The organism is uncultured Sphingomonas sp., assembly GCF_964243315.1.
Taxonomy (GTDB): domain Bacteria; phylum Pseudomonadota; class Alphaproteobacteria; order Sphingomonadales; family Sphingomonadaceae; genus Sphingomonas.
Genome location: NZ_CAXTEM010000024.1, coordinates 1 through 46,603, shown reverse-complemented (window position 1 = coordinate 46,603; position 46,603 = coordinate 1). Strand labels below are relative to the sequence as shown.

At 67.9% G+C, this 46,603-nt stretch carries 51 protein-coding genes and 2 pseudogenes; 23 read left to right on the top strand and 30 right to left on the bottom strand.

All coding sequences use genetic code 11. From position 1 onward, the window contains the following. From ACFE77_RS09195 to ACFE77_RS09185, 3 genes are all read left to right on the top strand, one after another. A partial coding sequence (locus ACFE77_RS09195) for a prolyl oligopeptidase family serine peptidase (RefSeq protein ID WP_375421335.1) occupies nucleotides 1-359 on the top strand: 359 nt, incomplete at its 5' end. Beyond that, nucleotides 335-925, top strand: a complete 591-nt coding sequence (locus tag ACFE77_RS09190; protein WP_375421334.1) for a DedA family protein — start codon at nucleotides 335-337, stop codon at nucleotides 923-925. The genes ACFE77_RS09195 and ACFE77_RS09190, both read left to right, overlap by 25 nt. Beyond that, nucleotides 922-1,323, top strand: coding sequence for an acyl-CoA thioesterase (locus tag ACFE77_RS09185; protein ID WP_375421333.1), 402 nt, complete (start codon nucleotides 922-924; stop codon nucleotides 1,321-1,323). Before ACFE77_RS09190 ends, ACFE77_RS09185 begins: the two co-directional genes overlap by 4 nt. Before the next feature lie 55 nt (nucleotides 1,324-1,378). Here the strand turns inward: ACFE77_RS09185 and ACFE77_RS09180 are convergent, their stop codons facing one another. The 5 genes from ACFE77_RS09180 to ACFE77_RS09160 all read right to left on the bottom strand — a co-directional run bounded on the left by ACFE77_RS09180 (nucleotide 1,379) and on the right by ACFE77_RS09160 (nucleotide 9,778). Then, nucleotides 1,379-6,316 (bottom strand): hypothetical protein, encoded by a 4,938-nt coding sequence (locus tag ACFE77_RS09180; protein WP_375421332.1) that lies wholly within the window; start codon nucleotides 6,314-6,316, stop codon nucleotides 1,379-1,381. An 83-nt stretch (nucleotides 6,317-6,399) separates the two neighbouring features. Beyond that, nucleotides 6,400-7,515, bottom strand: a complete 1,116-nt coding sequence (locus tag ACFE77_RS09175; RefSeq protein WP_375421331.1) for a hypothetical protein — start codon at nucleotides 7,513-7,515, stop codon at nucleotides 6,400-6,402. Between the two features lie 38 nt (nucleotides 7,516-7,553). After that, nucleotides 7,554-8,042 (bottom strand): hypothetical protein, encoded by a 489-nt coding sequence (locus ACFE77_RS09170; RefSeq protein ID WP_375421330.1) that lies wholly within the window; start codon nucleotides 8,040-8,042, stop codon nucleotides 7,554-7,556. Nucleotides 8,043-8,053: 11 nt separating this feature from the next. Continuing rightward, complete coding sequence (locus ACFE77_RS09165; RefSeq protein WP_375421329.1) at nucleotides 8,054-9,049, bottom strand: hypothetical protein; 996 nt, start codon at nucleotides 9,047-9,049, stop codon at nucleotides 8,054-8,056. Nucleotides 9,050-9,319: 270 nt separating this feature from the next. Further along, nucleotides 9,320-9,778 (bottom strand): hypothetical protein, encoded by a 459-nt coding sequence (locus ACFE77_RS09160; protein ID WP_375421328.1) that lies wholly within the window; start codon nucleotides 9,776-9,778, stop codon nucleotides 9,320-9,322. A gap of 327 nt (nucleotides 9,779-10,105) precedes the next feature. Here ACFE77_RS09160 and ACFE77_RS09155 point away from each other — a divergent pair, with 327 nt between their 5' ends. From ACFE77_RS09155 to ACFE77_RS09135, 5 genes are all read left to right on the top strand, one after another. After that, nucleotides 10,106-11,176: a type III polyketide synthase gene (locus ACFE77_RS09155; protein WP_375421327.1), complete on the top strand. Its 1,071-nt coding sequence runs from the start codon at nucleotides 10,106-10,108 to the stop codon at nucleotides 11,174-11,176. Beyond that, nucleotides 11,173-11,862 carry a methyltransferase domain-containing protein gene (locus ACFE77_RS09150; RefSeq protein ID WP_375421326.1) on the top strand — a complete coding sequence of 230 codons (690 nt, stop codon included), beginning with the start codon at nucleotides 11,173-11,175 and terminating at the stop codon, nucleotides 11,860-11,862. Before ACFE77_RS09155 ends, ACFE77_RS09150 begins: the two co-directional genes overlap by 4 nt. After that, on the top strand, nucleotides 11,841-12,923 hold the full coding sequence (locus ACFE77_RS09145) for an NAD(P)/FAD-dependent oxidoreductase (RefSeq protein ID WP_375421325.1): 1,083 nt from the start codon (nucleotides 11,841-11,843) through the stop codon (nucleotides 12,921-12,923). The genes ACFE77_RS09150 and ACFE77_RS09145 overlap by 22 nt, the downstream gene beginning before the upstream one ends. 47 nt (nucleotides 12,924-12,970) lie before the next feature. Next, nucleotides 12,971-13,375 carry a peptide-methionine (R)-S-oxide reductase MsrB gene (gene msrB, locus ACFE77_RS09140; protein ID WP_375421324.1) on the top strand — a complete coding sequence of 135 codons (405 nt, stop codon included), beginning with the start codon at nucleotides 12,971-12,973 and terminating at the stop codon, nucleotides 13,373-13,375. A gap of 63 nt (nucleotides 13,376-13,438) precedes the next feature. Continuing rightward, nucleotides 13,439-15,610, top strand: coding sequence for a PBP1A family penicillin-binding protein (locus tag ACFE77_RS09135; protein ID WP_375421323.1), 2,172 nt, complete (start codon nucleotides 13,439-13,441; stop codon nucleotides 15,608-15,610). On the opposite strand, the gene ACFE77_RS09130 is transcribed toward ACFE77_RS09135, so the two are convergent. Genes ACFE77_RS09130 through ACFE77_RS09120 form a run of 3 tightly spaced genes read right to left on the bottom strand, consistent with a single transcriptional unit; the run spans nucleotide 15,586 to nucleotide 17,284 of the window. After that, nucleotides 15,586-16,272 (bottom strand): M48 family metallopeptidase, encoded by a 687-nt coding sequence (locus ACFE77_RS09130; protein ID WP_375421322.1) that lies wholly within the window; start codon nucleotides 16,270-16,272, stop codon nucleotides 15,586-15,588. The genes ACFE77_RS09135 and ACFE77_RS09130 overlap by 25 nt on opposite strands. Next, complete coding sequence (locus tag ACFE77_RS09125) at nucleotides 16,269-16,697, bottom strand: YcgN family cysteine cluster protein (protein ID WP_375421321.1); 429 nt, start codon at nucleotides 16,695-16,697, stop codon at nucleotides 16,269-16,271. Before ACFE77_RS09125 ends, ACFE77_RS09130 begins: the two co-directional genes overlap by 4 nt. Continuing rightward, the gene (locus ACFE77_RS09120) at nucleotides 16,694-17,284 is read right to left on the bottom strand and encodes an SCO family protein (protein ID WP_375421320.1); all 591 of its coding nucleotides are present in this window, start codon (nucleotides 17,282-17,284) and stop codon (nucleotides 16,694-16,696) included. The genes ACFE77_RS09125 and ACFE77_RS09120 overlap by 4 nt, the downstream gene beginning before the upstream one ends. Nucleotides 17,285-17,351: 67 nt before the next feature. Here ACFE77_RS09120 and ACFE77_RS09115 point away from each other — a divergent pair, with 67 nt between their 5' ends. Further along, nucleotides 17,352-17,951, top strand: coding sequence for an ankyrin repeat domain-containing protein (locus ACFE77_RS09115; protein WP_375421319.1), 600 nt, complete (start codon nucleotides 17,352-17,354; stop codon nucleotides 17,949-17,951). Here ACFE77_RS09115 and ACFE77_RS09110 read toward each other — a convergent pair. From ACFE77_RS09110 to ACFE77_RS09060, 11 genes are all read right to left on the bottom strand, one after another. Beyond that, nucleotides 17,948-18,448, bottom strand: a complete 501-nt coding sequence (locus ACFE77_RS09110; RefSeq protein WP_375421318.1) for an MmcB family DNA repair protein — start codon at nucleotides 18,446-18,448, stop codon at nucleotides 17,948-17,950. The genes ACFE77_RS09115 and ACFE77_RS09110 overlap by 4 nt on opposite strands. A gap of 63 nt (nucleotides 18,449-18,511) precedes the next feature. Further along, a complete protein-coding gene (locus ACFE77_RS09105; protein ID WP_375421317.1) occupies nucleotides 18,512-19,141 on the bottom strand; it encodes a cell wall hydrolase in 630 nt (209 codons plus the stop codon). Between the two features lie 152 nt (nucleotides 19,142-19,293). Next, nucleotides 19,294-19,620, bottom strand: coding sequence for a DUF1491 family protein (locus tag ACFE77_RS09100; protein ID WP_375421316.1), 327 nt, complete (start codon nucleotides 19,618-19,620; stop codon nucleotides 19,294-19,296). Next, the gene (locus ACFE77_RS09095; protein ID WP_375421315.1) at nucleotides 19,617-20,072 is read right to left on the bottom strand and encodes a PaaI family thioesterase; all 456 of its coding nucleotides are present in this window, start codon (nucleotides 20,070-20,072) and stop codon (nucleotides 19,617-19,619) included. The genes ACFE77_RS09100 and ACFE77_RS09095 overlap by 4 nt, the downstream gene beginning before the upstream one ends. Beyond that, nucleotides 20,062-20,529 carry a PTS sugar transporter subunit IIA gene (locus tag ACFE77_RS09090; protein ID WP_375421314.1) on the bottom strand — a complete coding sequence of 156 codons (468 nt, stop codon included), beginning with the start codon at nucleotides 20,527-20,529 and terminating at the stop codon, nucleotides 20,062-20,064. Before ACFE77_RS09090 ends, ACFE77_RS09095 begins: the two co-directional genes overlap by 11 nt. Before the next feature lie 69 nt (nucleotides 20,530-20,598). Then, nucleotides 20,599-21,198, bottom strand: a complete 600-nt coding sequence (gene hpf, locus ACFE77_RS09085) for a ribosome hibernation-promoting factor, HPF/YfiA family (RefSeq protein ID WP_375421313.1) — start codon at nucleotides 21,196-21,198, stop codon at nucleotides 20,599-20,601. Between the two features lie 76 nt (nucleotides 21,199-21,274). Beyond that, nucleotides 21,275-21,967 carry a DNA polymerase III subunit epsilon gene (gene dnaQ / locus ACFE77_RS09080; protein WP_375421312.1) on the bottom strand — a complete coding sequence of 231 codons (693 nt, stop codon included), beginning with the start codon at nucleotides 21,965-21,967 and terminating at the stop codon, nucleotides 21,275-21,277. Nucleotides 21,968-21,974: 7 nt separating this feature from the next. Then, on the bottom strand, nucleotides 21,975-22,577 hold the full coding sequence (gene coaE / locus ACFE77_RS09075; protein WP_375421311.1) for a dephospho-CoA kinase: 603 nt from the start codon (nucleotides 22,575-22,577) through the stop codon (nucleotides 21,975-21,977). Then, nucleotides 22,574-23,401 (bottom strand): shikimate dehydrogenase family protein, encoded by an 828-nt coding sequence (locus ACFE77_RS09070; protein WP_375421310.1) that lies wholly within the window; start codon nucleotides 23,399-23,401, stop codon nucleotides 22,574-22,576. Before ACFE77_RS09070 ends, coaE begins: the two co-directional genes overlap by 4 nt. A 57-nt stretch (nucleotides 23,402-23,458) precedes the next feature. After that, the gene (locus ACFE77_RS09065; protein WP_375421309.1) at nucleotides 23,459-24,049 is read right to left on the bottom strand and encodes a Maf family protein; all 591 of its coding nucleotides are present in this window, start codon (nucleotides 24,047-24,049) and stop codon (nucleotides 23,459-23,461) included. Between the two features lie 300 nt (nucleotides 24,050-24,349). Continuing rightward, a complete protein-coding gene (locus tag ACFE77_RS09060) occupies nucleotides 24,350-25,171 on the bottom strand; it encodes a pyruvate, water dikinase regulatory protein (RefSeq protein ID WP_375421308.1) in 822 nt (273 codons plus the stop codon). A gap of 300 nt (nucleotides 25,172-25,471) precedes the next feature. On the opposite strand from ACFE77_RS09060, the gene hemE reads away from it, so the two are divergent. The 11 genes from hemE (at nucleotide 25,472) to ACFE77_RS09005 (ending at nucleotide 35,238) form a co-directional block, all read left to right on the top strand. Continuing rightward, nucleotides 25,472-26,521 (top strand): uroporphyrinogen decarboxylase, encoded by a 1,050-nt coding sequence (gene hemE, locus ACFE77_RS09055; RefSeq protein ID WP_375421307.1) that lies wholly within the window; start codon nucleotides 25,472-25,474, stop codon nucleotides 26,519-26,521. Beyond that, entirely contained in the window at nucleotides 26,518-26,979 is a 462-nt protein-coding gene (locus tag ACFE77_RS09050; RefSeq protein WP_375421306.1) for a CopD family protein, read from the top strand. Before hemE ends, ACFE77_RS09050 begins: the two co-directional genes overlap by 4 nt. Nucleotides 26,980-27,142: 163 nt before the next feature. Continuing rightward, a complete protein-coding gene (gene rho / locus ACFE77_RS09045; RefSeq protein ID WP_375421305.1) occupies nucleotides 27,143-28,399 on the top strand; it encodes a transcription termination factor Rho in 1,257 nt (418 codons plus the stop codon). Nucleotides 28,400-28,582: 183 nt separating this feature from the next. Further along, entirely contained in the window at nucleotides 28,583-28,876 is a 294-nt protein-coding gene (locus ACFE77_RS09040; RefSeq protein WP_375421304.1) for an antibiotic biosynthesis monooxygenase family protein, read from the top strand. A gap of 11 nt (nucleotides 28,877-28,887) precedes the next feature. Further along, nucleotides 28,888-29,571 (top strand): TerC family protein, encoded by a 684-nt coding sequence (locus tag ACFE77_RS09035; protein WP_375421337.1) that lies wholly within the window; start codon nucleotides 28,888-28,890, stop codon nucleotides 29,569-29,571. 19 nt (nucleotides 29,572-29,590) lie between these two features. Beyond that, the gene (locus ACFE77_RS09030) at nucleotides 29,591-29,824 is read left to right on the top strand and encodes a DUF6489 family protein (RefSeq protein ID WP_375421303.1); all 234 of its coding nucleotides are present in this window, start codon (nucleotides 29,591-29,593) and stop codon (nucleotides 29,822-29,824) included. After that, entirely contained in the window at nucleotides 29,824-31,101 is a 1,278-nt protein-coding gene (mnmE, locus tag ACFE77_RS09025) for a tRNA uridine-5-carboxymethylaminomethyl(34) synthesis GTPase MnmE (RefSeq protein ID WP_375421336.1), read from the top strand. Before ACFE77_RS09030 ends, mnmE begins: the two co-directional genes overlap by 1 nt. Nucleotides 31,102-31,155: 54 nt before the next feature. Then, complete coding sequence (mnmG, locus tag ACFE77_RS09020; RefSeq protein ID WP_375421302.1) at nucleotides 31,156-32,988, top strand: tRNA uridine-5-carboxymethylaminomethyl(34) synthesis enzyme MnmG; 1,833 nt, start codon at nucleotides 31,156-31,158, stop codon at nucleotides 32,986-32,988. Continuing rightward, nucleotides 32,985-33,572 (top strand): 16S rRNA (guanine(527)-N(7))-methyltransferase RsmG, encoded by a 588-nt coding sequence (gene rsmG, locus ACFE77_RS09015; protein WP_375421301.1) that lies wholly within the window; start codon nucleotides 32,985-32,987, stop codon nucleotides 33,570-33,572. The genes mnmG and rsmG overlap by 4 nt, the downstream gene beginning before the upstream one ends. Then, nucleotides 33,572-34,354, top strand: a complete 783-nt coding sequence (locus ACFE77_RS09010) for a ParA family protein (RefSeq protein WP_375421300.1) — start codon at nucleotides 33,572-33,574, stop codon at nucleotides 34,352-34,354. Before rsmG ends, ACFE77_RS09010 begins: the two co-directional genes overlap by 1 nt. Next, nucleotides 34,351-35,238 carry a ParB/RepB/Spo0J family partition protein gene (locus ACFE77_RS09005; RefSeq protein WP_375421299.1) on the top strand — a complete coding sequence of 296 codons (888 nt, stop codon included), beginning with the start codon at nucleotides 34,351-34,353 and terminating at the stop codon, nucleotides 35,236-35,238. Before ACFE77_RS09010 ends, ACFE77_RS09005 begins: the two co-directional genes overlap by 4 nt. An 11-nt stretch (nucleotides 35,239-35,249) precedes the next feature. Here the strand turns inward: ACFE77_RS09005 and holA are convergent, their stop codons facing one another. The 5 genes and pseudogenes from holA to ACFE77_RS08980 form a co-directional block, all read right to left on the bottom strand. After that, complete coding sequence (gene holA / locus ACFE77_RS09000; RefSeq protein WP_375421298.1) at nucleotides 35,250-36,269, bottom strand: DNA polymerase III subunit delta; 1,020 nt, start codon at nucleotides 36,267-36,269, stop codon at nucleotides 35,250-35,252. Continuing rightward, on the bottom strand, nucleotides 36,266-36,757 hold the full coding sequence (gene lptE, locus ACFE77_RS08995) for an LPS assembly lipoprotein LptE (protein WP_375421297.1): 492 nt from the start codon (nucleotides 36,755-36,757) through the stop codon (nucleotides 36,266-36,268). The genes holA and lptE overlap by 4 nt, the downstream gene beginning before the upstream one ends. Further along, nucleotides 36,754-38,538, bottom strand: a pseudogene (gene leuS, locus ACFE77_RS08990) (leucine--tRNA ligase); the annotation flags it as partial. The pseudogene leuS and the gene lptE, both read right to left, overlap by 4 nt. Nucleotides 38,539-38,643: 105 nt before the next feature. Next, nucleotides 38,644-39,369: pseudogene (locus ACFE77_RS08985) on the bottom strand (class I tRNA ligase family protein); the annotation flags it as partial. Between the two features lie 7 nt (nucleotides 39,370-39,376). After that, a complete protein-coding gene (locus ACFE77_RS08980; RefSeq protein ID WP_375421296.1) occupies nucleotides 39,377-39,817 on the bottom strand; it encodes a DUF3576 domain-containing protein in 441 nt (146 codons plus the stop codon). A gap of 242 nt (nucleotides 39,818-40,059) precedes the next feature. Between ACFE77_RS08980 and ACFE77_RS08975 the strand changes: the two genes are divergently transcribed. Beyond that, a complete protein-coding gene (locus ACFE77_RS08975; protein ID WP_375421295.1) occupies nucleotides 40,060-40,782 on the top strand; it encodes a hypothetical protein in 723 nt (240 codons plus the stop codon). A gap of 11 nt (nucleotides 40,783-40,793) precedes the next feature. On the opposite strand, the gene ACFE77_RS08970 is transcribed toward ACFE77_RS08975, so the two are convergent. Continuing rightward, nucleotides 40,794-41,261, bottom strand: a complete 468-nt coding sequence (locus ACFE77_RS08970; RefSeq protein WP_375421294.1) for a thiamine phosphate synthase — start codon at nucleotides 41,259-41,261, stop codon at nucleotides 40,794-40,796. Nucleotides 41,262-41,318: 57 nt separating this feature from the next. Here ACFE77_RS08970 and ACFE77_RS08965 point away from each other — a divergent pair, with 57 nt between their 5' ends. After that, nucleotides 41,319-41,975: a YggS family pyridoxal phosphate-dependent enzyme gene (locus tag ACFE77_RS08965; protein WP_375421293.1), complete on the top strand. Its 657-nt coding sequence runs from the start codon at nucleotides 41,319-41,321 to the stop codon at nucleotides 41,973-41,975. After that, nucleotides 41,972-42,634, top strand: coding sequence for an HAD family hydrolase (locus tag ACFE77_RS08960; protein WP_375421292.1), 663 nt, complete (start codon nucleotides 41,972-41,974; stop codon nucleotides 42,632-42,634). The genes ACFE77_RS08965 and ACFE77_RS08960 overlap by 4 nt, the downstream gene beginning before the upstream one ends. Nucleotides 42,635-42,640: 6 nt before the next feature. Here the strand turns inward: ACFE77_RS08960 and ACFE77_RS08955 are convergent, their stop codons facing one another. From ACFE77_RS08955 to ACFE77_RS08935, 5 genes are all read right to left on the bottom strand, one after another. After that, nucleotides 42,641-43,147, bottom strand: a complete 507-nt coding sequence (locus tag ACFE77_RS08955) for a YdcF family protein (RefSeq protein WP_375421291.1) — start codon at nucleotides 43,145-43,147, stop codon at nucleotides 42,641-42,643. Next, the gene (gene ribA / locus ACFE77_RS08950) at nucleotides 43,144-44,196 is read right to left on the bottom strand and encodes a GTP cyclohydrolase II (protein ID WP_375421290.1); all 1,053 of its coding nucleotides are present in this window, start codon (nucleotides 44,194-44,196) and stop codon (nucleotides 43,144-43,146) included. Before ribA ends, ACFE77_RS08955 begins: the two co-directional genes overlap by 4 nt. Next, nucleotides 44,193-44,975, bottom strand: coding sequence for an exodeoxyribonuclease III (locus ACFE77_RS08945; protein ID WP_375421289.1), 783 nt, complete (start codon nucleotides 44,973-44,975; stop codon nucleotides 44,193-44,195). Before ACFE77_RS08945 ends, ribA begins: the two co-directional genes overlap by 4 nt. Nucleotides 44,976-45,499: 524 nt before the next feature. Then, nucleotides 45,500-46,120, bottom strand: a complete 621-nt coding sequence (locus ACFE77_RS08940; RefSeq protein WP_375421288.1) for an outer membrane lipoprotein carrier protein LolA — start codon at nucleotides 46,118-46,120, stop codon at nucleotides 45,500-45,502. Nucleotides 46,121-46,172: 52 nt separating this feature from the next. Beyond that, nucleotides 46,173-46,603 (bottom strand): DNA translocase FtsK (locus ACFE77_RS08935; RefSeq protein WP_375421287.1); only part of this gene is annotated, 431 nt, incomplete at its 5' end.

The window sequence follows — 46,603 nt, the reverse complement described above, 5'->3', positions numbered from 1 at the left end:
ACACGATGCTCGACGCCGATCTGCCGCTGACCCCGGGCGAATGGCCCGAATGGGGTAATCCGATCGAGGACGCGGCGGCGTTCGCGCTGATCCGGTCATACAGCCCGTATGACAATGTCCGCGCGCAGGCATATCCGCCGATGTTCATCTCGGGCGGGCTCAACGATCCGAGGGTGACCTATTGGGAGCCCGCAAAATGGGCGGCCAAGCTGCGCCACGTGAAGACCGGCGACAATCTGCTGGTGCTGAAGACCAATATGGGCGCGGGGCATGGCGGCAAGTCGGGGCGGTTTGAAAGCCTGCGCGAGGCGGCCGAGGAACATGCTTTCGTGTTGTGGCAACTGGGACTCGAAGGCTGAGTATCGAAACGCTCATCGCCCGCTACGGGCTGGCCGCGGTGTTCCTGGGCGCGGGCGTCGAGGGGGAGACGATGGTGCTTGCGGGGGGGCTGTTCGCGCATGAGGGCATGCTGTCGCTGCCCGGCACCGTGATCGCGGCGGCGGCGGGATCGTTCATGGCGGATCAGGCGCTTTTCGCGGCAGGGCGGCGGTTCCGCGATCATCGCCTGGTCACGCGCGCGCAGGCCAAGCCCGCCTTCGCCAAGGCGCTGCGAACGCTGGAGCGTTATCCGATCGGCTTCATCTTCGCGTTCCGCTTCCTCTACGGCCTGCGCACGGTGAGCCCGGTCGCGATCGGCACCAGCCACGTGCCGTTCCGCACCTTCGTCGGCATCAACGCGCTGGCGGCGATCACCTGGGCGGTGCTGTTCACCAGCCTCGGCTATGTGTTCGGTACGGGTGTCGCGGAATTGTTCGGACGATACCGGCCGCATGGGCGGCAATGGCTGTGGGTGGGGCTGGCGGCGCTGGTGCTGGGGCTGGTGTTCGGTGCGTTCCGGTGGTGGCGGTCGAGGAAGATCGGATGAGCGAGCGCTTCACGCTGACGATCACCGCGGCCGAGGCGGACATCGACGAGCTCGGCCACGTCAACAATGCGGTGTGGGTGCGCTGGATCCAGGACATCGCGATCGCGCATTGGGACGCGGTGGCGCCGGCCGCTCACCGCGCGGCCTATGTGTGGGTCGTGACCCGGCACGAGATCGATTATCGCGGCAACGTCGTCGCGGGCGAGACGGTGACCGCGGAGACCTGGGTCGACACCCCGCCGCAGGGCGCGCGGTTCGATCGCAAGGTGCGGTTCCTGGGCGCGGACGGCCGGGTGAAGGTCGAGGCGGTGACGACCTGGGCGCTGATCGACCGCGCGACCGGCCGGTTGCTGCGGATCCGGCCGGAGGTGGCGGCGCCGTTCTATCCGATGGGTTAAGGCCGGGAGACCCGAATGACTTAGCCCCTCCCCTCAAGGGGAGGGGGCAGAAGGATCAGCGCCCGAACACCGCCCTTGCGGCATTGCCGATCGAGCGCTGGTCGACCTTCATGCGCATCGTGACGTAGGGTCCCTTGCGGGTGTAGCGGTCGGCTTCGAAGTCGCGGTCGCGGTAGCCGGCGATGTTGTAGCCCGCGGTGATCCAGATGTTGCCTGCGGGCGAGGCGCCGACCGATGGGCCGCCGCTCCACGACCAGATGCCGCGATCCCAGGCATGCTGGACCGAGCCGGCGACGCCAACGTCGAAGCTGCGGCCGAGATCGCGGCGCAGGTCGAAGCCGGTAACGTCGATGAACCCGTCGAAACGTTCGTCGGCGAAGCGCCCCTCGACATATTTGCTGCCGTGATAGACCGTCGCTTCGGTGCGGTGCGGAGCGCCTTCGTCGCCGGTGCGATAATTGACCGCGAGGTTGTTGATCACGCGGGTGGTCACCCGCTGCCCGCCGGCGAGCGTCGCGACGCCGAGCGGGTTGGCGTCGGTGAAGCCGGTGTCGGCACGCTCCTGCCGGTATTCGAGGTGCTCCAGCAGCGACCAGTTGCTGTCGATCGGGCGCCAGGCGAGCGCGATGTCGGCGGCGGCGAAGCTCGCGACGCGGCCGGCCGCGTCCTCGATCCGGTAGACGCGCAGGCCCGAGGCGACGGTGCGGCCTTCGCCCAATGTGCGCAGGATATTGCTGGTGACGCCAATCCGGTCCTGCGCCTTGCCGTCGCGATATTCGAGTCGGCCGTTCCAGGTCCAGCGCGCCTCGCGGTACGCGGCGCCGATCGTTGCGGCGGCATAGTCGCCATTGGTCTGGTCGCGGCCGATGAACCCGCCCGACGCGACCGGCTGGAAGGCGTTGACGACCGCGCCGGGAGCGATCGCGCCGCGGACGGTGTCGCTGGCGTCGAGGGTGGCGTCGATCGTCCAATGCTTGCCGATCGGCAGCGACTGGCTGAGCCCGTATTGCGCGTAGGTGCGTGCGGCGTTCTCGCCGATCGCCTGCTGGTTGAGCGTGCTCATCAGCTTGGCACCGGCCCAGGGGGCGACATCGAAACCCAATTGCGCGGTGTTCGCGACGAAATCCTTGCCGTCGGCGATCTCGTAGCCGCCGAGCAGGCGGATGCCGTCGCGGACGCGCCACGCTGCGTTGATCTGGTGACGGACCGGGAAGTCGACCGAGGCCTTGTCGCCGCCGGGTGCGACCTGGGTCTGGGCGGTGAGCGCAAGGGCGCCGCCGAACAGCGTCTTGCTGCCGCCGATGGTGAACAGCCGCGAGTCGCGATCCTGGCCGTCCAGACCGCGATCGGCGACCATCTGCGCGCCGAGGAAGACGGTGCCGCCGGGGGTGCGATAGTCGAGCCGGGCTTCGGCGGCGCTGCGGCGGCCGGCACCGTCGAGCTGGTCCTGATACCAGCCGGTGGCGGTCAGGCTGAGGCGATCGGTGAGCGCGGCGCGGGCGTCGAAGCCGAACTTGCGGGTGCCCGCCTCGACCAGGTTCTGCTGGCCGAGACCGTAGCCGGTATCCTGCTGGCGAGCATAGGCGAGGACGTCGATGCCGCCGCCGTGATGTTCGACCTCGGCGAGGAAGGCGCGGCCCTGACGCAGGCCTGCGCGGCCGCCGCTGGCGACTTCGGCGCGAAGCATCGTGGCGGCGCCGAGCCGGGCCTTCAGGTCGGCGGCGGCGAGGGTCGCGGCGCCGGAGGTCTCGTCGCGGATGACGCTGGCGCCGAGTTCGATGCGGCCGGCGGTGGCGACGACGCGCGCGGCGGCGGCGAGCTTCTCGCTACGGCCGCCCTCGACCTCGTAATCGGCGACGATGAAGACCGGGTTGAGCGCGGCGTCGCGGGTGAGCACCGGCTCGCGGAAGCGGATCGTGCCGGCGGCGGTGTCGATGTCATAGTCGATGTGGCGGGTCAGCGCGATCGACGAGACGATGCGCTCGGCACGGAAGCGGTCGCGGACCTCGATGCGCAGCTTGTCGCTGTTGGGGACGATGCCGCGGGCGGACAGACGGTACGGACCCGCCAGGCCGTTGCCCTGGATCTCGTCGCGCGAATAGAGCGTGCGGGTCTTCGCCGCGAAGCCACCGACGCGGATATGGTCGCCCTCGTAAGCGGCTTTCAGGCCGTTCAGCGTGCGGCTGTAGCGCGCGAGCTGGGTGTCGGTGAAGCCGGTCTCGAAATCGCCGAACAGCGCGAAGGCGTCGCGGCGTTCGAGCCGCAAATAGAGCTTGCGATAGGTCGCGGCGTCGTAGCCCTGTTGGGTGCCGTCGCCGTAAACGGTGTAATAGCGGTCGGGGTCGATCGTGCCGAGCAGGCCTCGATCGGCCTCGTAGCGGCGATCGCTGTCATAGGCGATCGTCAGCAGCCACGAGCCCTTCACGCGCCCCTTGGCGTAGACCGCGAGTTGCCCGTCGGTGACCACCTTGCCGCGCTGAGCGACCGGCAGCGCGCTGCTGTGGCGGCGGAGCGTGTCGTAGCCGATCGTGCCCGCGCCGAAGCCGACCACGACCCATTCCTTGGCGGCGGCGGCAAGCCAGGTGCGAATCTTAGTAGTGCGGACCTGGCGATCGTCGGCAAGGCCGACCACCAGCTGCACCGCGCCCGCCTGCGTGGTGGGTTGCAGCGCGAGCAGCGCATAGCCGTCGTCGCCAACGACGCGCCCGGTGCCCGCGGTGGCGCCCGGCTGGCGGGCGTAGTCCGCATCGTCGGCGCGCGCGGCGGCATAGGGCTGGTCGACGGTGAAGGTGATCGGCGTGCCGGCGCGGACCGGCCGGCCGGCGGCGTCGGTGACACGGACCGCCACCAGCGGGCGAACGACGCCGTCGGCGACGAGGCGGCTGTGCGCGGTGTCGAACACCGCATGCACCGGAGCGCCGGCATAGTGCACGACGCGCTCCAGCGTCTTCACCAGCGTGCCATCGGCATCGACGATCCGCGCCGACAGCCGGTTGTCGCCCGCCAGCAACGGCAGGCCGGTCCATTTCGATACCGCCACGGGGGCGCCGGCGTCGCCGTCGGTGCCGTCGAAGGCGAGCGCATCGGTCGCGCGGCCGTTGACGGTGAGATCGACGCGCTGGCCGGGAAGATGCTTGATGACGACGCGCAGGACCGGCGCACGCGGATTGTGATCGGCGGCGGGGAAGACCCAGTCGAGGCCGGGCGTCTGGCCGGCGAGCCAGTCGCGGTTGCCCGCGGCGGTGGCGTCGTCGACGACAGCGAGGGTGGCGTCGTCGCGCGGCGCCGCGACGATCGGGCCGTCGCGCAACTGGAAGTCGACGCGCTTGATCACGCCGCCCTCGCCTTCGACGAAGCGCGAGATCGCACTATCGGCCTGGCGGGTGTCGCGATCGCAGGCGACCGCCTGCTGACCGGGCGCGAGCGTGCCGGTGTCGAGCTGGACGACGTGGCGGCCGGCGCGGACGCCCTCGAAATGGTAGAGGCCGTCGCGATCGGTGACGACGAAGGTGCCGTCTTCGAGGAGGATGCGGACCCCGGCGACGCCCTTGCGCCGCGCCGCGGGCTTGCCGCAATCGCCCTGCGACACACGGCCGACGACGGTGAGCGCATCGGTGAACAGCAGCGGGCGCAGCCGGACCGACGCCGCGGCGTCGTTGGAGGAACTGGCGCCGCCGATCAGCCGGACGCGGTTCAGCGCCTCTCCGGCGGGGGCGCCGGGCGTCACCGAGACGATGTAGCGGACCTCGGCACTTGCGCCGGGATCGAGCGCCGGGATGACGAAATCGAGATCGCGCCCGTCGCTGGTGACGGTGGCTTCGGCGGCGCCGCGGGTCGAGCCGGATTCATAGCGCAGGCCGCGCGGCAGCGTGTCGAACAGATGGAGGTCGCGCGCCGCGGTCGTGCCGCGATTGGTCAGCTGCAACCGGTACTGGATGAAGTCTCCGGGCGAGGCATCGCGGACCGACGCGGTCTTGGTCAGCAGCAGCGAGGTGTTGGGGTGGCGATCGAGCGGGATGTCCGAAAAGAACGGATCGACGCCGGCAAGCACCAGCGCGCGGCCATAGCTGGCGTCGTTGATGATGAAGGGCCGGCCGCGCGGATCGCGCAGCGGCGCGATCCCGTCGGGCCCGACGATCGAGGGCGCGGTATAGTCGGCGGGCGGCACGATCTTCAGGAAATAGGTGCCGGGTGCAGCCAGCGGGAAGCGGTAGCGACCGCGTTGCCCGGGATAGACCCGCCCGCTCGCATCCGTGACCGTCTGGCCGCTGATCACGGTCGAGGGATACCGGCTGACACCGTCGTCGCCGAACACCTGCGCGGGATTGCCGGCGGCATCGACCATCGACACGATCGCGCCGTCGATCAGCGCGGCGGTGACCGAATCGAAGACGTAGCCGGCCGGATCGATCAACGTCGAGAAGGTCGAGGCGAGGCTGTACGGATCCTCGTTGAAGCTGATCCGCAGTCCGGAGCCACGCTGCAGCGTGAGGTCGCAGTCGGATAGTTCGGGATGGCTGCCACTTTCGGGCACGCCACCCGCGAAGACGCCGGTGTCGACGCCGGTTTCATGCAGCGCGATCGTGCTGTGGACGGGGCCGGCGTCGACGTCGATGTTGGCGTATTCGCGCGCGGTGGCGTCGCGGTTGCTGCCGGGCGCGTCGAGAACCATGATCAGCGGCTGATTGACGTCGAGCATGCCGAGCAGCGGCGCGGCAGCGAGCTGCGCCGCCTCGATCGGCGCCGGCGTGAACTTCAGGGGGTTCGTGGTGCACGCCATTCCCTCCAGCTGCATGCCCGGCGGCAGCGCACGGAAATGGAGCGAGGTCGCACGCTTGGGCGGCGCGACGTCGAGCACCACCGGGTTCGACGGCAGCACGCGTTCGCCCCCTGCCGTTTGATAGACGAGGGTGGCGGTATTCTCGATACGCGTCTGGGCATGGGCAGCCAGGCAGCCGCCCAATCCGATCAGGATCGCACCGAGGTGCTTCAAGGTTCGCGTTGCACGCATGTCGACGGCGCGCCGGACGGCGATCAGCCGCGCCGGCGCTGGGTCTCTCCCCTAGATGGACGAGGTCAGTTGATCGTGACGTTGAAGCTTGCGGCGGCCGACGTGCTGCCCGGGATCGTGGGAATTCGCGCGATGACGGTCTTGCTCCCGGCGTTGAACGATCCGGTGTACGGGCCGGTCGACGACCCGTCGTCGGCGATGTTGGTGCCCGCGAGCACGCAGGCGAGACCGGAGCCCGCCAGCCCGACGTTGATCGATCCGGCCACATAGGTGGTGCCGGTCGGGATCACGTCGGTGAGGACGACGTCGCTCGCCGCGGTGAGCGGCGTCGCGTTGCGCACGGTGAGGCAATAGCGCACCACGGCGCCCGGGATCGCCTTCGGATCCAGCGTGTTGACGCCGTCGGAGACGACGGTCGCGCTCTTGATGACGCTGAGGGCGACGTTGCGATCGGTGATCTCGTACGCACCATAGGCCCAGACCTTGCCGTTGCGCGCGAGATCGAAGCCGAGGCCGTCATTGTCCGCATCGGCGAAGACGATATCGATGTCGGTGTCCGAATTGGCGTTGGACAGCAGCGTCGGGATCAGCGCCGCGCCCTGGACGCCGGTCGCGCCGCCAGCCGCGACGGTGACCTCCAGCCCGACCTGCGCCAGATTGGCGGTCGGGGTGGTCGGCACGTCGCCGACGATGAACACGGTCGCATTCGCGTCCGCGGCAAGTTCGTCTATGAAGGTCGCGGTATCGGTGCCGGCTTCATAGGTGCCGTTGCCGTTCGCATCGACATAGACATGGACGTTCGACGCATCGAAATTGTCGGTGCCGCTGAGGATGCCGGCGAGCAGCGACTGGTGCGGGGTCAGTAGGAAATCCTGCGGCGCGTTGGTGTTGTTGGTTACCTTGAACGACAGCACCGCGGCAGACTGGCCGAGATTGACCGAGGTGTTCGCCGCGGCGTTGTTGATCACCGTCAGGTTGACCTTGCGATCGACCAGGAAGGTCGCGGTGTTCGAGGTCGCGGTCTGCGGCGTGCCGTTGACCGAATAGCTCGCCTGCGCGGTGTTGGTGATGGTGGTGCCGGCCGGGGTCGACTGGGCGTGCGCGGTGCCCGCGCTCATCGCCAGCGGAGCGACGGCGGCGACACCGGCCAACAGGATGGGACGCGTACGGATTACGGACATGGGACGAGCCTCTCGCTGGGTCTTGATGGAAGAATCGGTCATTTGAGCACCGCCGCGAACGCCAGGTCGCCGTGCGCGCCGGGTGCGATCGGCCTGGCGAGGCGCCAGCGTACCGCGACGACGTCGTCGGCGACCGCGGGCCGGCGTGCGCCGGTCGGCAGCGCGACGCTGAGCGTTGGGAGCGGACCCCAGACTTTACCGTCGACGGTCATCTCCGGAGTCGGGCCGGTCGGTGCGGGGCTGCGGAAGGCGATGCCCTTCGGCATCGGATTGGCGAGCACGAGATCCGCAATGGGTGCCGTTCCGGTGTTTCGATAGGCGAGCGCGACCAGGACGCGATCGCCGGGCACGACCTTGATCGGCGGGACGAGTTCGACCGATGCGCTACCGTCGGCGGCGACGACGCGGCGCTCGACCAGCATGCGGCTGGTGACCGACAACGGATCGGCAAGCGCGGGCGCGGCGGTGGCGACGAGCGCCAGCGCGGCGGCAAGCGCCAGACGAATGACGTGGCGAAGAACGGCCATCGGCGATTTCCTCATTGGATCTTCACTTGGAACATGACGGCGCGGCGCGCCGCTGCGGGGACGGCGCCGAGCGCGACGTCGATCGCGGTGCCGTCGAACGCGCCGGCGTCGGTGTCTGCGGCATCGGTGAGCGCGACATCGTCGATGCGGAGGCTGCCGGCGACATAGGTGGTGCCGGTCGGCACGCCGTCGTGGATGCGCGCGCCGGTAATCGCGCCGCCGAAGGTCGCGGTGAGGGTATAGGTGATCACCGCGCCGCGCACCGCAGCGCTGGAGCCGTCGGGCGCGCGGACGCTCTGGGTCTTTTCGAAGCGCGGCGCGTCGGTCGGCGTGCCGCCGATCGAGATCGCGAGCCGCGCGACCGCACTGGTGGAGCCGGTCAGCGCGTCGCCTCCCCCGTCGCCACGCCCAGCGAACACGGTGCCGGGCGTGCCCGAACCGGTCCCAGCGGTAGCGGTGACCGCAACCGAAGTATCGACCGGGCCGGTGGACACCGGATCGAGCACCACCAGCAGCGCCAGTGTCGCGCCGGGTGCGATCGACGGCGTCAGTCGATCGTCGCCGAGCGCGCGATCGACCTTGGGGTCGTACCGGCCGTCACCGTCGACATCGACCGCCACGAGGCGGACACGGACCGAGGCGTCGGTCGGCGTGGCGGCGATCGCGAAGGCTTCGTTGCCGTTGCCGCGGTTGGTGAGCGTCACCGCCGCGATCGCGCCGGTCTCGGCGGCGATCACGCCGGTCGCGCCGCCGCTGCGAACGAGGGCAACGTCGAGGATCTCGCCGACGGTGAGCGTGGCAGGATTCGACGCGATCGTCTGCTTGCCGCCATTCGCGTCGGGAATCTGGAGGTTGGCGACGTTGGTGATGACGGTTCCGGCGGCGACCTGCGCCTGCGCGATCCCGCTGGTGGCGGCGCCGAGCAAAACGCCGACGCACAGCAAGGCGAAGCGCGCGGCCGATCGCACACCCTTCTTTCCGCCATTGCTGCTTCGGTCGATCGACACTGTTCATTCCCCGATCATGAGATCGAGGATGAAAATCGCGATTTCTGCTTAAACAAAAGCTACGCAGCCGGTTTTGGTTCTTTTCGCGTCGCCAATGTGATTAGAACCATTATCGGATTGATCTATGAGGGGATCCGCACCCTCGGCGCAGCGACTGTCGGCGCAGCAACCAACTCGCTTTGGTTGTTTTCGGGTGATGTCAAATCGGGGCGGGAATTACGCCCAGTTCGGGTCGAGCGTCGGCACCTGCGCGCTCCGACGACGAATCACTCAGTCGTCGACGCGGTCGAGATAGCCGATCACCGCGCGGTGACCGGAGTCGCTGAGCGAGATCTCGACTCGGCGGCGATCCATCGGATCGACGATCCGGTCGATCAGCTTCAGCTTGTGGAGGTGATCGATCCAGCGCTGTGAGGTGGTGACCGGCGCGCTGGTCGTCGCGACCAGCGTCTTGACGTTCATCGTTTGACGTTCCTCGCTCGCGACGTAGAGCGCCAGCAGCATGTCCCAGGCGGGTTCGTGGAAGAGTTCGGCCGGGAAATGGTCGAGCCGTGCCGCGCGCTGGGCGAGCAGACGGCGCGCGATGTCGGTGGGGCTGCGCCGGCGCTCCCCCTCACCCGTGGTCGCATTCGCGGTGTAGCGATCGGCGCGTTCGCCGAATTCCGCCGCGATCGTAGAGAGCCGTGCGGTAAGATCCCTAACCAACCCGACGATGGATTCGTCTGCCAAGATGTCGCCCCCGAAACATGTACAGCCCTCACCGCGTGGCACCGGTCCGTCGCCAAAACAAGTCAAGAAACCTAGTATACGGTTTCCTAGCGCATCAATTGCCGGCGCGACGGTCATGCAATCGATAGACTAGACGCGAGCATCGACTGAGGTTGTGGTCAGAACTCCTCATCACACCGGAAGTTCGGCCGCGGACGAACAACTTCGGCAGCGGCGACGCAGGCCCCAGTACCGCGACGTCCAACACGTCGCTTGCCGTGCGCGGGCGAACGGCGCACCCAAGAGGGGGGGTCGCGCGTTGCTGCGGTCTGCGCCGAAAGGATCCGGGTGCCCGCTTACCGTTCAACCTACCTCAATGCCGTCGCCACCGCGGTTCCCGACCACGACATCCACGACGCCTTCATCGGCTGGGCGCAGGCGCGCGTCGATCCGGCTGCGCGCGCGGTGTTCGCGAGGATGGCGGCGCGGGCGGGTATCGGCCATCGCTGGTCGGTGCTGCCGGCGACGGCGGCGGGCGGGTCGCCGGTCGCGCCAGACGGCTTCTACGGCGCAGGGTTCCCGGGCACCGCGGCGCGGATGGCAATCTATGCGGAAGCCGCACCGACGCTGGCGATCGCGGCGATAGACCGGCTGGCGGAGAAGCTCGATCTCGGCGCGATCACGCATCTGGTGGTGGCGAGCTGCACCGGCTTCGTCGCGCCGGGCATCGACCAGATCGTGGCGGCGCGGCTGGGGCTTTCGCCGTCGGTCGAACGGCTGCTGGTGGGGTTCATGGGCTGCTATGCCGCGGTCGCGGCGCTGCGGAGTGCGCGGCATATCGTGCGGTCGGATCCCGCGGCGCGGGTGCTGGTGGTGACGGTCGAGCTGTCGACGCTGCATTTGCGCGACGAGACCGCGCTCGAACCGCTGCTGGCAATGCTGCAGTTCGGCGACGGGGCAGCCGCAGCGCTGGTGACCGCAACGCCGGGCGGGATCGAGCTGGGGCAGCCGTTCGCGGCGGCCCTGCCCGACAGTGCGGAGCTGATCCGCTGGACGATCACCGACCAGGGGTTCGCGATGCATTTGTCGGGCGCGGTGCCGGGGCGGATCGCGGCGGCGCTTGCCGATCCGGAGTTCGTCGAGACGCTGACCGCGGGTCGCGCGGCAGCCGAGCTCGACTGGGCGGTGCACGCGGGGGGACGATCGATCCTCGATGCGGTGGCGAATGCGCTGGCGCTGCCCGACGACGCGCTGGCGGCATCGCGCGCGGTGCTGGCGGACAATGGCAACATGTCGTCGGCGACGCTGATGTTCGTGCTGGAGAGGGAGATCGCGCGCGCGTCGGGACGGCGCGGGGTCGCGCTGGCGTTCGGGCCGGGATTGGCGGCCGAGGGTTTCGCGTTCGGGCCGCCGTCGTGAGCCTCGCGGTGCGTGCGCAGGAGGAGGAATGGATGGACGCCGACGATCTGTCGGCGGCGACTTATACCGCGGTGGTCGGCGATCTGGCGCGGGTGAACTTGGTGACGATGGCGGCGCGGCCGACGCTGGCGTTCCTCGACCGCATCGCGACGAAGGGCGAGCGGCTGCGGCTGCTGGATGTCGGGTTCGGCGATGGCGACATGCTGCGGCGGATCGCGCGCTGGGCGCAGCGGCGGGGCGTCGAGGCGGAGCTGGTGGGGGTCGATCTGAACCCGCGCAGCGAGCTGGCGGCACGGGCGCATACCCCGGAGGGGCTGCCGATCCGCTACGTGACCGGCGACTATGCCGATCTGGCGGGCGAGCCCTGGTCGACGATCGTCAGCAGCCTGGTCGCGCATCACATGACGCATGCGCAGCTGGTCGCGTTCTTGCGGTTCATGGAAGCGACCGCGACGCGGGGTTGGTTCGTCAACGACCTGCACCGCCACGGGTTCGCGCATCGCGGCTTCCCGCTGCTGGCGCGGCTGGCGGGGTGGCACGAGATGGTCCGGCACGACGGGACGCTGTCGATAGCGCGGAGTTATCGGCCGGCCGAATGGGCGCCGATCCTGGCGGAGGCGGGGATCGAGCAGGCCCGCGTATTCCGCGCTTTTCCGTTCCGGCTGTGCGTCGAACGCCGGCGCTGATCGTCGGCGGCGGGCTGGCGGGGGCGGCGGCCGCGATCGGCCTCGCCCGCGCCGGGCTGCCGCATCTGCTGGTCGAGCGGCAGACCACCACCGGCGACGCGCTGTGCGGCGGGTTCCTGAGCTGGCGGACGCTGGATGCGCTGGCGACGCTGGGGATCGAGGCCGACGCGATCGACCCGCGGCCGATCACGGGCGTGCGGCTGTTCGCGGGCGGACGGAGCGCCGAGTCGAGACTGCCGAGGACGGCGCGGTCGGTGTCGAGGCGCAAGCTCGACGCGTTGCTGCTGACGCAGGCCGAGCGCGTGGGCGCGACGGTCGAGCGCGGGGTGACGGTCCGCGGTATCGAGGGGCTCACCGCGCGAACCGCGGACGGCGCGGAGATCGCGGCGGAAGCGCTGTTCCTCGCGAGCGGCAAACGCGACGTACGCGGGCTGGCGCGGCCGGCGGACGCGCGGGGGGTGGATCCGACGCTGGGGTTGCGGATGCGGCTTGCCCCCTCCCCTGCCCTCGACCGCGCATTGGCCGGGCAGATCGAGCTGCATCTGTTCGCTGGCGGCTATGCCGGACTGGCGTTGCAGGAGGACGGGTCGGCCAATCTCTGCCTGGCGGTCCATGAGTCGCGGTTCAAGGCGAGCGACGGGCCCGCGGCGCTGCTCGCGCAACTGGCGGCGGCGAACCCGGCGCTCGGCGAGCGGATGGCGCGGAGCGACGGCGCGCCGGTCGAGGCGATCGCCAACGTGCCCTATGGCTGGCGCGCGCAGCAGGGCATTGCGAGCCTGTTCCGCTTGGGCGATCAGGCCGGAGTGATCCCGTCGCTGGCGGGCGAAGGCATGGGCATCGCGCTGGCGAGCGGGATTTCCGCAGCCGAAGCCTACCGCCGCGGCGGTCCGGCGGGCGCGGCTGCGTGGCAGGACGGGTTCGCGCGACGGCTGCGAAAACCGATGGCGGTGGCGGGGACGATGCGCCGGATCGTCGAGTCGCGCGCGGCCCCGGCAGCGCTGCTTTTGGCGCATCCCTGGTTGATCCAGGTGATCGCGCGCGCGACGCGGATCGGCGCATGATGATGTTCGACCTTGAACTCCCCCTTCCCACTCCCGAAATCTAGGCAATGGACCAGATCAATCTTTCCGAAAACGAATGGCGCAAGAAGCTCACGCCAGAGCAGTATCATGTGTTGCGCGAGGCGGGCACTGAGCGGGCCTTTGCGGGCGCACTGAACGACAACAAGGTCGACGGCATCTATCGCTGCGCGGCGTGCGGCAACGAGCTGTTCGATTCCGCCGACAAGTTCGAGTCGGGGTCGGGATGGCCGAGCTTCACCCAACCGATCGAGGAGGGTCGGGTGTCGGATCATAGCGACGACAGTCACGGGATGCGCCGGACCGAGACGCGGTGCGCGCGGTGCGACAGTCACCTGGGCCATGTGTTTCCCGACGGCCCACCGCCGACCGGCCTGCGCTATTGCATGAATTCGATCGCGCTTGATTTCAGAGCGCGTAAGAACGGCGGGTGATCGGCGCGTCGGCGCCGATCGGCTTGTAGGTTGGGGGGTTAGCGCGTAATCGCGGTCGCGCAGATGGCTCGCGCGCGCTCAACCACCCGAACCCCCACTCCCCGCCGTACGCCGCCGCGATCGCCGTGGCGGCGGCGGCTGATCGTCTTCATCCAGGTGTTGATCGGGCTCGGCGTGCTGGCGCTGGGGGCGCTGGCGATCGCGGTCTATGTCGCGCGGTCGCAGCTACCGAGCTTCGAGGAGCTGAAATCCTCGCCCAACGGCCAAATGATCCGAGTCCATGCCGCCGATGGCACGGTGATCGTGTCGCTCGGACCGAGTTACGGCGAATGGCTGCCGATCTCCCGCATCCCGACGGTAATGCGCGACGCGACCGTATCGGTCGAGGACCGCCGGTTCCGCAGTCATATCGGGGTCGATCCGATCGGCTTGGCCCGATCGGTGAAGGTCCGATACGAGCGTGGTCGCTGGATCCAGGGTGGATCGACGATCACCCAGCAGCTCGCGCGCACCGTCTTCCTCAACAACCAGAAGAAGTTCGGGCGCAAGTTTCGCGAAGCCATCCTGGCGCTGGCGATCGAGCGTAAATTCTCGAAGGACGAGGTCCTCGAGCTATACCTCAACAAGGTCTATTATGGCGGCGGCGCGTACGGGATCGACGCCGCGTCGCGCAAATTCTTCGGTCACGGCGCGGACCAGCTGAGCCTGGCCGAGGCGGCGGTGATCGCGGGGCTGGTAAAGGCGCCGTCGAACTATTCGCCGACCGCGGATGCCGCCGCCGCCGTAGGCCGCGCGGGCGTGGTGCTGGAGACGATGCGCGAGACCGGCGCGATCACCGCTGCGGAGGCGCGCGAGGCGAATCCGGAGGGACTCGCGTTGGCGCCGGAGCCGCGCCAGAACAGCGTGCGCTACTTCACCGACTGGGCGCTGCCGCAGCTCGACATGCTGATCGACGAGACGCAGGCGCCGCTAGAGGTGTGGACCACGCTCGACCTCAACATGCAGCGCCAGGCGGACGCCGCAATCCGCGCCAATGCGCCGCCGGGTGCGCAGGGTGCGCTGGTCAGCCTCGATCGCGACGGCGCGGTGCGGGCGATGGTCGGCGGCAAGGATTATGTCGCGTCGATCTACAATCGCGCGACCCAAGCGCAGCGCCAGCCGGGATCGGCATTCAAGCTGTTCGTCTATCTCGCCTCGCTGGAGGCGGGTCACAAGCCGGAGGATTCGATCGTCGACGAGCCCGTGACGATCGACGGGTGGAGCCCGCGCAACGATTCGCGGCGCAATTCCGGGCCGGTGTCGCTGCGCACCGCCTTCGCCTATTCGCTCAACACCGTCGCGGCGAAGCTCGGCCAGGAGGTCGGCTTCAGCACGGTGGCGGACATGGCACGGCGGTTCGGGGTCACCACGCCGATCAACACGCATCCGTCGATGGTGCTCGGCACCTCCGACGTGCGATTGATCGACATGACCCGCGCGTTCGCGAGCGTCGCCGCCAAGGGCGTGGCGGTCGCGCCGTACGGGATCCTGCGCGTCACCTCGAACGGGCAGACGATCTATTCGCACGAGGTCGACCGCAGCCATGTGCTGGTCGCGCCCTATGTCGCCGCGGAAATGACCGACCTGTTGCAGACCGCGGTCAACACCGGCACCGGCCGCGCCGCGCAGATCGGCCGCCCGGTCGCGGGGAAGACCGGCACGACGAGTTCGTCGAAGGACGGCTGGTTTCTCGGCTTTTCGAGCGGGTTGACCACCGGCGTGTGGATGGGCCGCGACGATGCCAAGCCGATCGCGGGGCTGCACGGCGGCACCGCCCCGGCCAAGGCGTTTGCGGATTTCATGAAGCCCGCCACCGCGTCGCGCCCGATCGAGCAGTTCGAGACCCAGGTGACCTTGCCGGAATGGCAGCTGGAGCCGGACGAGGAGAGCTATTTCGGCAATCCCGACAACGGCATGATGGTCGATCCCGACGGCAACCCGATCGCGACCGACGTCGAGCGGCCGGGATCGGCGGACGACCAGCCCGAGCCCGCGCCGCCGGGTGCCGGTGATGACGCCAATGATGATCGGCGCGAACCGCAGGCGCTAAATCAGGACTGGATCGATCGGGTGACCGGCCGGCCTGCGCCGCGCGAGGTTCCGGCCAACCGCCAACCCCGCGACCAACCCCGCGACCAGCCCCGCGATCTACCGCGTTTGCAGTCGGTGCCTCAGGAAGAACGCCCCAACCAGTGAAGCGCGGTGCCGTTGGTGCGCAGCCAGTGGCGCGCCGGGGTGGGGTCGGTACCGAGCAGGTCGGCGACCAGCGTGTGGAAGGCGGCGCCGTGATTCATATGGACGCGGTGCGCGACTTCATGCGCGACGGTGGCGCGCCGGACCCAGCCGGGGGCTAGGATCAGCCGCCAGCTGTAGCGTATCACGCCGCTCGACGCGCAACTGCCCCAGCGACTGCGCGCGTCGCCGATCGCTACCTTGGCGACGGCGACCCCCGCCAGCGCGGCGAATTCGTGCGTCTCGGTGGTGAGCCGATCGAGCGCGGTGCGCTTCAGCCAGGCATCGACGCGGCGCGGCAGGGTCTCGATCGGGCCGGACAATCGCAGTGCGTCGCCTTCGACGACGACGCGGCGGCTGCTGCCCGGCGTCCAGACGATGGTCAGCGACTGGTCCGCGACGGTGAGCGTCATGCCGGGCACGAAGGGCTGCGGCCGGGGCAGGCTTTCGCGTTGCGCAGCGAGCCAGCCGGCCTTGCCTTCGGCCCAGGCCAATGCAGATTTTAGGGCGGCGCGGCGCGGCAGGATCAGCTTGGCACGGCCACTCGCGGGATCGAGCGAAAGGCGGATGTGCCGCGCGGTCGGGTGCCGGACGACATCGACGTCGATCAGCGACGTTGGCGTCAAAGGACCCGATCGACCATATGGTCCTCGAGATCGCCGACTTCGTCCTCGCTGACCGTCCAACCGCGTACCGATTCACCGGCGCGGTGGACCGCCTCGCGATCGCCGCTCACGAGGTAATGCCAGTCGGGCAGCGGATCGCCTGCCGCGCGTAGCCGGTACGCGCAGGTCGAGGGCAGCCAGTCGATCCCGCGGACGTTGCCGGTGGTGAGGCGGACGCATTCGGGGACATAGGCGCGGCGGTGGCGATAGTCCGAACATTGCCCCGATCGGCGATCGAGCAACCGGCAGGCGACGTTGGTCGCGACAAGTTCGCCGGTATCCTCGTCCTCCAGCTTGTGGACGCAGCATTTGCCGCAGCCATCGCACAGCGCTTCCCATTGGCCGCGGTCGAGCCGTTCGATCGGCAATTCCCAAAATTTGATCATTTCGCCCAATGCTCGATCTCGGCGGCGACCGCTTCGGCGCCCTGTTCCTGCGGCAGCAACGCCAATGGCTTGCCCTTCGGATCCATCAGATAGGCCTGGCGGCTGTGGTTTACGAGATAGCCGCCACCGGGCGACGCATCGCCGCGGCCGTAGAAGATCGCATAGCCCTTCGCGACCCGTGCGATCGCATCGGCGCTGCCGGTGAGACCAATCATGCGCGGGTGGAAGGCGGCGACGAACTGCTTGAGCACCGCGGGGGTGTCGCGGGCGGGATCGACCGTCACGAACACCGGGACGACGCGCGCACCGAGTGCCGGGTCGTTCTTCTCGACCAGCTTGACCGCATTGCCGATCACCGCGACGTCGGTCGGGCAGACGTCCGGACAAAAGGTGTAGCCGAAATACATGATCCGGTACTTGCCCGCAAAGCTGTCGTTCGTAATGGCGCGACCGTTCTGATCGACCAGCGCGAACGGTCCGCCGATCCGCGCGCCCGCGAGCGGCGGGTTTTCCTGCTTGGCGGGAACGGCTGGCTGACATGCGGCAAGCGCCAATGCGAGCCATGGTGCGACGCGGAAAATGTTCATGACCGGGGCAGCATTGATCTGATAACGCGCGTCACGCAAGGTTCCGGCTTACAAGGAAAACTACGCCATGTTCCGCAACTCCCTCGTGCTCGGGATCGCCATCGTCGGTATGGCCGTCCCCGCCACCGCCCAGCAGCAGTCGGAAGGCTATAAGTTCCTGCAGGCGATCCGCGATGCCAAGGGCAACGACGTGCTGGAGATCCTCAACAAGCCGGGCAGCACGATCATCAACACGCGCGACCGCACCAGTGGCCAGGGCGCGCTGCACATCGTCGCGGCGCGCGGGGACGAGGTCTATACGCGGTTCCTGCTGCAGAAGGGCGCGGACGCGAACATGCGCGACGGGCGCGGCAACACGCCGATGCTGATCGCGGTGAACAAGGGTTTCAACGGGCTAATCCCCGTGCTGATCGAGGCGAAGGCCAACCCCAATATCGCCAATACCGCGGGCGAGACGCCGCTGATCCGCGCGGTGCAGAACCGCGATTTGGCGACGATCCGTATCCTGCTGGCGGATGGCGCCGATCCCGACCAAGCCGATATCATCGCGGGCATGTCCGCGCGCGACTATGCGGCACGGGATTCGCGCAACCCTGCGGTCGCGAAGATCATGGCGGAGACGCCGCGCAAGGCGGCGCGCCCTGCGGTGGCGGGGCCGAAGCTTTAGGCGTTCGCGAGCGTCAGGGCTTCGGGGTCGACGAGGCCGGCGACCCGGCGCGCGGCGCGGCGGGCGAAGCCGAGGGTGCAGCGTTTGCGGACATGGGCGGGCAAGGCGACGGTATGCGCCTCGCGGACGATCTCCGCGTCGTAGCGGTCGGCGACGATCACGCCGGTGCGCGCGGGCAGGAATGCGGGGGTATCGAGCGGCGAGGTGTCGAAGCCCGCAGGTAGCGCCCAGTAGAAGCGGTCGCAGCAGGCGAGATAGTCCGGCCATTTGCCGGCGCCCATCAGGTCGGCGCGCGACACCTTGATCTCGACGATGACGATCTGGCCGCGAACGTCGAGCGCCATGAGATCGGCGCGACGACCCCCATCGAGCGGCACCTCGGCGATCGCGGCGAGATCATGCCTGAGCAGCATCCGCGTGACGCCGCGCGCGACATCGGCAGCGCACAGTGCAGGGTTGCGGTCGTCGGCGCACGAGGCGGGTGCGGTGTCGAGCATCGCGCCGGCATAAGAACATTGCACGAACGAGGCAACCCCGACGCGGAGCGCCTCGTCGATCGTTCAGCGGTAGAAGACGTGGTTGCCGATCGCCGCGATGCGCGTCAGGCGCGCTGCGGGCGCCCGGTTCGGCGTGTTGAAGTAGAGCGCGCGCGGGGCGGGGCTGTCCCAGGCGGCGGCAAGCGCGACCTTGGCGACGGCGACCGCGGTGCGCCAGGTGGCACGGCCCTCGTCGATCGAGGGGATCGAACCGCCGCGGACGAAGCCGAACTGGCCGCGCTGGGTAACGACCGAGCAGATCTGGGTCGGGAAGCGACCCGATTTGCTGCGGTTGATGATGACGTTGGCGACCGCGAGCTGGCCCGACAGCGGCTCGCCCTTCGATTCAAAGTAGATCGCGCCGGCGAGGCACCGCACCGCTTCATCGGCATCGGCCGAACGGTGATGATCGACCGCCTCGGCAAGGCTGCCGAACGTGGCGGACTCTTCCGCGGCGGGAGCGGTTTCGGTGGGGGTGGCTGCCGTCATGGCGGGAACAATGGCGGGGGTAAGGACGTTATTTGAATCCAGACCGGGAGCAGGGATCGCGGTGCGATCGAGCTCGGTAGCTTTGCCGGGTGCGCTGGTGCCAATGAGCGCGGCAATCGAAAAGGTCATCGCCGCGATGGTGGCGGCGCGATTCAGAAACGTCATTCAACCAAGTCGACATGCGGTTGGACCACGGACCCGATCGGCAAGCGATCGTCCGGGCATCCCCCCGACTGCGTCACCGATACGGATCGCACCCGCATTCGGCACAACGCCAATTCACATGCCGATCGCTCTTGGGGCCGATCGGTTCGCCGTCAATCGACGAGCATCGTTTCAGCGGCGAATCGTTCTGCATCCGGGGTGTTCAGTTCGATCACCCACAGATCCGGGTCGCGTTGCCGCCGCCGCTGCCAGTAATCGGCGACGTCGTCGGCCGGAGTCGAATCGATCAGTGCGACCTGTCCGTCGGCACCGATCCCGCGTTCGACCAGGCGTTCCCGGCCGTCGCGGTCGGCAAGCAGAAGCAGCACCGACCCGGCCTGCGCGTCGCCCTTGGCGAGCACCGCCGCGAAGCCGCCGGAGTCGTTCACGCGGCGGAGCAGTGCCCCCACGAGCAGACCGGTCGGCAACCGCGCGCTCATTTGGTGCGGTAGCCAGGGAGTTCGCCGAGCGGGATTTGCGACCGCATGAAGGTGCCGGTGCCGCGCGCCGCCTCCTCCCCATCCGCGTCGATCAACCGCGCATCGGCGACGAAGACGCGGCGGCGGCCGCTCGCCCAGCGGCCTTCGGCGGTCACCGGTCCGGCCTTCAACGGCTTGGTGAACAGCAGGTTGAACGCGGTGGTGAGGAGGAAGCGATCGGTGACGAGGCTGTTGGCCGCATAGAAGGCGGCGTCGTCGAGCATCTTGAAATAGCTGGTGCCGTGGACCGCCCCCGCGGCGTGGAAATGGCGTTCGTCGAGATCGAAGCTGATCCGGGCGACGCCGGGTTCGGGTATCTCGAGGCGCGATTCGAACAGCCGGTTGATCGGCGCCGCGGCGTAGAGCGATTCGAGCGCCCGGAAATGCGCGGCGGCGCCGGCGTCAGGCGGCATCGCGCACATGGTCTGCGGTGAACAGCGCGTAGATCGCATCGGGCGACCCCGCTCCACGCAGCTTAGCGAGGAACAGGCGATCGCGCAGCCGCCGCGAGACGCGGGCGAGCGCCTTCAGATGATCCGCGCCGGCATCAAGCGGCGACAGCAGCAGGAAGACGAGATCGACCGGCATGTCGTCGACCGCGGCGAATTCGATCGGCTGGGCGAGGCGGACGACCATTCCGGTGACCGACGAGATGCCCGCCAGCTTGGCATGCGGTATCGCGACGCCGCCGCCGAACCCGGTCGACCCGAGCTTCTCGCGCGCGGCCAGGCGATCGGCCACGTCGCGCGCGTCGACCCCGAACAGCGTCGCCGCGACGGTGGCGAGATGCTGGAACAGGATCTTCTTGTTGGCGGCGGGGACGTCCTTCAGGACGGCATCGTGACGCAGCAGGTCGCTGAGATCGGTCATTCTACTCTCTTGAGGCAGTTGCCCGGCCGCGCCGTAGCGGGCCGGGCAGGCAAGCACCAGTCAAGCAGGTTAAGCGCGCGCGGGCTCCGCGTGGCGCTGCGGTTCGACCCAGCCGATCGTGCCGTCGCCGCGGCGATAGACCATGTTGTACGCGCCGGTGCCGGAGTTGCGGAACAGCAGCGCCGCGGTGTTGCGCAGATCGAGCATCATCACCGCATCGGACACCGAGGCGTCGGGGACGTCGACGCGGGTTTCGGCGACGATCAGCGGTGCGTCGCCAACGTCTTCCTCATGCGCGCTTTCCTGGAACAGGGTGTAGCCGGCATTGTCGTAGGCGCCGCTCTCGGCGATCTCGATCGCCTCGTCGGCATGGCGATCCTTCAGCCGGCGCATGTAGCGGCGCAACTGGGTCTCGATCTTGGTGGCGGCACCGTCGAACGCGGGGTGCGCGTCATAGGCGTCGCCGCGGCCCTTCAGGACCAGCCCCTTCATCACATGGGCGACGATATCGCAGGTGAAGCCGGCGTCGTGCGGGCCCTTGCCGAAGGTGACTTCCGCCGAGATCGCGCGCGCGAAATACTTGTCGGCGATACCCTGAAGCCGGTCGCTCACATGATCCTTGAGCGCGTCGCCCGTGTCGACTTGGTGACCAGAGATCCGGATATCCATTCTATTCTCCTTGGATCGGACGGTCCTGTTGGCTCCGTCCGCGAAGCGCCACCCGGGCGCCGCGGCCCCCCTTTGATCAAGCTCCCCGACCGGTGTCCCAGATCGGGTGATCGATCTTGGTCATGAACGCGGCATGCGCGGCCAATTCTCCCTCGCTCACCGCGAAAATCCGCGGTTCGCGGACCGTCACCGGTGCGCGGGTCGCAGCCATCGCGGGGATCGCCGCGGCGACGTCGCTGACCAGGCCGAGGCCGATCTGGCGGCCGCCGGTGAGTTCGACATAGACCTGCGCGAGCAGTTGCGCGTCGAGCAGCGCGCCGTGGAGGACGCGGTGGCTGCGGTCGATGCCGAACCGCGAGCACAGCGCGTCGAGCGAATGCTTGGCGCCGGGATGGCGACTGCGCGCGATCTGCAGCGTGTCGACCATCCGCGACATATGGACGACGGGGCGCCCGCACCGGCCGAGCTCGCCATTGAGGAAGGAGAAGTCGAAGCTCGCATTGTGCGCAACCAGCGGCGCGTCGCCGATGAAGTCGATCAGATCCTCGACCGCGTCGTGGAAGCAGGGCTTGTCGGCGAGGAACGCCGCGGACAGGCCGTGGACCGCGAACGCCTCCGCCGGCATGTCGCGCTGCGGATGATAGTAAGCGTGGAAATGCCGGCCGGTTTCGCACCGGTTGAACATCTCTACGCAACCGATCTCCACCATCCGGTCGCCGCCCGCGAAGCTGAGCCCGGTGGTTTCGGTGTCGAAGACGATTTCGCGCATCGGGATGTTATCCGCCTTTGCCGGGCGCGAGGCAAGCGACGAGGCGACGGACCGCGGCACGGGTTTCGACGAGTGGCACGTCAGTGGCGATGACGTGATCGGCGCGCGCGCGCTTCTCCGCATCGGGGAGCTGGCGCGCGAGGATCGCGGCGAACTTGGCGTCGTCCATGCCGGGGCGGGCGAGCACGCGGGCGCGCTGCACATCGGCGGCGGCGGACACCACGACGACCTTGTCCACCGCGCGATCCCCACCGGTTTCGAACAAGAGCGGGATGTCGAAGATCACGAGCGGGGCGTCGGCGTGACTGGCGAGGAAGGCGGCACGATCGGCGCCGACCGCGGGATGGACGATGCCCTCCAGCCGCTTCATCGCGGCATCGTCGCCGAGCACCGCGCGGCCGAGCAGTGCGCGGTCCACGCCGCCGGGGCCGGTGGTGCCGGGAAAGGCCGCCTCGATCGAAGCGACGAGACTGCCGCCCGGACCCTGGAGGCGGTGGACCGCGGCGTCGGCGTCGAACACCGGCACGCCTTCATCGGCGAACATCGCGGCGACGGTCGACTTGCCCATGCCGATCGACCCGGTCAGCCCGACGACGATCGGGCGGATCATGCGAGCAGCAGGGCGCGGAGTTCGTCGTCGCGGTCGCGGGGCGGGGCGGCGCCGAAGAAGATCTCGAACGCGACCGCGGCCTGGCCGACCAGCATCTCCAGCCCGTCGATCGTGTCGAGATCGCGCGCGCGGGCGGCGGCGAGCAACGGGGTTTCGAGCGGCGCGTAGACGATGTCGTAGACCACCGCGTCGTCGGGCAGCGCGCCGAGATCGAGGTCAAGCGGCGGCTGGCCGGTCATGCCGAGCGTGGTGGCGTTGACGAGCAGCGCCGATGGCGGTGCGGCGGGGCCGATCGGAAGCGAACGGCCCTTCAGGTCGAACGCGGCGAGCAGCGCGGCGCCCTTCAGCGGGTTGCGATTGAGCATCGTCACCGGGCCGACGTCCATCCGGGTGAGCGCGAACAGGATCGCGCGCGCCGCACCGCCGGCGCCGACGACGGTGACGGGCTTGCCCGCGAGATCGAGGCCGTCGAGCGGAACATAGAAGCCGGCTGCATCGGTGTTGGTGCCGACCAGCGCGCCGTCCTCTGCGCGGAATACGGTGTTGATCGCGCCGATCGAGGAGCGGACGTCGCCGCGGTCCTCGATATGGTCGAGCGCGGCGATCTTGTGCGGCACAGTGATGTTGCAGCCGCGCCAGGCGGGGTCGGCGGCGCGATCGGCGAAGAAGGCGGCGAGATCGTCGGCAGCGACGCGGGTCTTGCGGTATTCGCCGTCGATGCCGAGCGCGGCGAGCCAGAAGCCGTGGATGATCGGTGATTTAGACTGGGCGATCGGATCGCCGATCACTTCTGCGTAGGAGCCGGGAGCATGGGGCTTGGTCATCGGTGCACCCTTCCAAGAGTCACAAGAGTCGCACCTATTACGTGCGGGCGTGCGGGATCATGCGGGCAGGATGCCGCGGACGCGCAGGAAATCGAGCACCGGCAGCAAGGGCAGCCCGAGAATGGTGAAGTGGCTGCCGCCGATCCGGGAGAAGAGTTGCACGCCGGGTCCCTCGATCCTGTAGCAGCCGACGCAGCCTGCGATCGCGGGCCATTCGCGGTCGAGATAGGCCTCGATGAACGTGTAGGACAGGGGGCGGACCTCCATCGTCGCGGCTTCGACGTGGCGCCACACCGCGCGGCCGTCCTCGGCGATCACCGCGGCGCTCCAGAGCTGGTGGCGAGCGCCGGACATGCGCGCGAGGTGATCGGCGGCTTCGTCGCGGGTGGTTGGCTTGTCGAGCAGCGTGCCGTCGGCGAGCGCGACGACGCTGTCGCTGCCGAGGACCAGCGCATCGGGGCGGCGTTGGGCGATCTTGACCGCCTTCAGTTCGGCGAGCGCGTCGGCGAGGTCGCGGGGCTTGAGATGCGCGAGCGCGGCCTTGGCGGCGTCTTCGTCGACCCCGGCGGCGACGGCTTCGAACGGCACGCCCGCGGCGGCGAGCATCGCGCGGCGGGAGGCGCTTTGCGAGGCAAGGATGAGGGTCATGGGGTGGTTTTTCCTCCCTCTAGCTCGTCATCCCGGCGAATGCCGGGACCCATGGGTGCGTGCGGCTAGTGGATCGCGCACCAGTAGCGACATCCTGTCCGTGGGTCCCGGCGTTCGCCGGGATGACGGAGTTCAGGGGGGAACGAGACCGACCACCACCACATTCCGCACCACCCCGGCGGAGGCCGGGGCCCAGGTGGGAAGGAAGATGTAATGTAGAGCTGCGCTCCGTTACCCTCGTTTCCCGACTGGGCCCCGGCCTTCGCCGGGGTGGTAGAAGGTCAGAAAGCCAATTGATCATCACGCCACGCCCCCGCTGCGGCGTTCGTTGCACAGCGCGATGATCGCGGCGGCGGTTTCCTCGATCGAGCGGCGGGTGACGTCGATCACGGGCCAGCCATTGTCGGCGAACATCCGGCGCGCGAAGGCGAGTTCGCGGGTGACGGCTTCCTCCTTGACATAGCTGGTGTCGGGGTGCTGGTTGAGCGACAACAGGCGGTTGCGGCGGACCTGGATCAGGCGATCGGCGCTCGTGGTGAGACCGACGATCAGCGGGTTCTGCAGCGTGTAGAGGATCTTCGGCGGGGGGCTTTCGACGACGATCGGAATGTTCGCGGTCTTGTAGCCACGGTTGGCGAGGTAGATCGAGGTCGGGGTCTTGGAGGAACGCGAGACACCGGCGAGGACGATGTCGGCTTCCTCCCATTCCTCCCAGGCGATGCCGTCGTCATGCGCGATCGTGAACTGGATCGCGTCGACGCGCGCGAAATAGGCGGCGTCGAGGACGTGCTGGCGGCCGGGGCGCGCCTTGGCCTGCTGGCCGAGCAGCCCCGACAGCGCGTCGTTGACCGGATCGAGCGGCGCCACCGCGGGCAAGCCGAGCGCAAGGCAGCGTTGTTCGAGGATACGGCGGGTCGCGGCGTTGACCAGCGTGAACACCACCAGTCCGGGGTTCTGCGCGATTTCCTGGAGGATGCGTTCGAGATGCGCCTCGGTTCGGACCATCGGCCAGAAATGGCGCACGGTCTCGACATCGTCATATTGCGCGAGCGCGGCCTTGGCGATGTTCTCCAGCGTCTCGCCGGTCGAATCCGACAGGAGGTGGAGATGGAGCCGGATCATGCGCGGCGAGGGTGATGCCGGGTCCGGGATGGATCTGTGGACAACATGCGCGCAACCGCTAGCGCAACTCGCCAGCGCCGCCAAGCGAGGCGGGCCTGGTGGACAAGTCCCGACCTATCCACAATCCGCTCCACAGGCGCAGGTTTCGTCAACATGCGGTGGATGCCGGGGATAACTCCAGCGAATCCCGGCGAAAGCGCGACTGCTTGCCGGTCAAGCTGTTGATGGTTACGGCACCACCAGCCTTGTCCCGCGACCCACGTGCCAACCACTACATCAACTCTCTTTAACTCTTTCTTAATGGAAAGAAGGACGCTGACCGATCCAGTCTTCAAGCCGTTGCTCGCGACCCTGCGTGGCGAGCGCCAGCCGGTGGCCCCATTGTGGCTGATGCGTCAGGCTGGCCGGTATCTGCCCGAATATCGCGCGTTGCGCGCGGACAAGGGCGGCTTCCTGGCGCTGGCGACCGACCCGGAGGCCGCGGCGGAAGTGACGTTGCAGCCGATCCGGCGGTTCGGCTTCGACGGCGCGATCCTGTTCTCCGACATCCTGATGGTGCCCTGGGCGCTGGGGCAGGACCTGACGTTCGGGGTCGGCGAGGGGCCGCGGCTGGAGCCGGCGCTGGTGGATGCGGCGCTGGACGGGCTCACGCGGGTGCCGGAGCGGCTCGAGGCGGTCTACGCGACCGTCGCCAGGGTCGCGGCGGCGTTGGCGCCTGAGACCACCTTCCTGGGCTTTGCGGGGTCCCCCTGGACGGTCGCGACCTACATGGTCGCGGGGCGGGGATCGAAGGACCAGGGCGAGACGCGGCGCTTCGCCTATAACGATCCGGTCGCGTTCGCCGCGATCATCGATGCGATCGTGACGATGACGATCGACTATCTCGCGCGGCAGATCGAGGCGGGGGTCGAGGCGGTGCAGTTGTTCGACAGCTGGGCGGGGAGCCTTAGCCCGGCGCAGTTCGAGCGTTGGGTGATCGCCCCCAATGCGGCAATCGTTGCGGGGCTGCGCGCGCGGTGTCCGGGGGTGCCGATCATCGGCTTTCCGAAGGGCGCGGGGGGCAAGCTGCCCGCCTATGCCGGGGGGACGGGAGTGGATGCGATCGGGCTCGACGAGACGATCGATCCCGATTGGGCCAACGCGGTGCTGCCCGAGGGGATGCCGGTGCAGGGCAACCTCGACCCCTTGGCGTTGATCGCCGGGGGTGAGGCGCTGGCGAGCGCCGTGGCACGGATCACGGCGGCGTTTCCGACGCGCCCGCACGTCTTCAACCTCGGCCACGGGATCCTGCCCGACACGCCGATCGCGCATGTCGAGCAGTTGATCGGCCTGGTGAGGGGCAGCGTATGAGCGGGTTTCTCGGCGGCGCCTATGACTGGGTGAAGGCGGCGCATCTGATCGTCGTGATCTTCTGGATGGCAGGGCTGTTCATGCTGCCGCGTTACCTCGTCTATCACCAGGAGGCGCTCGCAGCGGGGCGGCGCGACGAAGCGGCGCTGTGGGTGGAGCGCGAGGGTAAGCTGCGATCGATCATCCTGTCGCCGGCGATGATCGCGGTGTGGCTGTTGGGCCTGATGCTCGCGGTCAATCTCGGGTTGCTGGAGGGCGCGCCGGGGCTGGGGTGGCTGCATGCCAAGCTGGCGCTGGTGCTGCTGCTGTCGGGCTATCATGGCTGGGCGGTCGGCTATGCGCGCAAGCTGGCCGCGAACCGGCCGACGCTGGCGGGGCGGACGCTGCGGATGCTGAACGAGGTGCCCGCGTTCGCGACGATCGCGATCGTGTTGCTGGTGATCGTCAAGCCGTTCTGAGCGGGTGCTACTGCTCGCCGCTTGACTAAATCGGCGGCGTTACTTACCCCTCGACCAGCACCGAGCGACGTCCTGTCGTATCGCGCCCTCCCTCTAGCTTGTCACCGCTGCTCCTGCCGCCGGTCGAGCCATCCCCCCGAACTACACGCATCCGGATTTTTCCATGCATCTCAAAGATTTGAAGAAGAAGACGCCCGCCGAGCTGGTGAGCATGGCCGAAGAACTGGGGGTCGAGGGCGCATCGACACTGCGCAAGCAGGACCTGTTGTTCGCGATCCTGAAGGTCCAGGCCGAGAATGGCGACCAGATCTTCGGGGTCGGCACGATCGAAGTGCTGCAGGACGGGTTCGGGTTCCTGCGCAGCCCCGAGGCGAACTATCTCGCCGGGCCGGACGACATCTATATCTCGCCCAACCAGGTGCGGAAGTTCGGGCTGCGTACCGGCGATACCGTCGAGGGCGAGATCCGCGGGCCGAAGGACGGCGAGCGTTATTTCGCGCTGGTGCGGCTGGTCACGGTCAATTTCGACGATCCCGATGCGGTCCGCCACCGCGTCAATTTCGACAATCTGACGCCGCTCTATCCTGAGGAAAAGCTGACGCTGGATCCGCAGGATCCGACGATCAAGGACAAGTCGGCGCGGGTGATCGACATCGTCTCGCCGCAGGGCAAGGGCCAGCGCGCGCTGATCGTGGCGCCGCCGCGGGTCGGCAAGACCGTGCTGCTGCAGAACATCGCGCGCGCGATCACCGACAATCACCCCGAGGTGTTCCTGATCGTGCTGCTGATCGACGAGCGGCCCGAGGAAGTCACCGACATGCAGCGCAGCGTGAAGGGCGAGGTGGTGTCGTCGACCTTCGACGAACCCGCGCAACGTCACGTCCAGGTCGCCGAGATGGTGATCGAAAAGGCCAAGCGGCTGGTCGAGCACAAGAAGGACGTCGTGATCCTGCTCGATTCGATCACCCGTCTGGGCCGCGCCTACAACACCGTGGTGCCGTCGTCGGGCAAGGTGCTGACCGGCGGCGTCGACGCCAACGCATTGCAGCGGCCGAAGCGCTTCTTCGGTGCGGCGCGCAACATCGAGGAAGGCGGATCGCTGTCGATCATCGCGACCGCGCTGATCGATACCGGCAGCCGCATGGATGAGGTGATCTTCGAAGAGTTCAAGGGCACCGGCAATTCGGAAATCGTGCTCGACCGCAAGGTGGCCGACAAGCGGATCTTCCCGGCGCTGGATGTCGGCAAGTCGGGCACCCGCAAGGAAGAGCTGCTGGTCGACAAGGCCAAGCTGTCGAAGATGTGGGTGCTGCGCCGGATCCTCATGCAGATGGGGACGGTCGACGCGATGGAGTTCCTGCTCGACAAGATGAAGGATTCGAAGACCAACGAGGATTTCTTCGACAGCATGAATCAGTAGCCGTGCACGGCCTGCGCCATGCTGGCGCAGGACTCGTGCCGGCTCGGCCGGCGGGGCATGGCCCCGGCCGACGGCGCGGGCTTCGCCTGCGCCCCCTTGCGGGGCAACGTTCCCGCGCACCAAGATGGCCTTCCCGACTGGGCCCTGGCCTCCGCCGGGGTGGTTAGAAGGACGTGAAGCCGCATGATCGTCGAACACGCCCTCCTCCATGTCCGTCCGGGCAAGGAAGCCGCGTTCGAACACGCGATAGCGGAGGCTCGGGCGCTGATCGCTGTGTCGCCGGGCTTCCATGGCATCGCGGTGCATCCGGCGAGCGACACGCCCGGAACCTATCTGCTGCTCGTGACATGGAGCGATATTGCCGCGCATCGTGATGGCTTTCGCCGTTCCGACCGGTATGAGGCGTGGCGTACCCTGTTGCATGGCTTCTATGATCCGATGCCTGCCGTGACTTATTTCAAGGAGTCGATCCTGTGACGATCATCGCGATGCTAGCCGCGGCCGCGACCGCCGGACCGGGTTCTCTGTCCGATATCTGGCAGCATATCGTCAGCGATTTCAACAACATCGGATCACCGGCGACGCTGGCGGCATTCGCGCAAGTGTTGATGATCGATATCGTGCTGGCGGGCGACAACGCGATCGTCGTCGGTGCGCTCGCCGCGGGATTGCCCGCGGACCAGCGCAAGAAGGTGATCCTGATCGGCATCATCGCTGCGTTGGTGTTGCGTATCGTCTTCGCGCTGGTGGTCAGCTGGCTGATGGGACTGATTGGCCTGATCTTCGCGGGCGGACTGCTGCTGCTGTGGGTCGCCTGGAAGATGTGGCGCGAGTTGCGGCACAATGACGGTGCGGGCAACGACGTCGACAGCCTGCGTCCGGCGAAGAGCTTCGCCGGTGCGGCCTGGGCGGTGGCGCTCGCCGACGTGTCGATGAGCCTCGACAATGTGCTCGCGGTCGCGGGCGCGGCGCGCGATCACCCAGGCATCCTGATCATCGGGCTGCTGCTGTCGGTCGCATTGATGGGGCTCGCTGCGAACATCATCGCCAAATATATCGAGCGCTATCGCTGGATCGCTTATGTCGGCCTGCTGATCATCGTCTACGTCGCGGGCAAGATGATCTATGAAGGTCTGACCAGCCCCACCGTCGGGGTGCTGACGCTGTTCTGACAGTTCGGGGGCCAGTGACATGAAGGTGAACGTCGAGGTCGAATGCACGCCCGAGGAAGCGCGTCGGGCGGTCGGGCTGCCCGATCTGTCGCCGATCCATGAACGGTATGTCGCGATGGTGCTGGAGTCGATGAACGGCACGGTGAAGCCGGAACTGCTCGAATCGATGGCCAAGAGCTGGGCGCCGATGGGCGAGGCGGGAATGACCTTCTGGCGGCGGATGTTCGACGGATCGATGAAGACCGGAGACTGATCGTCGATACGATCTTCGCCGTTTCGAGCGGCCGACCGCCCGCCGCAATCGCGGTGATCCGGGTGAGTGGACCCGGTGCAGTGGCGGCGGCGACGGCATTGGCCGTCCGGCTTCCGGAACCCCGCCGAGCGGCGTTGCGCGTGTTGCGGCGTGCCGATGGTGCTATTCTCGATCGAGCCCTGGTGCTGGTCTTTCCCGGTCCGGCGTCGGCGACGGGTGAGGATCTGGTGGAGTTCCACTGTCATGGCGGGCGCGCTGTCGTCGACGCGGTCGAGGATGCTCTGGCATCGATGCCGGGTCTCAGGCGGGCCCAGGCGGGCGAGTTTACCCGCCGTGCGCTGATCAACGGGCGGATCGATCTTGCAGAGGCGGAGGGGCTCGCCGATCTGCTAGCGGCGGAGACCGAGCGGCAGCGGATCGCGGCGCTGTCGGGAGCCGAGGGTCGCGTCAGTGCGCGAGTACGCATTTGGCTCGACCGGGTCGCTGGGATCGCCGCGCATGTCGAGGCGGCGCTGGATTTCGCCGATGAGGACGATGTCGTGAAGACCGGCGGCGGGTTGACGGACGCGCAGGCCGATGCGGAAGAACTCGCTGCGGAGATGCGGGAGATACTCGATCAGCCGCCGGTCGAGCGATTGCGGGACGGCATCAGGGTGGTGATCGGCGGACCACCTAATAGTGGGAAATCGACGCTGATCAATTTGCTGGCGGACCGCGATGTCGCGATCGTGTCGCCGGTGTCGGGGACGACGCGCGATCGGATCGAGGCGCCAGTGACGCGGGGTGGGCTGCCGTTCGTGCTGACCGACACGGCAGGGCTGACGGAAACTCAGGATACGGTCGAGGCGATCGGCGTGTCGCGTGCGACGGAGTCGATCCGGGCTGCGGACTTGCTGATTTGGCTGGGGGACGAGCGACCCGAGGGCGACGCGATCTGGGTGCATTCGCGTGCCGATCTGCCGCGACGAGCAGAGACGCCAGCTACCCGCGATCTGTCGATCTCGTCGGCTTGGCCCGACTCGATCGAGGCGTTGTGGAAGTGCATTGTTGCTCGGGCAGAGCTGCTGGTCCCAGCGTTGGACGCGCTGTCACTCTCGCGGCAACAGCGTGAACAGTGTCAGCGAGCGGCCGAGCACCTCGTCTATCGGTCGGAGGATCCTTTGATCTTCGCTGAGCATCTACGGTTGGCGAGGCATTCGTTGGCGACGATCTTGGGGATCGATGCAGGCGAGCATCTGCTTGACACGCTCTTTGCCCGATTCTGCGTCGGGAAGTGATGTTCCACGTGGAACAGTTTTGACGTCGAGCGTCGACGCGATTAGCGGAAACTCATGTTCGACGTTGTTGTCATTGGTGCAGGTCATGCCGGCGTAGAAGCCGCCACTGCAGCGGCTCGTTGCGGAGCTTCCACCGCGTTGGTCACGTTCGACAGTGCTGGCATCGGTGCCATGTCGTGCAACCCCGCAATCGGGGGTCTCGGCAAGGGGCATATCGTCCGCGAGGTCGACGCGTTCGACGGGATCATGGCGCGGGCGGCGGATGCGGCAGCTATCCACCACCGCATGCTCAACCGCAGCAAGGGCGCGGCGGTGCAGGGACCGCGTGTTCAGGCAGATCGCCGCCGGTACGCGGCCGCCATCGCTGCGTTGATCGCAACCGAGCCGAACCTCCGAATCATTTGTGGCGACGTAGAGCGGCTGGCGATCGCGCGTGGCTTGGTCGAGGGTGTCATACTCGCCGATGGAGCAACGGTTGCGGCGCGCTCGGTCGTCATCGCCACGGGTACTTTTCTCGGCGCCAAGCTGTTTCGGGGCGACGAGCGGCTGGAGGGTGGCCGGATCGGGGAACGAGCCGCCAAGCCACTGGCAGGTCAGTTGCGTGCGCTCGGCTTGCCAGTCGGTCGCCTGAAGACGGGTACACCGCCGCGCATCGATGGTCGCACGATCGACTGGGCGAAGCTCGCCGAGCAAGCGAGCGACGTCGACCCTTGGACGATGTCGCCGCTCACCCAGGGCCGACGGCTGCCCCAGATTGCGTGTGGGATCACCCGCACCAGCGATGAAACGCACGAGATCATCCGGCGATCGCTCGATCGATCGCCCCTGTTTTCCGGCGCAATCGAGGCGAGCGGTCCGCGCTATTGTCCCTCGATCGAGGACAAGATCCACCGCTTCGGCGATCGGGACGGACATCAGGTGTTCCTCGAACCGGAAGGGTTGGACGACCCGGTCGTCTATCCGAACGGCTTGTCCACTTCGTTGCCCGTCGATGCGCAGCAAGCGATGATCGCGTCGATCGAGGGCTTGGAGCGGGCGGTGATTACGGTGCCGGGCTATGCCGTCGAATATGACCATCTCGACCCCCGATCGCTGGATACGACATTGGCGCTTGGGGCGATCGCCGGTGTTTATTGCGCGGGGCAGATCAACGGTACGACAGGGTACGAAGAAGCGGCGGGGCAGGGCCTTGTCGCCGGGATCAACGCGGCGGCCTTCGCGCGGGGGCGGGCGCCGCTGATCCTCGATCGGGCATCGAGCTATATCGGCGTGATGATCGACGACCTCGTTCTGCAGGGCGTGACCGAGCCGTACCGAATGCTCACCGCCCGCGCGGAGTTCCGGTTGTCGCTCCGCGCGGACAATGCCGAGACGCGGTTGGGCGAGATTGCAGCGACGACCGGGTGCCTTAATGAGCGGCGTGAAGCGCATCAGCGGGGCCGGGGCGCTGCTCGTGTGGACATGATGGACGCGTTGCAGGTCGAGACGACTGCGTCTGCAATGCACCAGCGTGGGGCCATCGTGGCGCAAGACGGCAGCCGGCGGACAGCATTCGACTGGTTGAGGATCGACGGGGTGACGCTGAATCACGCCCTGGATCAGCCGTCGCATTGGCCTGCTGATGTCGCCGCGGAGGTGCTGGAGGACGCGCGCTATGCGCCGTATCTCGTTCGGCAGCGGGAAGAGATCGTGAGGCTGCGGAACGATGAAGCGCGGTTGTTGCCGCTGGAATTGCATTTCGGTGCGATCGCGGGATTGTCGAACGAGATGGTCGATCGATTGAATGCAGCCAAGCCGCAGACCCTTGCTGCCGCTGCGCGGATCCGGGGGATCACGCCAGCAGCGTTGACGGCCATTCACCTTTACGTGACCCGCTTGGCGGCATGACCGAGGACGACGCGCGGGCGTGGATGGTGCAGCGGTTCGGGGATGCAGCGGCCGACCGAGTCAGGCAGTTCGTCGATATGGTGGTCGCTGAGAACAGCTCTCAGAATTTGATATCGCCAGGATCGATCGCTTCGGTCTGGGTTCGGCATGTCGTCGACTCTGCGCAATTGATTGGTTTGGCACCGGCGGGCGCTTCGACTTGGGTCGACATCGGCACGGGCGGCGGTTTCCCGGGGATGGTGGTCGCGCTGTGCTGGCCGGGGCGCGTAATCATGGTCGAGCCGAGGAAGCGGCGCGCGGCATTCTTGCAGGAAAGCGCCGATCGGCTGGGGCTGGTGAATGCCGATGTTGTGGCTGGAAAGATCGAATCGTTGGCGACACCTGCAGATGTAATCAGCGCACGCGCTGTGGCTTCGGTGGAAAAGCTTTTGCAAGCAGCGAGGGGATGCGCCACACCGAAGACGCGCTGGATACTTCCTCGGGGGCAATCGCCCATCGGTGAAATCGGTGGTCGATTGTTCCACGTGGAACAGAGCATCACCGATCCAGGGTCATCGATACTGACGTTGGACGGGGTGGGCTGATGACGTGCATCGCGGTGGCGAATCAAAAGGGCGGCGTCGGCAAGACCACCAGCGCGATCAATCTCGCGACTGCCTTGGCGGCAACAGGCTCGCGTGTGCTGCTGATCGACCTTGATCCTCAAGGTAACGCATCGACCGGGCTGGGTGTGGGGCAGGCGCAGCGGCAGCGCTCGTCCTATCACGTGCTGATGGGAGAAGCCGCGCTGGCGGATACGGTAGTGCCGACGCGCGTGCCGCGGCTCGACTTGTTGCCGTCGACGGTGGATCTGTCCGGGGCGGAGATCGAACTTGTTGAGTTCGCGGCGCGGACGCATCGGCTCGACCGCGCGATAAGCCAGTCGACCAAGGCATGGGACATCATCCTGATCGATTGCCCGCCGTCGCTCGGGCTTTTGACGATCAATGCCATGGTTGCGGCGGACGCGTTGCTCGTGCCGCTACAATGTGAATTTTTCGCGCTCGAAGGCTTGTCGCAGCTGTTGAGCACGGTCGAACGCATTCGCGAGCGGTTCAATCCCGGGCTATCAATCATCGGCGTTGCGCTGACGATGTATGATCGGCGCAATCGGTTGTCGGAGCAAGTGTCGACCGATGTTCGCGCGGTGTTGGGGCAGGTGGTGTTCGAAACGGTGATTCCGCGCAACGTTCGGTTGTCGGAGGCGCCGAGCCACGGGTTGCCGGCCTTGATCTACGATCATCGCTGCACCGGATCGGAAGCGTATATCGCGCTCGCCCGAGAGTTGATCGCGCGCCTGCCAAAGGTCGCGAGGGCTGCGGCATGAGCGATAAGCGGGGACGTCCGGGGCTCGGTCGTGGGCTGAGCGCGTTGTTGGGGGAAATCGCCAGCGAGGCGCCAGTCAAATCCGATGGCTCGACCCCGGCGGGCGTTCGCATGCTCCCGGTCAGCGCCTTGTCTCCGCACCCGGATCAGCCGCGCCGGCATTTCGATGAGGCCTTGCTAGACGAACTGGCGGCGTCGATCGCGTCGCGTGGGTTGATCCAGCCGATCGTGGTGCGGCCGCACGGTCATGATTATCAGATCGTCGCGGGCGAGCGCCGGTGGCGCGCGGCGCAACGCGCGCGGTTGCATGAAGTGCCGGTCGTGGTTCGCGAGTTCGACGATGCGGAGACGCTAGAAGTCGCGTTGATCGAGAATATTCAGCGTCAGGATCTCAACGCGATCGAAGAGGCGCAAGCCTATCAGCGGCTTGCCGGCGATTATGGCCATACGCAGGACGCGCTGGCCAAGATCGTCCACAAATCGCGCAGCCACGTTGCTAACCTATTGAGATTGCTTGAACTTCCAGCAGGCGTGCAGGGGCGCGTCACCGACGGCTCACTGTCGATGGGGCATGCACGGGCGCTGCTCGGCGCGCGGGATATCGAGGCGCTGGCGGAGCAGGTGATCGCCAAGGGGCTGTCGGTCCGCGAAACGGAAAGACTGGCGAAGGGGGCGAAGCCGCAGCGGGCGCCGCGTTCCTCCAGTGCGCGTGAGCCGTCGGGCAATGCCGACATCGCGGCGCTCGAGCGGCAATTGTCGGATCTGCTGGGGCTCAACGTCCGGATCAGCCATGCCGATAATGGCGGAACGCTGACGTTGGCTTATTCGACGCTCGACCAGCTCGACATGGTCTGCCAGCGCCTGACGGGCGACGACGCCATCTGACCGGTTCGCTGCTAGCCGCGGCGTTCGACGCCGCGGGCGACCTCCGCCACGGCGCGGTCGGCGAGGATCGTACCCGCATTGCCGGGTGCCATGACGTCACGTTCGGCCTGACGGACGCGATCGAGCGCGCGGGCGAGCATCGGCGCCGACCAGCGGCGGAGGGCGCGCGTGGTCGCGGCTTCTTCGCGGAAGAACACGCGGTGGCGCTTCAACACCGCGTCGACCGCGCCGCCGGCATCGATATCGCTCCGCATCTCGGCGAGGGCGAGCAGGCGGCGGGCGATCGCGCGGAGCCACGGGATCGGTGACGTGCCCGCTTCGGCGGCGCGATCGAGTTCCTGCCCGAGGATGGCGCTGTGGCCGTCGATGAACGCCTCGACCAGCCGGGTCTGCTCGGCCTCGCCGAGATCCGCGCCCACGGCGTCGATCGCGATGTCGTCGAGGTCGGCGGGGCGATCGGGCGCGGCGTCGAGGAAGATCGCGAGCTTTTCGATCTCTCGGAGCATGATCGCGCGGTCGTTGCCTGCGGCGGCGGCGATCCGGCGGGCGGCGTCGTTGGTCGCGCGCAGGCCGTGGTCGCGCGCGATGCCGGCGGCGATCCGCTCGGCGTCGGCGGTGCTGGGTTCGTAGCAGGCGAAGGCGAGCGCGGCGCGCGAGTCGATCGCGAGCTTGACGATCTTGCCGGTGGCCTTGGCGGTCGGGGCGATCGCTACCACCGGATTGCCGGCGCGATCGGCGGCGAGCAGCGTCGCGATCGCCTCGGCGCTCTCTTCCCCAATGCCGGAGACGCGGATATAGCGTGCGCCGCCGAACAGCGACATCGATGCGGCCTCGTCGGCGAGGCGGGCGGGATCGTTCTTGAGCGCGGCACCGTCGAGATCGACGCGCTCGGCGTCGGCACCCATCGCAATGCCGAGCAGACTGGCCAGTTCGGCCGCGGTGGAGGCGTCGGGGCCGTGGAGCAGATACAGGCGATAGTCCGGCGAGGCGCGTTCGAGCGCGGTGCGGATGTCGCGGGCGTTGGCCTTCACTGGCCGTCGGCGCGGCGCTGCGCATAAAGCGCGAGGCGCGCGACGATCTTGTCCGCGACGTTGTCCGCCAGCCGTTCCAGCGCGGTGTTCTCCGCCGCGATGGTCGCATATTCGGATTGCACGACGTCGATGCCGGCGTCGGATCCGGCGGTGGCGTCGACCAGCACCGATCCGCTCGCGAGGTCGACCAGCTGGTAGCGCGCGCGCAGCGTCCGTCGTTCCCGGGTGACGCTGTCGTCACGGCGGACGCCGAGCCCGGCGATACGATCGTCGAGGCGCACGTCGAGCCGATAGGCGGGTGTGGCGCCGCTGGCGAGGCGATCGCGCAGCGCGTTGCTCATCAGATAGCCCGAACGGCCCTGGATCGGTGCAACCTCGACCTGCCGGAGGGCGCTCGCCACCGCACCCGAGCCGCCGCCGCTGTAGAGCGGGTGTAGCCCGCAGGCGGCGAGCGACGTCATCGCGCCGAGCAGGAGAAGTCGCCTCATGCGACCAGGTTCACGAGGCGATCGGGCACGACGATGACCATCCGTGGCGGCTTGCCGTCGAGGATGCGGACGACCTTGTCGGAGGCGAGCGCCGCCGCCTCGACCGCCTCGCGCGGCATGCCCTTGGCGAGCACCAGCTTGTCGCGCAGCTTGCCGTTGACCTGGATCGCGTAGGTGACCTCGTCGGCGACGAGCATTCGGGGATCGACCGCGGGCCAGGGCGCGTCGGCGATCAGGCCGCTATTGCCGCGTGCGGCCCAGGCCTCCTCAGCGACGTGGGGGACCATCGGCGCGACCAGCAGGATGAGGTCGCGCACGGCATGATCGCGCGACTTGGACGGCGCGGCCCGTTCAATCGCGGTGACGAGCTCGTAGATCTTCGCAACCGCCTTGTTGAAGGCGAGTGCCTCGATATCGGTGCCGATGCCCGCGATCGTCTGGTGGAGCTTGCGGTCGAGTGCCTGGTCGACACCGTCGTTGTTGTCGGGAGCGCCCTCGATCAGCCGCCAGAGCCGCTGGACGAAGCGCCATGCGCCCTCGATCCCGGACTCGCTCCACGGCAGGTCGCGCTCGGGCGGCGAATCAGAAAGCATGAACCAGCGGGTCGCGTCGGCGCCATATTGGTCGACGATCGGTTCGGGATCGACGGTGTTCTTCTTCGACTTCGACATCTTCTCGACGCGGCCGACCGTCACCGGCTGGCCGGTCGCGATCTCGATGCCGTCACGCACGTCGTCGGGGCCGATCCAGCGGTTGTCGGTGGACTTGTAGGTCTCGTGCGTGACCATGCCCTGGGTGAAGAGGCCGGTGAACGGCTCGGCCACGTCGAGCTGGCCGATATGCTTCAGCGCGCGGGTCCAGAAGCGCGCGTAAAGGAGGTGGAGGATCGCATGCTCGACGCCGCCGATATACTGCCCGACCGGCAGCCAGCTCTCGGCGATGCGCCGATCGAACGGCCGGTCCTTGGGCTGGCTGGCGAAGCGGATGAAGTACCAGGAGGAATCGGCGAAGGTGTCGAGCGTGTCGGTCTCGCGCCGGGCCTCCTGACCGCAGGACGGGCAGGCGACGTGCTTCCAGGTCGGGTGGCGATCGAGCGGGTTGCCGGGGACCGCGAAGCTGACATCCTCGGGCAGGACGATCGGCAGTTGGTCCTTCGGCACCGGCACCGCGCCGCAGGCATCGCAATGGACGATCGGGATCGGGGTGCCCCAATAGCGCTGGCGGCTGACGCCCCAGTCGCGCAGGCGGAACACGGTCGAGCCGGTGCCCCAGCCTTCGGCCTCCGCACGATCGATCACGACGCGCTTGGCAGCTTCGATGTCGAGGCCGTCGAGAAACCGTGAATTGACCAGCGTGCCGGCGCCGGTGAAGGCTTCGTTGCCGTCGAACAGCGGATCAGTCAGCTCGCCGTCGGCGACGACGCGGCGTACCGGCAGCGCGTATTTGCGCGCGAAATCGAGGTCGCGCTGGTCGTGCGCGGGGACGCCGAAGACCGCGCCGGTGCCATATTCCATCAGCACGAAATTGGCGATGTAGACGGGGAGCTCGATCGTGGCGTCGAACGGGTGGCGCGCGGTCAGGCCGGTATCGAAGCCGAGCTTTTCCTGGGTCTCGATCTCGGCCGCGGTGGTCCCGCCGCGCTTGCACAGCGCGATGAAGTCGGCGGCTTCGGTGCTGTCGGCGGCGAGTGCCTGTGCGATCGGGTGATCCGCCGCGACCGCGACGAAGCTGGCGCCGAAGATCGTGTCGGGCCGGGTAGTGAAGACTTCGACTGACTCCATTCCCCTCCCGCTTGCGGGAGGGGTTAGGGGAGGGCCTGTGTCTTCGGTTGGGTCGCGCGCTTCGACAGGCCCTCCCCCGACCCCTCCCGCGAGCGGGAGGGGGGAAGAAGCGAGAGGGGAAGAAAGCTCGAAGCTGAACTTCAGGCCTTGGCTCTTGCCGATCCAGTTTTCCTGCATCAGCTTGACCTTGTCGGGCCATTGATCGAGCGCGTCGAGGCCGGCGAGGAGTTCGTCGGCGAAGTCGGTGATCTTGAGGAACCACTGGCTCAGCTTGCGCTTTTCGACGAGCGCGCCCGACCGCCAGCCGCGGCCGTCGATCACCTGTTCGTTGGCGAGCACGGTCATGTCGACCGGGTCCCAATTGACCGCCGATTCCTTGCGGTAGACCAGCCCGGCGGCGAAGAGATCGAGGAACAGCGCCTGTTCGTGGCCGTAATAGTCGGGTTCGCAGGTGGCGAGTTCGCGGCTCCAATCCAGCGCGAAGCCGAGGCGCTTCAGCTGCGCCTTCATCGTCGCGATGTTGGCGCGGGTCCAGGTGCCGGGGTGGACGCCCTTTTCCATCGCCGCGTTCTCGGCGGGCATGCCGAACGCGTCCCACCCCATCGGGTGCAACACCTCGTCGCCGCGCATTCGCCGATAGCGCGCGAGCACGTCGCCCATCGTGTAATTGCGGACATGACCCATGTGGATGCGCCCCGACGGATAGGGGAACATCTCCAGCACGTAGCTTTGCGGTTTGCCGCTGTCGTCCTTGGTTTCGAACGTCCGGGATTCGTCCCAGACCTTTTGCCAGGCGGCATCCGCCTTGAGCGCGTTGAAGCGCGATGCCATCGGAATCTTATCCGGCGATGGAGGCGCGGCGGAGATCGCGGGCCTTGGTGAGGATGATGTCTTCCAGCTTCTGGGTCGTCGCGGCCTGGACCGGCGCGGAGATCCACTGGCCGCCGCGGTTCATCTCGCGGATCGCGACGACGCGGAGCGCATCGGCGCGCAGGTCCTGGTCGAGGATCGACACCGTCACCTTCATCCGGTCGGTCGGCACCTGCGGGTTGACGTACCAATCGGTGACGATGACGCCGCCGTTGGAATCGGTCTGCACGAGCGGCATGAAGCTCAACGTGTCGAGGCTGGCGCGCCACAGATAGGCGTTGACGCCGATCGTGGTGACCTTCGATGCCGCGAGGTCGGCACTGGCGACACCCTTGCGTCCGCCACCGCAGGCGGCGAGCGGCACGGCGATGGCGGCGACCAGGAGAGCGGTACGCAAACGGCGGATCATGAGATGATATCCCGGCAGGAAAAGGCTATGGTCCAGCCTCTACAGGGGCGCCGCACCCCCCGCAAGCAGCGCATCAAGAGGGGCGGCCGGGCGGCTTTCGGCACGCGTAGGATGGTCGGCTGCGCATTGATCTGTGTGCGTATTGCAACAGTCGGACAAAAACCGCGGACCTGCCGACGAGTCGCGCTTTGCCAGCGTCGGAATCATGTTAGTCGCGTTGCCCAGAGTCGGAAGGACTGTGTGTGATTGCACGGCGTGCCATTGCTGCGATCGTTGCCGGGGTGCTTGCCACCGCCGGGGCGATGGTTGCGCCCGCCTTCGGTGCGACCGAGCAGACCCGGTCGGTGCGCGCCGCGCCATCGACGCCGTCGCGGATCTCGGGATCGTTCACCCCGGCTGCCGCCGATCCGCGCCTTGCCGCGGCGTTCGCGCGCAGTGGCCTCGACGTCGGTGGCTTCCGCTTCACGCCGGCCGAATCGCGCAGCGACAAGCGCGCGGTGACGGTCGCGGTTCGCGCCCGGTCAACCGGCAACGGCGCGTCGTCGTTCGCCACCAGCCGGATCGCGTCGGGCAATGCTTCCACGGTCGGGATGGCACCGATCGCGTATAATCTTGGCGTCTCGGTCGGGTGGAAGCGGTTCGCGGTATCTGGCAACGTCGCCAAGGTCGACCTCGCGTCGCAGCCGGGTAGTCGCGAAGCGGCCGATGTGGCGGTCACTTATCGCACGGGTCGGATCAGCAGCCGCCTGCAGGCCGGGGCTGAACGGCCGCTGGCGACCGCGGCCACGCTGGTCGGCGAGATGCCGAGCTATTCGGTGGACATGAGCAGCTCCTACTCGCTGACCCGCAATCTCGATGTCACCGCCGGCCTGCGTTACCGGTCGGAGCGCGAGCGGCTGGCGCAGCTGAAGGACGATCGGCGCGACAGCCAGGCTGTCTATGTGGGCACCGCCTTCCACTTCTGATCGCTAGGTCGTCAGGTGACCAGCGCGTCGATCGCTGCCCAGCCGTCGAAGCCGAGGTGACGGATCGATCGCCATTTTCGTTCGGTCATGCCACCCAACGCGATGCGCGCTGCGCCCGACGCGCGGCCGATCGGCGCGGCGCGGCGGATGCCGAGGGGTCTGGCGCCGGGATGGGTCCGGGTCGCGAAGACTGGCGATATGAACAGGATCTCGGCGCCCGCCTTTAGCATCATCATTGCCTCGCGGGCGTCGTGCGCTGGCGCGGTGAACGGGCGTTTGCCGCCATGGCCGTGGCTGCCGGCGAGCGCGCCGACCGAGACCAGGGTCAGGCGTCTAGTGACCGCGAGGCGGCGGATCCGCCGGAACAGCGCAAGCCGTTCGGCACGCGGGGTGGCGAGGTGGCGGAACACGATGCCCGATCCGGGCGGCAGGCGGCGGATCGTCGGCAGCAGGCGGTCGCCGATCCGCTCGTCGGTCATCAGCCAGCGTTGCGGGAGAGGGTATCGGTCGCGCACCGGACCGCTATAGCGACGCGAATGACCCCCGACAGCCATTTGCACGAGATCGAGGCGCGGATCGCTCGCGCCGCCGCCACCGCCCGCCGCACCGACACGGTGACGCTGATCGCGGTGTCGAAGACGCAACCCGCCGAGGCGATCGAGCCGCTGCTCGCCGCGGGACACCGCGTGTTCGGCGAGAACCGCGTCGCGGAGGCCGCGGCGAAGTGGCCGGCGCTACACGAGCGCTACGACGGGATCGCGCTGCACCTGATCGGGCAGTTGCAATCGAACAAGGCGGAGGAAGCGGTGGCGCTGTTCGACGCGATCCACGTCGTCGATCGGCTGTCGCTGGTCACCGCGCTCGCGAAGGCGATGGCGCGCACTGGGCGGCGTCCCGACTGCTACGTGCAGGTAAATATTGGCGCGGAAGAGCAGAAGGGCGGGTGCGCGATTGAGGATCTGCCCGCGCTGGTCGCGGCAGCGCGAGACGCAGGGTTGCCGGTGCTCGGGCTGATGTGCCTGCCGCCCGCCGACGTCGAACCCGCGCCGTACTTCGCACTGCTCGCCAAGCTGGCGCGCGAGATCGGTGTGCCGGGGCTGAGCATGGGGATGTCGGGGGATTACGAGACCGCGGTGACGATCGGCGCGACGCATGTCCGGATCGGCAGCGCCCTGTTCGGAGCACGCGCATGAAGATCGACGCGCTGCTCTTCGACTTCGACGGGGTGCTGATCGAGAGCGAATATGCGGGCAACCGCCAGCTTGCGGCGTGGCTGACCGCGGCGGAGCATCCGACCACGCCGGAAGCCGCCATGGAGCAGTTCATGGGCTATGCCGGCGCCGACTTCCTGGCGCGGATCGAGGCGTATATCGGCCGCGAGATCCCGGCCGACTTCCACGCCGCGCGCGCGGTGGAGGATGCGCGGGTGATGGCGGAAGGGATCGAGGCGGTCGCGGGTGCGGTGGCGTTCGTGCGCGGGCTGTCCGCGGATCTGCCCAAGGCGGTGGTGTCGTCGAGTTCGACGCGGTGGATCCGCCGGCATCTCGATCATATCGGGCTGGCGGACGCGTTCGGCGAACACATCTATAGCGGCCGCGAACATGTCACGCGCGGCAAGCCGGCGCCCGACCTCTACCTCTTCGGCGCCGCGCGATTGGGCGTGCCGATCGAGCGATGCGCGATCATCGAGGATTCGCCGGTGGGCGCTACCGGCGCGGTGGCGAGCGGGGGATATGTGATCGGCTTCTGCGCGGGCGCGCATTGTGGGGTCGGCCACGCCGATCGGCTGCGCGCGATCGGGGTCGGTGCGGTCGCGAGCGACTTCCCGGAGGTCACGCGGTTGCTGGCGTAACTGGGCTCAGCGTCGCAGTCTGAGGGTGAGGCCGGCCACGACGTCATAGGGCAATGCTGCCACCTCGCGGGCCCACATCCGCGTCTGATAGCGGGTGCTGCCGTCGTGCATGAAGCGGATCGCGCGGCAGCGGATGCCGAACATCGCGAACAGCATCAGGACGCGCGGCTGGTGATAGGAATCGGTGCAGCTGAGGCACGAGGCGTAGCCGTTGGCGCGCGCGAAGGCGGCGGCGGTGGCGACGCTCTGCAACGTGTCTTCGCTCGCCTCGTCGAGGTGGATGCGGGTCGCCGCGATCGTCGGTGCCAGTGCGCGCGCCATCACCGATGCTTCGGACGGTCCCTCGCGACCGACGCCGCCCGAACAGAAGATGTCGGTGTCGACGTCGCGCTCGGCAGTGGTCGCGGCATAGCCGATGCGGCGCGCGAGCGTCGGGCTCGGGCGCCCGTCGGCGCGGACCGCAGCGCCGAACAGCACGATCAGGCGGCGGCCGGCAGCCGGCTTTCCGGTCAAAGCTGATGCCCTGTGCGATCGCGCTTGGTGGCGAGATAGCGTTCGTTGTGCGGGTTGGACGGCAGGCTGTGGGGAACGCGTTCGATGACCGCGATGCCGGCCGCCTCCAGCCCGGCGACCTTGGCGGGGTTGTTGGTCAGCAATCGCACTCGGTCCTGCGACAGCAGCGCGAGCATCGTCGCCGCCACGCCGAAGTCGCGCGAATCGACCGCGAAGCCGAGGCGGGTATTGGCGTCGACGGTGTCGAAGCCCTGATCCTGGAGCGCGTAGGCGCGTAGCTTGTTGACCAACCCGATGCCGCGCCCCTCCTGCCGCAAATAAAGCAGGATGCCCCAGCCACTGGCGGCGATCGCAGCGATCGCGGCGTGGAGCTGCGGCCCGCAATCACATTTCAGGCTGCCGAGCACGTCGCCGGTGAGGCACTCGCTGTGCAGGCGGACCAGCGGCGCGCGGCCGTCGGGCTGCCCAATTAATAGCGCAACATGTTCGTCCGCGGCATCGGGGGATCGGAAGGCGACGATCTCGGCATGTTCGGCGCCGGCGACCGGCAGCCGCGCGCGGGTCGCCAGCCTCAGCCGGGTGGCGTCCTGGTGCGCGTCGATGTCGGCGACGGTCAGGGCGACCTCCGGATCGCGTCCGCCGACGAAGAAGGCGGGGAGCAGCCCGGCTATACGAGCGAGCCGGAGCGCCGCGGCGGCGGGAAGCGGATCGGCGATCGCTATGGTGCGGAACGGGCCCTTCATCGGGGTGGCGAGATCGAGCTGCGGATCGGCGAGCGCAGTCGCCGCGGCGACGTCGATCCACGGCGCGCGATCGACCAGCACCGGCGAATCGGGATCGGCGGCGGCGAGCTGGTTGGTGAGGTTGAGCGTGGCCGCCCGGCCCGACGAGATCAGCACGGCCGCGGTGCCTACAGGATCGAAGGCCGCAAGCCGCAGGGCGTCGGCGGTCTCCACCGACAGCAAGGTCATGCCGTCGATCGTGATCGGCCAACCGCGGCGCAGCGCATCGATCGCGCGTGCCGCCGCGCGCGGTTGCGGGTCCGTCAAAAGTCGAACTCGGTCATGATCGGGACGTGATCGGAGGGCTTCAGCCAGCTGCGGCACGGCTCGAACACCTGGTGGCCGGTGGCGCGCGCGGCGACGTCGGGGGTGGCCCACATGTGATCGAGACGGCGACCGCGGTCGGATGCCGCCCAATCCTTGGCGCGGTAGCTCCACCAGGTGAACAGCCGCGCCGGTGCGGGATGGAAGTGGCGACCGAGATCGACCCAGTCGTTCGACGCCTGCAACCGATCGAGCGCGGCGACCTCGATGGGCGTGTGGCTGACCACGTCGAGCAGCTGCTTGTGGCTCCACACGTCGGCTTCGAGCGGCGCGATGTTGAAGTCGCCGGTGAGGATGGTCGGGACGGTGAGCGCCTCCGACCATCGCGTCATCCGTTCGACGAAATCGAGCTTCTGGCCGAACTTCGGGTTCACCTCGCGATCGGGGACGTCGCCGCCCGCGGGCACGTAGACATTCTCGAGCCGGACGCCGCCGGGCAGCCGGACCCCGACATGGCGGGCCTCCTGATTGGCCTGCCAATCGAAGCGGTCGTCCTCCTCGATTGGCACGCGGCTCAGGATCGCGACGCCATGATGCATGCGCTGCCCGTGTATGACGATATGACGATAGCCGAGCGCGCGGAACGGCGCGTGCGGGAAGTCGCCGTCGATGACCTTGGTTTCCTGCAGGCAGAGGATGTCGGGTTCGACCTCGCGGAGGAACTGCTCGACGATGCCGATGCGGAAGCGCACCGAATTGATGTTCCAGGAGACGATCTTCACGAGGGGCTGGTTAGACCGGGAGTCTGGGGGGGACAAGCATCGGGGGGTGGTACAATGGCGGTCGCAGCTAGTTCTGATGAGCTCAGCTCAATTCAACCCGTTCGTCCCGAGTAGCCGTCGAGTAGCCCCGCAGGGGCGTATCGAGGCGGCGTATCGAGGGAGGGTTGTCGCTCGGAACCTGTACCTCGATACGGACTCTCGATACGGCTCTTCGAGCCTACTTGATCCCTACTCGGCACGAACGGTAGTAGTAGAAGGCGCGCCGCGGCAAAGCCGCGCCGTCGGACGCAGCTTTGCTCCGCCGGCCGTGCTTGCGCGTGGCAGGCCTTCGCCTGTCTACCCGCTACGCAGAAAGGCCCCCGCTCCGGGGGCATGGAGCGAGGGCCGACCTAGCGTTCGTCACGCAGGCGGGAAAACGAGGTAACCATCCGGGCAACAGGGGGAAAATCCCGGACGCCCCGCATCCGCACCGCTCCCCTAGCGCCGCCAACCTGTCGCGCGGATGAATGAATCGGTTAACAGGCTCAGTTTCGCGTCCCGCCGCGGCGGGGATCGTTCCATTTGAAGGTGTTGTCGCTCACGGCCACGCCGAATTTCTGGTCCGATAGCCTGATCGTAGTGCGATTGTTCTGGCTGTCGAGCGCGACCCAGCCTTGCAGCATCAACCCCGCCGGTGCCGCGGCGGCGCGGGCGAAGACCAATGTGATGCGGCCATATTCGGGGTGTTTGGGGTCGTTGGCCTCGACCGATACGACGCGACCGTCACCGCCGCCGACGATCCGTGCATAGCGGGTGATGTCGCGCGTGGGATCGAGCAGCACGCCCAGCGGCGAGTTCTTGATCGGCCAGCGCTGCACCTGGCGGACCGAATAATCGATGAAGGTCAGCGCGCCGCCCTCCGCCACCACCAGGATCGGCACGCCCTTCTCATACTGGAAGCGGAGCTTGCCGGGCTTCTTGAGCGTCAGCACGCCGGTCAATACCTTGCCGCTACGGTCGGTCTGACTGAAATTGGCGGTCATCGTCTGGACCGACTGCAAGTGGCGCTGGACCGCCGCTAGATCGCCGGTCGCCTGCGCCTGGACGGTCATTGGCGCCGCGAGCACGAAGGGCGCGACGGCAAGGGCGAGAGCGTGTCTGATCATGCGGTCCTGATGCTGGTGATGCGTTGAATGCGCGGTTAACGGTGAGCCGGCGTCAGATCGCGTGACCCTCGGTATCGCGCAGCACCTCGCGGCGGCCGACATGATCGGGGCGGCCGACGATACCGTCCTTCTCCATCCGTTCGATCAGCCGCGCGGCGGAGTTGTAGCCGATCCGCAACTGGCGTTGCAGCCATGACGTCGACGCCTTCTGGCTCTCGCACACCAGCTGGATCGCGGAGCGATATTGCTGGTCCTCGGCAGAATCCTCGCCGGTCGGTGCGCCGTCGAGCACGAAGCCGTCCTCGGGCTCCTCGGTGACCGAAGTGATATAGTCGGGCCGGCCCTGGCTGCGCCAATGGTCGGCGACCGCGCGGACCTCGTCGTCGCTGACGAAGGGGCCGTGGACGCGGACGATGCCCTTGCCGCCCGGCATGTAGAGCATGTCGCCGCGGCCGAGCAGCTGTTCGGCGCCCTGTTCGCCCA

Excerpts from the sequence above, each read along its gene's own strand:
- ACFE77_RS09090 (WP_375421314.1), bottom strand. The coding sequence starts at position 20,529 with ATGACCGATCTCAGCGACCTGCTGCGTCACGATGCCGTCCTGAAGGAC.
- ACFE77_RS08980 (WP_375421296.1), bottom strand. The coding sequence starts at position 39,817 with ATGATCCGCCGTTTGCGTACCGCTCTCCTGGTCGCCGCCATCGCCGTG.
- hpf (WP_375421313.1), bottom strand. The coding sequence starts at position 21,198 with ATGGATATCCGGATCTCTGGTCACCAAGTCGACACGGGCGACGCGCTC.
- ACFE77_RS09110 (WP_375421318.1), bottom strand. The coding sequence starts at position 18,448 with ATGCTCGACACCGCACCCGCCTCGTGCGCCGACGACCGCAACCCTGCA.
- ACFE77_RS09105 (WP_375421317.1), bottom strand. The coding sequence starts at position 19,141 with ATGACGTTTCTGAATCGCGCCGCCACCATCGCGGCGATGACCTTTTCG.
- ACFE77_RS09100 (WP_375421316.1), bottom strand. The coding sequence starts at position 19,620 with ATGAGCGCGCGGTTGCCGACCGGTCTGCTCGTGGGGGCACTGCTCCGC.
- ACFE77_RS09070 (WP_375421310.1), bottom strand. The coding sequence starts at position 23,401 with ATGACCAAGCCCCATGCTCCCGGCTCCTACGCAGAAGTGATCGGCGAT.
- ACFE77_RS08970 (WP_375421294.1), bottom strand. The coding sequence starts at position 41,261 with ATGACCGACGAGCGGATCGGCGACCGCCTGCTGCCGACGATCCGCCGC.
- ACFE77_RS09120 (WP_375421320.1), bottom strand. The coding sequence starts at position 17,284 with ATGAACATTTTCCGCGTCGCACCATGGCTCGCATTGGCGCTTGCCGCA.
- mnmG (WP_375421302.1), top strand. The coding sequence starts at position 31,156 with ATGTTCGACGTTGTTGTCATTGGTGCAGGTCATGCCGGCGTAGAAGCC.
- ACFE77_RS09040 (WP_375421304.1), top strand. The coding sequence starts at position 28,583 with ATGATCGTCGAACACGCCCTCCTCCATGTCCGTCCGGGCAAGGAAGCC.
- coaE (WP_375421311.1), bottom strand. The coding sequence starts at position 22,577 with ATGATCCGCCCGATCGTCGTCGGGCTGACCGGGTCGATCGGCATGGGC.
- ACFE77_RS09185 (WP_375421333.1), top strand. The coding sequence starts at position 922 with ATGAGCGAGCGCTTCACGCTGACGATCACCGCGGCCGAGGCGGACATC.
- ACFE77_RS08940 (WP_375421288.1), bottom strand. The coding sequence starts at position 46,120 with ATGATCAGACACGCTCTCGCCCTTGCCGTCGCGCCCTTCGTGCTCGCG.
- dnaQ (WP_375421312.1), bottom strand. The coding sequence starts at position 21,967 with ATGCGCGAAATCGTCTTCGACACCGAAACCACCGGGCTCAGCTTCGCG.
- msrB (WP_375421324.1), top strand. The coding sequence starts at position 12,971 with ATGGACCAGATCAATCTTTCCGAAAACGAATGGCGCAAGAAGCTCACG.
- ACFE77_RS08960 (WP_375421292.1), top strand. The coding sequence starts at position 41,972 with ATGAAGATCGACGCGCTGCTCTTCGACTTCGACGGGGTGCTGATCGAG.
- ACFE77_RS09035 (WP_375421337.1), top strand. The coding sequence starts at position 28,888 with ATGCTAGCCGCGGCCGCGACCGCCGGACCGGGTTCTCTGTCCGATATC.
- ACFE77_RS09175 (WP_375421331.1), bottom strand. The coding sequence starts at position 7,515 with ATGTCCGTAATCCGTACGCGTCCCATCCTGTTGGCCGGTGTCGCCGCC.
- ACFE77_RS09010 (WP_375421300.1), top strand. The coding sequence starts at position 33,572 with ATGACGTGCATCGCGGTGGCGAATCAAAAGGGCGGCGTCGGCAAGACC.
- ACFE77_RS09050 (WP_375421306.1), top strand. The coding sequence starts at position 26,518 with ATGAGCGGGTTTCTCGGCGGCGCCTATGACTGGGTGAAGGCGGCGCAT.
- ACFE77_RS09095 (WP_375421315.1), bottom strand. The coding sequence starts at position 20,072 with ATGCCGCCTGACGCCGGCGCCGCCGCGCATTTCCGGGCGCTCGAATCG.
- ACFE77_RS09060 (WP_375421308.1), bottom strand. The coding sequence starts at position 25,171 with ATGATCCGGCTCCATCTCCACCTCCTGTCGGATTCGACCGGCGAGACG.
- ACFE77_RS09065 (WP_375421309.1), bottom strand. The coding sequence starts at position 24,049 with ATGACCCTCATCCTTGCCTCGCAAAGCGCCTCCCGCCGCGCGATGCTC.
- hemE (WP_375421307.1), top strand. The coding sequence starts at position 25,472 with ATGGAAAGAAGGACGCTGACCGATCCAGTCTTCAAGCCGTTGCTCGCG.
- ACFE77_RS09170 (WP_375421330.1), bottom strand. The coding sequence starts at position 8,042 with ATGGCCGTTCTTCGCCACGTCATTCGTCTGGCGCTTGCCGCCGCGCTG.
- ACFE77_RS09135 (WP_375421323.1), top strand. The coding sequence starts at position 13,439 with ATGGCTCGCGCGCGCTCAACCACCCGAACCCCCACTCCCCGCCGTACG.
- rsmG (WP_375421301.1), top strand. The coding sequence starts at position 32,985 with ATGACCGAGGACGACGCGCGGGCGTGGATGGTGCAGCGGTTCGGGGAT.
- ACFE77_RS09005 (WP_375421299.1), top strand. The coding sequence starts at position 34,351 with ATGAGCGATAAGCGGGGACGTCCGGGGCTCGGTCGTGGGCTGAGCGCG.
- lptE (WP_375421297.1), bottom strand. The coding sequence starts at position 36,757 with ATGAGGCGACTTCTCCTGCTCGGCGCGATGACGTCGCTCGCCGCCTGC.
- rho (WP_375421305.1), top strand. The coding sequence starts at position 27,143 with ATGCATCTCAAAGATTTGAAGAAGAAGACGCCCGCCGAGCTGGTGAGC.
- ACFE77_RS09030 (WP_375421303.1), top strand. The coding sequence starts at position 29,591 with ATGAAGGTGAACGTCGAGGTCGAATGCACGCCCGAGGAAGCGCGTCGG.
- ACFE77_RS09125 (WP_375421321.1), bottom strand. The coding sequence starts at position 16,697 with ATGATCAAATTTTGGGAATTGCCGATCGAACGGCTCGACCGCGGCCAA.
- ACFE77_RS09115 (WP_375421319.1), top strand. The coding sequence starts at position 17,352 with ATGTTCCGCAACTCCCTCGTGCTCGGGATCGCCATCGTCGGTATGGCC.
- ACFE77_RS08965 (WP_375421293.1), top strand. The coding sequence starts at position 41,319 with ATGACCCCCGACAGCCATTTGCACGAGATCGAGGCGCGGATCGCTCGC.